Source organism: Arthrobacter sp. P4_F11 (genome assembly GCF_056401395.1).
The window spans coordinates 1-55,667 of sequence record NZ_JBFUJK010000001.1 but is presented as its reverse complement, the minus strand read 5'-3'; the positions used below and the strand labels follow the sequence as shown (position 1 = coordinate 55,667).

Annotated in this window: 53 protein-coding genes and 1 riboswitch (1 of these 54 running past the window's edge); of the genes, 31 read left to right on the top strand and 22 right to left on the bottom strand. The window is 67.0% G+C overall.

Annotated features, from left to right (window positions below; genetic code table 11):
• Positions 1–154: the start of a FadR/GntR family transcriptional regulator gene (locus tag AC1DRO_RS00265; protein ID WP_476949361.1), read on the bottom strand. It extends 554 nt beyond the left edge of the window; 154 of the gene's 708 nt are visible here — the first part of the coding sequence; it begins with the start codon at positions 152–154; the stop codon falls past the left edge of the window.
• Positions 155–277: 123 nt separating this feature from the next.
• Here AC1DRO_RS00265 and AC1DRO_RS00260 point away from each other — a divergent pair, with 123 nt between their 5' ends.
• From AC1DRO_RS00260 to AC1DRO_RS00250, 3 genes are all read left to right on the top strand, one after another.
• Complete coding sequence (locus tag AC1DRO_RS00260) at positions 278–1,687, top strand: SLC13 family permease (RefSeq protein ID WP_476949360.1); 1,410 nt, start codon at positions 278–280, stop codon at positions 1,685–1,687.
• A gap of 82 nt (positions 1,688–1,769) precedes the next feature.
• Positions 1,770–3,035, top strand: coding sequence for a CaiB/BaiF CoA transferase family protein (locus AC1DRO_RS00255; RefSeq protein ID WP_476949359.1), 1,266 nt, complete (start codon positions 1,770–1,772; stop codon positions 3,033–3,035).
• Complete coding sequence (locus AC1DRO_RS00250; protein ID WP_476949358.1) at positions 3,029–4,630, top strand: carboxyl transferase domain-containing protein; 1,602 nt, start codon at positions 3,029–3,031, stop codon at positions 4,628–4,630. The genes AC1DRO_RS00255 and AC1DRO_RS00250 overlap by 7 nt, the downstream gene beginning before the upstream one ends.
• On the opposite strand, the gene AC1DRO_RS00245 is transcribed toward AC1DRO_RS00250, so the two are convergent.
• Positions 4,603–5,349 (bottom strand): lipoate--protein ligase family protein, encoded by a 747-nt coding sequence (locus AC1DRO_RS00245; protein ID WP_476949357.1) that lies wholly within the window; start codon positions 5,347–5,349, stop codon positions 4,603–4,605. The genes AC1DRO_RS00250 and AC1DRO_RS00245 overlap by 28 nt on opposite strands.
• Before the next feature lie 16 nt (positions 5,350–5,365).
• Here AC1DRO_RS00245 and AC1DRO_RS00240 point away from each other — a divergent pair, with 16 nt between their 5' ends.
• Positions 5,366–5,755 (top strand): DUF2177 family protein, encoded by a 390-nt coding sequence (locus AC1DRO_RS00240; protein ID WP_476949356.1) that lies wholly within the window; start codon positions 5,366–5,368, stop codon positions 5,753–5,755.
• On the opposite strand, the gene AC1DRO_RS00235 is transcribed toward AC1DRO_RS00240, so the two are convergent.
• Complete coding sequence (locus AC1DRO_RS00235; protein ID WP_230010034.1) at positions 5,752–6,555, bottom strand: thioesterase family protein; 804 nt, start codon at positions 6,553–6,555, stop codon at positions 5,752–5,754. The genes AC1DRO_RS00240 and AC1DRO_RS00235 overlap by 4 nt on opposite strands.
• 186 nt (positions 6,556–6,741) lie before the next feature.
• On the opposite strand from AC1DRO_RS00235, the gene AC1DRO_RS00230 reads away from it, so the two are divergent.
• On the top strand, positions 6,742–7,461 hold the full coding sequence (locus AC1DRO_RS00230; RefSeq protein ID WP_028276181.1) for an endonuclease/exonuclease/phosphatase family protein: 720 nt from the start codon (positions 6,742–6,744) through the stop codon (positions 7,459–7,461).
• A 61-nt stretch (positions 7,462–7,522) separates the two neighbouring features.
• Here AC1DRO_RS00230 and AC1DRO_RS00225 read toward each other — a convergent pair whose 3' ends face one another.
• Positions 7,523–8,638 carry an alkaline phosphatase family protein gene (locus AC1DRO_RS00225; RefSeq protein WP_476949355.1) on the bottom strand — a complete coding sequence of 372 codons (1,116 nt, stop codon included), beginning with the start codon at positions 8,636–8,638 and terminating at the stop codon, positions 7,523–7,525.
• A gap of 151 nt (positions 8,639–8,789) precedes the next feature.
• On the opposite strand from AC1DRO_RS00225, the gene AC1DRO_RS00220 reads away from it, so the two are divergent.
• On the top strand, positions 8,790–9,830 hold the full coding sequence (locus AC1DRO_RS00220) for an isopenicillin N synthase family dioxygenase (RefSeq protein WP_476949354.1): 1,041 nt from the start codon (positions 8,790–8,792) through the stop codon (positions 9,828–9,830).
• Positions 9,831–9,899: 69 nt separating this feature from the next.
• Here AC1DRO_RS00220 and AC1DRO_RS00215 read toward each other — a convergent pair whose 3' ends face one another.
• From AC1DRO_RS00215 to AC1DRO_RS00200, 4 genes are all read right to left on the bottom strand, one after another.
• Positions 9,900–10,367 carry an SRPBCC family protein gene (locus AC1DRO_RS00215; RefSeq protein WP_476949353.1) on the bottom strand — a complete coding sequence of 156 codons (468 nt, stop codon included), beginning with the start codon at positions 10,365–10,367 and terminating at the stop codon, positions 9,900–9,902.
• Positions 10,368–10,417: 50 nt separating this feature from the next.
• On the bottom strand, positions 10,418–10,615 hold the full coding sequence (locus tag AC1DRO_RS00210) for a YegP family protein (protein ID WP_476949352.1): 198 nt from the start codon (positions 10,613–10,615) through the stop codon (positions 10,418–10,420).
• Between the two features lie 126 nt (positions 10,616–10,741).
• Positions 10,742–12,406, bottom strand: a complete 1,665-nt coding sequence (locus tag AC1DRO_RS00205) for a DUF5671 domain-containing protein (protein ID WP_476949351.1) — start codon at positions 12,404–12,406, stop codon at positions 10,742–10,744.
• Positions 12,403–12,924, bottom strand: a complete 522-nt coding sequence (locus AC1DRO_RS00200; RefSeq protein WP_476949350.1) for an LpqB family beta-propeller domain-containing protein — start codon at positions 12,922–12,924, stop codon at positions 12,403–12,405. The genes AC1DRO_RS00205 and AC1DRO_RS00200 overlap by 4 nt, the downstream gene beginning before the upstream one ends.
• A gap of 103 nt (positions 12,925–13,027) precedes the next feature.
• Here AC1DRO_RS00200 and AC1DRO_RS00195 point away from each other — a divergent pair, with 103 nt between their 5' ends.
• A complete protein-coding gene (locus AC1DRO_RS00195) occupies positions 13,028–14,479 on the top strand; it encodes a DUF5129 domain-containing protein (RefSeq protein ID WP_476949349.1) in 1,452 nt (483 codons plus the stop codon).
• A gap of 15 nt (positions 14,480–14,494) precedes the next feature.
• Here AC1DRO_RS00195 and AC1DRO_RS00190 read toward each other — a convergent pair whose 3' ends face one another.
• On the bottom strand, positions 14,495–14,689 hold the full coding sequence (locus AC1DRO_RS00190) for a DUF1918 domain-containing protein (protein ID WP_043435423.1): 195 nt from the start codon (positions 14,687–14,689) through the stop codon (positions 14,495–14,497).
• Positions 14,690–14,982: 293 nt separating this feature from the next.
• Here AC1DRO_RS00190 and AC1DRO_RS00185 point away from each other — a divergent pair, with 293 nt between their 5' ends.
• The 3 genes from AC1DRO_RS00185 to AC1DRO_RS00175 are packed head-to-tail and all read left to right on the top strand — an operon-like array spanning position 14,983 to position 21,783.
• On the top strand, positions 14,983–18,177 hold the full coding sequence (locus AC1DRO_RS00185; protein ID WP_476949348.1) for an efflux RND transporter permease subunit: 3,195 nt from the start codon (positions 14,983–14,985) through the stop codon (positions 18,175–18,177).
• A complete protein-coding gene (locus tag AC1DRO_RS00180) occupies positions 18,174–18,641 on the top strand; it encodes an efflux RND transporter periplasmic adaptor subunit (protein WP_028276172.1) in 468 nt (155 codons plus the stop codon). The genes AC1DRO_RS00185 and AC1DRO_RS00180 overlap by 4 nt, the downstream gene beginning before the upstream one ends.
• 1 nt (position 18,642) lies before the next feature.
• Positions 18,643–21,783 (top strand): efflux RND transporter permease subunit, encoded by a 3,141-nt coding sequence (locus AC1DRO_RS00175; RefSeq protein ID WP_476949347.1) that lies wholly within the window; start codon positions 18,643–18,645, stop codon positions 21,781–21,783.
• A 27-nt stretch (positions 21,784–21,810) separates the two neighbouring features.
• On the opposite strand, the gene AC1DRO_RS00170 is transcribed toward AC1DRO_RS00175, so the two are convergent.
• Positions 21,811–22,896 carry a serine hydrolase gene (locus AC1DRO_RS00170; RefSeq protein WP_476949346.1) on the bottom strand — a complete coding sequence of 362 codons (1,086 nt, stop codon included), beginning with the start codon at positions 22,894–22,896 and terminating at the stop codon, positions 21,811–21,813.
• 150 nt (positions 22,897–23,046) lie between these two features.
• On the opposite strand from AC1DRO_RS00170, the gene AC1DRO_RS00165 reads away from it, so the two are divergent.
• The 5 genes from AC1DRO_RS00165 (at position 23,047) to AC1DRO_RS00145 (ending at position 26,974) form a co-directional block, all read left to right on the top strand.
• A complete protein-coding gene (locus AC1DRO_RS00165; RefSeq protein WP_476949345.1) occupies positions 23,047–23,604 on the top strand; it encodes a dihydrofolate reductase family protein in 558 nt (185 codons plus the stop codon).
• A gap of 131 nt (positions 23,605–23,735) precedes the next feature.
• Entirely contained in the window at positions 23,736–24,545 is an 810-nt protein-coding gene (locus AC1DRO_RS00160) for a phosphatase PAP2 family protein (protein WP_476949344.1), read from the top strand.
• Positions 24,546–24,547: 2 nt separating this feature from the next.
• Positions 24,548–25,291: a DedA family protein gene (locus AC1DRO_RS00155; RefSeq protein WP_476949757.1), complete on the top strand. Its 744-nt coding sequence runs from the start codon at positions 24,548–24,550 to the stop codon at positions 25,289–25,291.
• A 5-nt stretch (positions 25,292–25,296) separates the two neighbouring features.
• On the top strand, positions 25,297–25,974 hold the full coding sequence (locus AC1DRO_RS00150) for a response regulator transcription factor (protein WP_243177304.1): 678 nt from the start codon (positions 25,297–25,299) through the stop codon (positions 25,972–25,974).
• Entirely contained in the window at positions 25,967–26,974 is a 1,008-nt protein-coding gene (locus AC1DRO_RS00145; protein WP_476949343.1) for a sensor histidine kinase, read from the top strand. The genes AC1DRO_RS00150 and AC1DRO_RS00145 overlap by 8 nt, the downstream gene beginning before the upstream one ends.
• Before the next feature lie 145 nt (positions 26,975–27,119).
• Here the strand turns inward: AC1DRO_RS00145 and AC1DRO_RS00140 are convergent, their stop codons facing one another.
• Entirely contained in the window at positions 27,120–27,806 is a 687-nt protein-coding gene (locus AC1DRO_RS00140) for a hypothetical protein (protein ID WP_476850047.1), read from the bottom strand.
• Positions 27,807–27,813: 7 nt separating this feature from the next.
• Positions 27,814–28,017: riboswitch (cyclic di-AMP (ydaO/yuaA leader) on the bottom strand.
• A 171-nt stretch (positions 28,018–28,188) separates the two neighbouring features.
• Here AC1DRO_RS00140 and AC1DRO_RS00135 point away from each other — a divergent pair.
• Positions 28,189–28,467, top strand: coding sequence for a hypothetical protein (locus AC1DRO_RS00135; RefSeq protein ID WP_476949342.1), 279 nt, complete (start codon positions 28,189–28,191; stop codon positions 28,465–28,467).
• Entirely contained in the window at positions 28,464–29,669 is a 1,206-nt protein-coding gene (locus AC1DRO_RS00130) for a cation:proton antiporter (RefSeq protein ID WP_028276162.1), read from the top strand. Before AC1DRO_RS00135 ends, AC1DRO_RS00130 begins: the two co-directional genes overlap by 4 nt.
• Positions 29,670–29,730: 61 nt before the next feature.
• Here the strand turns inward: AC1DRO_RS00130 and AC1DRO_RS00125 are convergent, their stop codons facing one another.
• Entirely contained in the window at positions 29,731–30,432 is a 702-nt protein-coding gene (locus tag AC1DRO_RS00125; RefSeq protein WP_476949341.1) for a DNA alkylation repair protein, read from the bottom strand.
• A 125-nt stretch (positions 30,433–30,557) separates the two neighbouring features.
• On the opposite strand from AC1DRO_RS00125, the gene AC1DRO_RS00120 reads away from it, so the two are divergent.
• The 3 genes from AC1DRO_RS00120 to AC1DRO_RS00110 all read left to right on the top strand — a co-directional run bounded on the left by AC1DRO_RS00120 (position 30,558) and on the right by AC1DRO_RS00110 (position 33,692).
• The gene (locus AC1DRO_RS00120) at positions 30,558–31,163 is read left to right on the top strand and encodes a hypothetical protein (RefSeq protein ID WP_476949340.1); all 606 of its coding nucleotides are present in this window, start codon (positions 30,558–30,560) and stop codon (positions 31,161–31,163) included.
• 344 nt (positions 31,164–31,507) lie between these two features.
• Positions 31,508–32,305: an esterase/lipase family protein gene (locus AC1DRO_RS00115; protein ID WP_476949756.1), complete on the top strand. Its 798-nt coding sequence runs from the start codon at positions 31,508–31,510 to the stop codon at positions 32,303–32,305.
• A gap of 268 nt (positions 32,306–32,573) precedes the next feature.
• On the top strand, positions 32,574–33,692 hold the full coding sequence (locus tag AC1DRO_RS00110) for a glycoside hydrolase family 16 protein (protein ID WP_476949339.1): 1,119 nt from the start codon (positions 32,574–32,576) through the stop codon (positions 33,690–33,692).
• 75 nt (positions 33,693–33,767) lie between these two features.
• Here AC1DRO_RS00110 and AC1DRO_RS00105 read toward each other — a convergent pair whose 3' ends face one another.
• Positions 33,768–34,436 carry an aspartate/glutamate racemase family protein gene (locus AC1DRO_RS00105; RefSeq protein WP_476949338.1) on the bottom strand — a complete coding sequence of 223 codons (669 nt, stop codon included), beginning with the start codon at positions 34,434–34,436 and terminating at the stop codon, positions 33,768–33,770.
• 322 nt (positions 34,437–34,758) lie between these two features.
• Here AC1DRO_RS00105 and AC1DRO_RS00100 point away from each other — a divergent pair, with 322 nt between their 5' ends.
• On the top strand, positions 34,759–35,079 hold the full coding sequence (locus AC1DRO_RS00100; RefSeq protein WP_476949337.1) for a hypothetical protein: 321 nt from the start codon (positions 34,759–34,761) through the stop codon (positions 35,077–35,079).
• 9 nt (positions 35,080–35,088) lie between these two features.
• Here the strand turns inward: AC1DRO_RS00100 and AC1DRO_RS00095 are convergent, their stop codons facing one another.
• From AC1DRO_RS00095 to AC1DRO_RS00085, 3 genes are all read right to left on the bottom strand, one after another.
• Positions 35,089–35,886: a glycoside hydrolase family 16 protein gene (locus tag AC1DRO_RS00095; protein WP_476949336.1), complete on the bottom strand. Its 798-nt coding sequence runs from the start codon at positions 35,884–35,886 to the stop codon at positions 35,089–35,091.
• Between the two features lie 54 nt (positions 35,887–35,940).
• Positions 35,941–36,912, bottom strand: coding sequence for a dienelactone hydrolase family protein (locus tag AC1DRO_RS00090; protein WP_476949335.1), 972 nt, complete (start codon positions 36,910–36,912; stop codon positions 35,941–35,943).
• Positions 36,913–37,336: 424 nt separating this feature from the next.
• On the bottom strand, positions 37,337–40,873 hold the full coding sequence (locus tag AC1DRO_RS00085) for a choice-of-anchor D domain-containing protein (RefSeq protein WP_476949334.1): 3,537 nt from the start codon (positions 40,871–40,873) through the stop codon (positions 37,337–37,339).
• A 348-nt stretch (positions 40,874–41,221) separates the two neighbouring features.
• Between AC1DRO_RS00085 and AC1DRO_RS00080 the strand changes: the two genes are divergently transcribed.
• The gene (locus AC1DRO_RS00080) at positions 41,222–41,917 is read left to right on the top strand and encodes a maleylpyruvate isomerase family mycothiol-dependent enzyme (protein ID WP_476949333.1); all 696 of its coding nucleotides are present in this window, start codon (positions 41,222–41,224) and stop codon (positions 41,915–41,917) included.
• Positions 41,918–42,023: 106 nt separating this feature from the next.
• Positions 42,024–43,064, top strand: coding sequence for a Gfo/Idh/MocA family protein (locus tag AC1DRO_RS00075; protein WP_476949332.1), 1,041 nt, complete (start codon positions 42,024–42,026; stop codon positions 43,062–43,064).
• Between the two features lie 48 nt (positions 43,065–43,112).
• On the opposite strand, the gene AC1DRO_RS00070 is transcribed toward AC1DRO_RS00075, so the two are convergent.
• Complete coding sequence (locus tag AC1DRO_RS00070; RefSeq protein ID WP_476949331.1) at positions 43,113–44,231, bottom strand: aminotransferase class V-fold PLP-dependent enzyme; 1,119 nt, start codon at positions 44,229–44,231, stop codon at positions 43,113–43,115.
• A gap of 12 nt (positions 44,232–44,243) precedes the next feature.
• Positions 44,244–44,759, bottom strand: a complete 516-nt coding sequence (locus AC1DRO_RS00065; protein ID WP_476949330.1) for a mycothiol transferase — start codon at positions 44,757–44,759, stop codon at positions 44,244–44,246.
• A gap of 224 nt (positions 44,760–44,983) precedes the next feature.
• On the opposite strand from AC1DRO_RS00065, the gene nicT reads away from it, so the two are divergent.
• The 6 genes from nicT to AC1DRO_RS00035 all read left to right on the top strand — a co-directional run bounded on the left by nicT (position 44,984) and on the right by AC1DRO_RS00035 (position 51,763).
• Positions 44,984–46,090 carry a Nickel transporter NicT gene (gene nicT, locus AC1DRO_RS00060; RefSeq protein ID WP_476949329.1) on the top strand — a complete coding sequence of 369 codons (1,107 nt, stop codon included), beginning with the start codon at positions 44,984–44,986 and terminating at the stop codon, positions 46,088–46,090.
• Positions 46,091–46,212: 122 nt separating this feature from the next.
• Positions 46,213–46,668: an LURP-one-related/scramblase family protein gene (locus tag AC1DRO_RS00055; protein WP_476949328.1), complete on the top strand. Its 456-nt coding sequence runs from the start codon at positions 46,213–46,215 to the stop codon at positions 46,666–46,668.
• A gap of 14 nt (positions 46,669–46,682) precedes the next feature.
• Entirely contained in the window at positions 46,683–48,920 is a 2,238-nt protein-coding gene (locus AC1DRO_RS00050; RefSeq protein ID WP_476949327.1) for a transglycosylase domain-containing protein, read from the top strand.
• Positions 48,921–49,049: 129 nt separating this feature from the next.
• Positions 49,050–49,607, top strand: a complete 558-nt coding sequence (locus AC1DRO_RS00045) for a hypothetical protein (RefSeq protein ID WP_476949326.1) — start codon at positions 49,050–49,052, stop codon at positions 49,605–49,607.
• 2 nt (positions 49,608–49,609) lie between these two features.
• A complete protein-coding gene (locus AC1DRO_RS00040; protein WP_476949325.1) occupies positions 49,610–50,158 on the top strand; it encodes a hypothetical protein in 549 nt (182 codons plus the stop codon).
• Between the two features lie 243 nt (positions 50,159–50,401).
• Positions 50,402–51,763, top strand: coding sequence for a wax ester/triacylglycerol synthase domain-containing protein (locus AC1DRO_RS00035; protein WP_476949324.1), 1,362 nt, complete (start codon positions 50,402–50,404; stop codon positions 51,761–51,763).
• A 21-nt stretch (positions 51,764–51,784) separates the two neighbouring features.
• Here AC1DRO_RS00035 and AC1DRO_RS00030 read toward each other — a convergent pair whose 3' ends face one another.
• The 4 genes from AC1DRO_RS00030 to AC1DRO_RS00015 all read right to left on the bottom strand — a co-directional run bounded on the left by AC1DRO_RS00030 (position 51,785) and on the right by AC1DRO_RS00015 (position 54,172).
• Entirely contained in the window at positions 51,785–52,105 is a 321-nt protein-coding gene (locus AC1DRO_RS00030; protein ID WP_476949323.1) for a carboxymuconolactone decarboxylase family protein, read from the bottom strand.
• A 53-nt stretch (positions 52,106–52,158) separates the two neighbouring features.
• On the bottom strand, positions 52,159–52,887 hold the full coding sequence (locus AC1DRO_RS00025) for a flavodoxin (RefSeq protein WP_476949322.1): 729 nt from the start codon (positions 52,885–52,887) through the stop codon (positions 52,159–52,161).
• A 113-nt stretch (positions 52,888–53,000) separates the two neighbouring features.
• The gene (locus tag AC1DRO_RS00020; protein WP_476949321.1) at positions 53,001–53,858 is read right to left on the bottom strand and encodes an aldo/keto reductase; all 858 of its coding nucleotides are present in this window, start codon (positions 53,856–53,858) and stop codon (positions 53,001–53,003) included.
• A gap of 164 nt (positions 53,859–54,022) precedes the next feature.
• A complete protein-coding gene (locus AC1DRO_RS00015) occupies positions 54,023–54,172 on the bottom strand; it encodes a hypothetical protein (RefSeq protein ID WP_476949320.1) in 150 nt (49 codons plus the stop codon).
• A 131-nt stretch (positions 54,173–54,303) separates the two neighbouring features.
• Here AC1DRO_RS00015 and AC1DRO_RS00010 point away from each other — a divergent pair, with 131 nt between their 5' ends.
• Together AC1DRO_RS00010 and AC1DRO_RS00005 are read left to right on the top strand one after the other, a co-directional pair.
• Positions 54,304–55,218, top strand: a complete 915-nt coding sequence (locus tag AC1DRO_RS00010; RefSeq protein WP_459385015.1) for a helix-turn-helix transcriptional regulator — start codon at positions 54,304–54,306, stop codon at positions 55,216–55,218.
• Between the two features lie 69 nt (positions 55,219–55,287).
• The coding region (locus AC1DRO_RS00005) for a TM2 domain-containing protein (protein ID WP_476949319.1) at positions 55,288–55,667 on the top strand (380 nt) is incomplete at its 3' end.

Below are 55,667 nucleotides of genomic sequence, written 5' to 3'. Positions count from 1 at the left end.
CCAACCGCTCGGCAAGTTCCCGTTCGGCCGGCAATGTGTCCCCGGGGCCCAGCTCGGCGGACTCGATGAAGTCCATGATCTGCTCCACCAGCTGCTCGTAAAGCCGGGGCCGCGAAACGCGGGAAATCTGATGCGTTGCCGCCTGCTTTGCCATGCGCGTCCTTCCACCCTGTCCTGATTCCTAAGACTACCGGAGAACTATTGACAAAGACACCTAGTGTCTAGGAGGCTAGGCCACTAAGCCAGTAATGACCCACTTCGATCCGGAGGAACAACGATGTCCGCTCCCGTCCTGTCCATCATCATCCTGGCGGTGATGTTCCTTCTGGCCACGGTGCTGCCGCTCAACATGGGTGCCTTGGCCTTCGTCGGCGCCTTCCTGCTGGGCTCCGTGGTGCTGGGGATGTCCACCAACGAGATCCTGGCCAACTTCCCCGGTGGCCTGTTCCTGACCATCGTCGGGGTTACCTACCTGTTCGCCATCGCGCAAAACAACGGCACCATCGACCTGCTGGTCCGGGGCGCCGTTCGGCTGGTCGGCAGCCAGGTCGCCCTGATCCCGTGGGTCATGTTCGCCATCACCGCGGTGATTACCGCCGTCGGCGCCCTCTCCCCGGCCGCCGTGGCCATCATCGCGCCGATCGCCCTCAGCTTCGCCGCCAAACACAAAATCAATCCGCTCATGATGGGCATGATGGTGATCCACGGCGCGCAGGCCGGCGGCTTCTCCCCCATCGCCGTTTATGGCGTCACCGTCAACAGCATCATTGCCAGGACGGAGCTGGACGCCAACCCGATGGCGATCTTCCTGGCGAGTTTCCTCTTCAACCTGGCCATCGCGCTGGTGCTGTTTGTCGTCCTCGGCGGCGGCAAACTGCTGTCCACCCCGGGCGGGCGGCTGGTGGAACAGGCCGCAGAAAAGCGCCTGTCTGTCAGCGTGGGTGCCCGCGCCGCCGGCGTCACGCTGCAGGGATCCGGATCCGACATCTCCGCCGCCGGCGTCGCCGCCAAGGGCACCTCAGGCTCCGGTACATCCTCGGCTGCCGGGCCCGTCCCGGCCGGCGCACCTGCGGCAGGCGGCGCCCGTGCATCCATGCCCCAGCTCATCACCATCCTTGGCCTGATCGCCCTGACCGTCATCTCGCTCGGATTCAAGGTGGACGTCGGCTTTGTTTCAATCACCATCGCGATCGTCCTCGCCCTCGTGTCTCCCGCCGCGCAGAAGGGCGCCGTCAACAAGATCAGCTGGTCCACGGTCCTGCTCATCTGCGGCATGCTCACGTTCGTGGGCGTCCTCGAAGAAGCCGGCACCATCGCATTCGTGTCCGGCGGAGTGGCGGATCTCGGCATGCCCCTGCTCGCCGCCCTGCTGATCTGCTACATCGGTGCCATCGTCTCGGCCTTCGCCTCCTCCACTGCCATCCTTGCGGCCCTCATTCCACTGGCGGTGCCGTTCCTGGCCACCGGCGAGGTCGGCGCCGTCGGCGTGATCGCCGCACTGGCCGTGGCCTCCACGATCGTGGATGTGTCCCCGTTCTCCACCAACGGCGCCCTGGTCCTGGCCAACGCGCCCGAGGACGTGGACAAGGACAGGTTCTACAAGCAGATCCTGGCTTACAGCGGCATCGTCGTCGCCGTCGGACCGGCCGTCGCCTGGCTGGTCATGGTAGTCCCGGGCTGGATGTGAACGCTGGATGTAGCCGACAAATCAACCAACCGCGTAAGCCCACCGCGCGCCCGCCACGACCGACCAGAGAAGGAACACGACCATGAGCACCGAACCCATGCCCGACGCCGAAGGCCCCCTCACCGGCTATCTCGTAGTGGACCTGAGCCGCGCGCTCGCCGGCCCGCATGCCGGGATGATGCTGGCTGACCTCGGCGCGCGGGTGATCAAGGTCGAGAACCCCGGCACCGGCGACGACACCCGCGGCTGGGGACCGCCATTCGTGGGCCCCGAGGATGATCCGCAGGCCACGTATTTCCTGTCCTGCAACCGCAACAAGGAATCCATAGCCCTGGACTTGAAGAGCGACGACGGGCGGGCAGTGCTGCGTGAGCTGCTGGAACGCGCCGACGTGGTCATCGAGAACTTCCGTCCCGGCGTCCTGGACCGGCTCGGATTCTCCGCCGCGCAGATGCACGCCCTGAATCCAGCGCTGGTGGTCCTCTCCATCACAGGATTCGGGCACGACGGGCCCGAATCGCAGCGCAGCGGCTACGACCAGATCCTCCAGGGCGAGGCCGGGCTGATGTCCCTGACCGGATCCGGGCCGGACGATCCGCAGCGTGTCGGGGTCCCCATCGCCGACCTCCTCTCCGGCATCTACGGGGCTTTCGGCACCCTCGCGGCGCTGCTCCAGCGTGAGCGGACCGGCCAGGGCCAGATCGTCCGCACCTCTTTGCTCGCGGCCCTGATCGGGGTCCACGCCTTCCAGGGCACCCGGGCCACGGTGGCGGGCGAAGTGCCGAAGGCCCAGGGCAACCACCACCCGTCCATTGCCCCCTACGGACTGTTCCACTGCCGGCAGGGCAGGGTGCAGATCAGCGTGGGAAGCGAAAAGCTCTGGAAAACGTTCGCCACGACGTTCGGGATCGACGCCGCGCGGCCGGAGTTCGCCACCAATGCGGACCGCGTGCGCAACCGCGAGAAAGTCATCGAAGAAGTGGAGAGGGTGTTCTGCGATTTCGAGACGGAGCCGCTGCTGACCAAACTCAATGACGCCGGCATCCCGGCCGGCAAGGTCAGAAGCCTGGACGAAGTCTACGAATGGGAACAGGTCCACTCGCAGGGTCTGGTGATCGACGTCGAGCACAAAATCCTCGGCACCGTGAGCCTGCCCGGCCCGCCGCTGCGGTTCTTCAGCGCCGCCGGCACCAACGAAACCACGTTGACGTCCCACGCCGCACCGCCGCTGCTGGACCAGGACGGGCAGCAGATCCGGCGGTGGCTGGGGCTGACAGCCGGCACCCCAGCCGGCGCCCGAACAGGCGCGGCCACAGTCACCGGCCAGGAAGGTCCCCGGGCATGCTGACCCGGCAGAAGGTCCGGCATCTGGACGCCACCGAGCTCATCGCCGCGGTCCTCGATCCCGGGTCCTACCGCAGCTGGGACGCGCCCGTGCTGGACCCCGATCCCGGCCCCGAGTACCGGCAGGAACTGGCCGCCGCCCGGGCCAGGACCGGCGTGGACGAATCCGTCCTGACCGGCGAAGGCCTGATCCGGGGCCGCCGCGTGGCCGTCATCGTCAGCGAGTTCCGGTTCCTCGCCGGCTCCATCGGCCAGGCCGCCGCGGAACGGATCGTCACCGCCGTCGAACGGGCCACCCGCGAGGGCCTGCCCCTCCTCGCCGGTCCGGCGTCGGGCGGGACCCGCATGCAGGAAGGGACCGTCGCGTTCCTCTCCATGGTCAAGATCAGCGCCGCCGTCCGCACCCACCGCAAGGCCGGGCTGCCCTACCTGGTCTACCTGCGTCATCCCACCACGGGAGGCGTCATGGCCTCGTGGGGGTCCCTCGGCCATATCACCGCCGCCGAGCCCGGCGCCCTGCTCGGCTTCCTCGGGCCCCGGGTCTACGAGGCCCTCCACGCCACCCCGTTCCCGGAGAACGTCCAGACGGCCGAGAACCTTTTCGACAAAGGGCTGATTGACGCGGTGGTCCCGCCCTCGCAGCTGTCCGACGTCGTCGACCGCGCCTTGGGCATCCTGGTCACCGGCCCCCGCCCGCCGGTCGCCGCGCCCGCCACACTGTCCGTGAAGCCGTCCGGCGCCGGTGCCTGGGAGTCGATCGGCATTTCCCGCGACCCCCGCCGGCCGGATGTCCGGCAGCTGCTGGCGCACGGGGCCCGGGACGTGCTGCCGCTCAACGGCACCGGCCAGGGCGAAAAGGACCCCGGCCTTCAGCTGGCCCTGGCCCGTTTCGGCAGGGAATCCTGCGTCGTGATCGGCCACACCCGGCCGCGGGCCGACGGGCCGACGGCGGCTTTGGGACAGACGGCGATGGGGCCGGCGTCCCTCCGGGAGGCCCGGCGCGGCATGCGCCTAGCGGAGGAACTCGGGCTGCCGCTGGTCACCATCATCGACACCGCCGGCGCCGCCCTGTCCCAGGAAGCCGAGGAAGGCGGCCTGGCCGGCGAGATCGCCCGCTCCCTGCACGACCTCATCGGGACCAACGCGCCCACGGTGTCCGTGCTGCTCGGGCAGGGGGCCGGCGGCGGGGCACTGGCCCTCCTGCCCGCGGACCGCACCATCGCCGCGCAGCACGCCTGGCTGTCGCCGCTGCCACCCGAAGGCGCGAGCGCGATCGTCCATCGGAGCACCGGCTTCGCCGCGGCCATGTCCGAGGCCCAGGGCGTCAACGTCGCGTCGCTGCACGCCAACGGACTTGTGGATCACATCGTGGACGAATGCCCCAACGCCGCCGACGAGGCCCTGGCCTTCTGCAGCCGCCTCGGCCGCGCCATTGAGTACGAACTCGCCACGCTCTCCACCGCAGGAGTCAACGAACTGCTCCCCCTGCGCCTGGCGAAGTACCGCAACCTGGGCAGCGTTCTTGCACCGGTGGAGGGACGCCGCCCGGCGGTGTCACCGCTGGATGAGGCTCAGAGCAGGCTCGAGAACTCCGCGTAGCTGAGCGGGGCGTAGCGTCCGTAGGCGGCGATCACGGCGGCCTCGACCGCATCAACGTCGAGGCCCGGCACCAGGTCATCGGCCGCGCCGGCCGTCGCCGGGTCCCATTCGAGGCCGAGGGCGGCGTAACTGGCCTCCAGGACCGCGCGGATCGGGGCGGAGTCCGCCACCACGATCACGGAACTGAAGAGCCAGCCGCCGGCGACCACCCGCTGGGCGGTGCCGACCAGCTTGATCCGGCGTTCAGGGACCTCCGGGTCGCTGCCGTGCACGCTGAACTCCCCGGGGCAGTACTCCCCCGGGATCTCGCCGACGCCGGCATCCACGCCGGCGTCGCGCAGCGCCCCGGCGAGCAGTTCGCCGAACCGCGAAAACCTCCCCTTGGCCCCGGCAATCGCGTCCGCATCGGGTTCCAGGTGGTCGATGACGAGGGTTCGCTCGTGGTACGCCGCCGCGCGGCCTCCGGCCTTGCGGACCAGCGGCTCGAAGCCCAGCTGCCGGCAGGCGTTGGCGGCGGCCTCGAAGCCGGGCAGGTGCGTGTCGCGCTGGCCGAAGGCGACCGTCGGAACCGGCCGGTACAGCCGCAAGGTGGGACCGAGTGAACCGGTCTTGACCTTCTGGAGGAGCCCGAGCGCGAAGTCGAGGTCGGCCGCGGCGCCAAGTGATTCCTGCTGCCGCACCACCGTCAGTGTCCGGGACCCGGCTGGCGCCTGCGGCATGTTGTTATGCTCCCTTATGGTCATTCTGCAATTCCTCGTCGTAGCAGCCGCATTCGCCATCATTGACGCCATCTGGCTCAAGACGATGAACCCGTTCTACCGCCGCCAGATCGGTAACCTGATGGCCGACAAGCCCAATCTAGGTTACGCGGTGGTTTTCTACGTGATCTACATTGCCGGGATCGTGTTCTTTGCCCTGACGCCAGCGCTCGACGGCGGCAGCTGGCTCAGCGCTGTGGGCTACGGTGCCGCGCTGGGCGTGTTTGGCTACGCCACCTACGATCTGACAAATGCCGCCACGCTCAAGACATGGCCGTGGCAGCTGATCGTTGTGGACATCCTCTGGGGTGCCGTGTTGACGGCGCTGGCCACATTGGCCGGCTGGCTCGTCTTCCACTCGAACTAGGACCTGCGCAGCGTCAGGATCTGTTCCGCGCGTCCGAACGGGCCTGTGAGGTCATGCAGCACCGTGGAGGTGAGCCCGATCCCGTCCGTACCGAACGTGACTTCATTGTCCAGCCCCAGCCACTCCCCCTCCGGCTGCCGGTACATGTGGATCTGCAGGTCCAGGTTGGGGAAGGCGTAGCTGCCCTTGCCCGGCGGGACCCGGGCGGCAATGCCGTTCGCCGTGTCCACGAGGCCGACCAGCCGGGCGAGGTCGCCGCTGTCCGCCCGGTCTGTCAGCGGGTAGTCGGTGCGGAGCCAGACGGTTCCCGAGCCCGCCCGGTGGCCCTCGGCGATCCGCATGTGCAGTGAGGCGATGTAGCCGCCGGGCCAGACGGCCGCGGCGTCGTACGGCTCGCAGTCCTCCGGCGCCGGAATCCTGGGATCCTCGAAGGCCGCGATGGCGGACGTGTCAGAGGTGATCATCCGCCAGGCCGTGGCGCGAATGGCCGTGCGCCCGCCGGAAACGAGCTCGGCCTGCACCAGTTCGATGGTCCGGCCCGGGCGCAGGGTGGAGGTCACGATCTCGAATTCACCGCCGGGGATCAGCCCGAGGATTTCGTAGCTGAGCCGCGCCATGCGCATATCTTCGCGGGGCTCATGCCGGGCCAGGCGGTCGGCCATAATGCCGGACGCGGGGGCCATGTGCTGCTCGTGTTCGTTCCAAGCGCCTTGGGCGTGGATGGTGGAGCGGAACCGACCGTCCCCCAGGACCTCGTAGTAGAAATCGCCCTCGGCAAGTTCCGGTAGTGCAGCAGTCAACGTCCGCCCTTTCGCATGGCTGGTGATTCCAGAACACACTATCCTGCTGCGCTTTCAGTGTTCCCGGCCGCTGTGTTTCCGGCTCCGATCCGGCGCGGACCCAAGACGCGCGTTGCGCTTGTTCCCAACCGATCCGCTCGGACTGGGTAGACTCGGGTGAGGTTTTAACGACTATTCACCGAAGAGGTGCTCCCCCTGCTTAGAGTCATCAGCTACAACCTCCGCAAGCACGCGGCCAGCGGCGAGCTGGTCGATCTGGCACGTGATTTCGAGATTGATGCTTTGTGCCTCCAGGAGTGCGATACGGACGATCTGCCGGAGACCATCGGGGATCTGCACCTGGCCGATTCCACCAAGGGCAACCGGCTGGGCCTGGCGATCTATTACCGCATGAGCCGTTTCACGGCCTACGAGACCAAGACCTTCGCCCTAAAGAAGTCCATGCACGACCGTGTCCTCTCCCCCGCGCACGAGCGGCTCATCGGCACTCGTGTGACCGACAACGAGACCGACCACGAACTCGTCATCGCGTCCTTCCACGCGGCCCCGCTGACGGCATCGAACTCTCTGCGGCGGAACCAGATCCATGCCGCCCACGCCGAGCTGCTCAGCATGGGTGGCGGGCTGATGTCACTGATGGTGGGCGACTTCAACTATCCGTTCTTCACCAAGTCCCTGACCGAGAAGATGAAGGACGCCGGTTACGACCTCACGATGAGTGACCGCCGGACCTATACCCGGTACAAGGTCTTCAAGGGCCATTTTGATTTTGCCACCTCCCAGGGGTTGGAGATCGAAAGCGTGGAGACGCTGCCCCGCGGCGCCTCGGACCACCTGCCCATCCTGATCTCGGCCGAATACGGCCAGGAGGCACCCCCCAACGGTTCGGGACCCGCGGAGCATTAGCGGCCGCTCCTGCCGGGTCGGTGCTGACCGCCGGCGCTGCCGCTAGGAGATCGGTGACGCGCTAGGACCCCGCATTGAAGACGTCCCCGCCGAAACTGTCCAGGCCCGGCGCCCCGGCGTATCCGAGGCGCGGGAGCGAGAAGGCGTCTTCGATGCTGGCCAGGAGGCTGAAGTGGTTGTACGGCCGGTCCGACGTCGTGCCGCCCTTGGTGAGCGGCGAGAGGACCAGTGCACCAATCCTGCCGCCGGCCGTCCCTCCGGGCAGCAGCCCTGAGGGCCCAACTGTCTTGCCCTCGGACTCGTCGAAGGTGATCACCAGCATCCCGTCCTGCCGGAAAGCCGGGGAGTCCAGGATGGCCGGGACCTGCTGGCTCAGCCAAGTGTCGGCGGTGGCCAGTCCGCCTGCGCTGCCGTCGACGCAGGGGTTGTCGTGGCCGTCATTGCAAAGGTTGGGTGAGATGTAGGACAGGTTGGGGGTGGTGGCTACGGACTGGAGGTCACCGCGGAGTTCGCTGAAGTCCACCACGTTGCTCTGGCAGTCCGGTGACGAGGTGATGGCCTGGAAATACACGAACGGGTTGTGCCGCGTTGCGTACTGGTCACCCACCTTGGCGCCCTGGCTCGTGTCCTGCCCGCCGAGTTCGGGATGACGGCACGGGGTGCCCATGTCTTCCATGTAGCCCTTCCAGGTCTTGCCTGCGGCACTGAGCTGCCCGGCGACCGTGGGGACCGAGGCCGGATAGACGCAGCCGGCGCCCTCCGCCAGGCCGAGCGCGCCCGTCCCCGTCAGCTCAAACGCGGCGTAGGTGGGGCAGTCCTCCCTCGTCATGGCATTGGACGGCTGACCGGAGATCTGGGCCAGGTAGTTCGGGTTCGAATTGTGGGCGATCCCGTAGTATTTGGAAAGCAGGACGCCCTGGCTGCGGAGCGTCTGCGACAGATAGGGGGCCTCCGAGCCTGCGCCCCACACCTTGTTGTAGCCCTTGTTCTCGAGATTGATGACGAACACGTGCCCGGGCTTCGGCGCCGCCCCCGTGGTGGCGGTGCCCCCGGCAGTGGGACCCGGATTGCCGCCCGGCGGCCCCGGCTCGCACGCCGCCGCCGAGGCCACCAGGACTGCTGCAACAAGCAGCCGCGCGGCGATTCGTCGATGATTTTTCGTGGCAGTCCGGTTCATGGATTCCGGCTTTCTGATTGACCTGTCAGCGTGGCCTTGGCGGCTTCAGTGTCTGCACTCTTTCACACTGCGGTCAAGAAAACCCGCGAGGACCCTGCACAGTTGCTGGGAATGAGTTCAGTAGTGAAAGCCGTGGTGGTAGTTTGCACTCATGGGCGCACCATCGGATTCCATTCCGCTCCTCGACCTGAGTACTGCCAGGGGGCGGGACGGCACGTTTGACCCGGCGTTTATCGATGCACTGCGCGACGCCACGCACCGGGTGGGCTTCTTCCAGCTGACCGGTTACGGAGCCTCTGACGCCGAGGTGAATGAGCTCTTCGACGTCACGCGGCGCTTCTTCGAGCTTCCGCTTGAATCACGGCTGGAACTGGACAACCGGCTCTCGCCCCATTTCCGGGGTTACACGCGGCTGGGCCACGAAATCACCCAGGGGCGGCCCGACGCGCGGGAGCAGCTGGATTTTGGACCGGAGCGCCCCGCCGTCGGGGACTACCCGCCGGATCAGCCGTACTGGCTGGTCCAAGGGCCGAACCTGCTGCCGGACCGGGCGCTGCCCGAGCTGCGCACCGTGTGCATGGCCTGGGCGGAACGGATGTCCGGCGTCGGGGCCGAATTGCTCAGCGCCATCGCCGTGTCGCTGGAACTGCCCGAAGGATACTTCGATGAACCCTTCCGGGACTCACCGGCGTGGATGGCCAAGTTGGTCCACTACGTCGGCGGCGTCGTCGCTGATGCCGGTCCGCAGGGTGTCGGCGCGCACGCGGACTACGGCTTCGTCACCTTGTTGCTCCAGGACCAGGTCGGCGGCCTGCAGGTACTGCCGCCGGGCACGGACAGCTGGATTCCGGTCGAACCCATTCCGGGGGCCCTGGTCATTAATCTGGGCGAAATGCTCGAAGTCGCGACCCAGGGTTACCTGGCTGCCACCATCCATCGCGTCGAGGCGCCCCCGGCCGGCGTCGACCGCTACACGGTCCCTTTCTTCTTCTCGCCCCGGCTTGACGCCGTCATTGAGCCAGTGCCCCTGCCTCCCGCACTCGCGGCCCGGTCCCGGGGGGTCACCGATGATCCGGACAATCCGATGCTCGCGTCCTACGGCGCAAACGTGCTCAAGGGCTGGCTGCGGGCCCACCCCGAGGTCGCCCGGATTCATCACCCGGAATTGGTCCGGACCACCGGGCAGACCTGAACGGCAGCAACGCACCGGCCAACGTGCCGGGAATGACGAGCCGCCGGGCCGGCCCGGCGGCGTCGCCGCTCAGGCCTGTCGCTGTTTCACGGCGCCGGCCAGCGAGGCCAGGCCCTTTTCGAAGTCGGCGCCGACCATTTTGTCCATGTTCATGAACAGGGCGAACACTTTGCCGATGCCCTTGTTCTCTCCGGTCATCGTCCAGGTGACCTGAGTGCCGTCACCGGAGGGCGTGAACGTGAAGGTGGTGGGGTTGACCGCTTTGAAGGGCTTGGTGAATTCCAGACGGATCTTGATGTTGCGCGGCTCGGCCGTGTCCACGATTTCCATGGTGCCGGAGCCGGCCTTGCGGTTTCCGCTCCAGGTGTACTTGGCACCGACGCCGGAGTCGCTGCCGGAGTAGCTCCGTTCCATGGCCGGATCAACGGCCTCCCAAGGGGACCATTTGGTCCATTCGTGGAAGCTGTTGACCAGCGGAAAGATGTCCTGCGCCGGGGCTGGAATGACTGCGCTGCGGGTAACTTCATAAGTAGACATGCGGCAATCCTAGGCGGTGACCGGCCCAACCGGACGCGTGCCCTGCGGGTTCACCCCTTCTCAGCGGTTGCCTCCGTCAGATCGACCACCGGCAAGGACGCGTTCTTCTTGACGGACTCGACCCCGCCCATGGCACTCGCCTTGGTCTTGTAGCTCTCCGAGGAGGCGATCACCTCGCCGTTGGAGGCCTTAAGCCGGAACCGGAATCCGCCGGACTTGTCTTTGTAGACCTCATACTTGCCAGCCATGGTGCATCCCTGATTTCTCCGTTGTTGTGGCCGGCCGGGGAGCCGGCACGGATCGATTAGCGCCGCCGCAACCGGCTGACCAGAGTGCTTCGGTTGCCTGGCCCGACCAGGCTCAGGACAGGCCGGTCAGCCCTGCAGCGGGATGACGTCAATTCCCCCGTGCTGATCGGCAACGACCAGAACCCGGGGCGCCGCCACACCCTCCAGTGCGGCCGCCAACCGCTTCTCCTGGGCCCCGGCATCGCCCGCGACGTCCCCACCGGCAACACCAGCACCGGCAAAACCGGCGGCGCCGGCTCCGCCGTCGGCCCGTTTCCAGACCGTGACGCCGGCCCCGGTGACCTCGCCGATGACGCGCCGCAGCGGTGCGGGGTCCGATCCCGCCACGAGGAACACGTGGCCGATGGTTCGCGGACGGACCGGACCGGCCGCGGCGAACACGGCGCGGTCCTGCCGCCACACGGCAAAGTGGTACCCGAACACGAGTCCCGTGGCGACCAGGAGCCCCAGGGGTGCGCGGATCCGGTCCACGAGGCTTCCCCCGCTGACCTCGCCCAGGACGAACTCGAACATCCGGAACCCGATCACCAGCAGCGTGACCACCGCCACCACCGCGCTCAGGCCGAACACGGCCACCAGGTAGATCCGGCGCGCGTTCAGGCCGGCGCCGGTCGCCGCCGCCTGCTCCACGCGCCGCCACGCAAGCCACCAGACCGGCCCGCCAACCAGGAGCGAGCTGATTCCCGCAAGCAGCAGCGTCCGCGCCCCGGCGCCGGCCAGCGGCGTCGCCGTCATGGCGAGGACCGAGTTGACGATCACGCCTATCCCGGACGCTGCCGCGACCAGGGCGACGCCGGAGGTCACCAGCCTGCCGCCCTGAAGCGTGGCCGCTGAGCGGCCGCGCGCGACGTTGCGGTGGTAGACCCAGACGAGGCAGCCGATGGCGGCCGCGGACACAGCCGGCGCGAGGGGCTCCAGCAGGAGCTCCAGCTGTTCGGAACGGTCAAACAGCAGGCGAAGCACCACGAAGAGCGCCACGCCGGCTCCGCCCAAGGTCAGAACGCCCGCGCCAAGCACCCCGACCGTGATGAGCGCGACGTCGGCCAGCCCGGTCCGCAGCCTCCGGCCGCCGTCGTGATTCCAATGCCACCACCAGATAATGGTTCCGCCGACGGCCCAGACCAGGGATTGCAGCGCCGACACCCACCACGGTTTGCCCACCGACACTTCCGTCGCGGCTCCCCGCAGGGCGGCAGCCAGCAAGGTGGATAAGGCTGCGACGGCGCCGCCCACGCCCAGCACGAGCCCCAGCACCGAGCCGAGCACCGTAGGGACCCCGGAGAGGACTGTCGGATTCTTCCGGGGGTCACGCCACATCCACCGGTGCCAGGCCCAGACCGCAGCCCACACCAGACCGGTGGCCAGGGACAGCCGCCACTGAAGGCCCTGCCCGCCGATCAGCGAGGACAGAGTGTTCAGCACGTTGGTGGCCGCGATGAGCAGGGCGAGCAGGTAGGCACCTGCCAGGTAGAGACCCCAGCCGATGGCGGACCGCTCCTCCGGGTCCTCTAGCCGCCGCCAAACCGCCCACCACAAAAGGGCCGCGAGCGGCCCGCCAATCAGGGCGAACGCCAGCGAGCGCGCGAGCCCGGCGACGTCGTCCGGGGCCAGCTCTGTCCCCGCCACCAGCAGGCGGCCCAGCAGTCCGCTGAGCCCGACGGCGGTTGTCACCACCAGTGCGAACAGCAGCGCGTAGGTGATGAGCCGGCGCACTGTCCCTTGGGCGCTCATTGCTTCGCCTCGCCGGTGCACACTGCCAGGGGCCAGGGCACGGTGTCGATCAGCCAGCCGTTGCCCGCCCGAACGAGGTCGAACGCGTCCTCCACCTGGTATTCGGCGCTGCCGAAGGGACCGCCCGGCTCGGACACAGTGATGAGCACCCTTACGTCCGCGGATTCCGGCCGCTCGGTGGTGGACACCAGTGTGACTCGCAGGTTCCGGGCCGAAGGGCGGGCCCCGGTTGTGCACTTGGTCCGGGCGGCCGGCGTCAGGTAGGCGGAGGCGGCCGTCTCATCCCCGGCAATGACGGCTCCGGCATAGCGTTGCGCGACGCCGGCGGGCGTTGACTCGGCCAGGGGCGCGGGCTCCCCGCGGGTGAAGACCACTGCCAGCGCGATGATCACGATCACCGCGATCGCGGCCATGATGGCCAGCAGGGTCCGGCCAGGCCTGGTGCGGCGCAGCTCCACCGCCTCCCCCGGCTTTTCCGGGCCGGGCTCCTCCGGCGGTCCTTCAGGCGGCGGCCTCATGGCGCAAGTATGGACGCCGTCCAGCGCACGGTCACGATGTCTTTCGTCCCCTTTCCGCGGCGTCCGCGTCGACGCAGCCGAAGCCAGCCACTACGCTCGGAAAATGGGAATCATGCGCAACGCCCTCGCCGCTGCTGTTGTACTGATGGCCGGCCTTCTCGGCGGTGCCCCGGCCGCGCTCGCCACGACGCCGACCGCCGTCGTCGTCGAAGACCGCGCCGGGGTGTTGGACCAGCGGACGCTGCTGCCGGCGGTACAGGCCACCAACTTTTATGAGCCCACCAAAGTTGCGGTGTACACCTATAACGGCACTGCCGCCGACAATCTGAACGAAGAAGTCCTGCGGTTCGCCCGCACCGAACATCCCGAATGGATCAGTGCTGACGGGCAGAAGTGGGCAGACGGACTGTTCATCTTCGCCCTGGATCCGGTGGGCCGGCATGTGGGGACGTACATGGGTGAGGACCGGAAGGTCTCGCCCGAACAGCGCGAGGACATCCAGAACGCCGCCAAAGAGCTGCTTCGCGATGCGCAGTGGACCGAGGGCACCATTGCCGGGATCCGCCGCGGCGCCGAACTCATCAATCAGCCGTGGTACCGTTCCACAGCCTTCCTCGTCACAGCCTGGGCGGCGGTGGCCGCCGCGGTCTGCGCAGCGGCGGCCTGGCTGATCGTGCGGTGGCGGACCCGGGTCTCCAGCCGGAAGGAACTGGCCCGGGGCGACGCCAGCTACGCCAATGTCAGCATGGACCTGCAGGTGACCGAGCTCAACGCCAGCACAATTCCCGAGTCCTCCCGGTACGGGAGCACGGTGCTGGAAAAACACCGCACGTTCGTGAACCGCTACGGTACGGCCACCGAACTTTCCAACCAGGTACACGCCCTTGGCAGCCGGGACCTGAGCCGCCGGCCCAACCTCAAACTGGTCCGGCGTTACGCCGATGCCGCGGCCGAACTCGATGCCCTGGACGACGTGATCGCCGATACCAATGCCCTGCTCAACCGGGGCTCGTCCTGGCCTGCCGCCTGGGACCGCCAGCTCGCGCCGTTCCGCAACGATCTGGACGGCGTGGAAGACCTGCTCAGCCAGCGCCGCGCCGAGGGAACCTCAGCGACGGCGGTGGCACTGCGGTCCTTCCGCGATGAAAGCCGGCGTGACATGGAGCGTTGGTCGACGGAACTGGCGGACGGCTCCATCACACCCGAAACGGCGCTGGACCGGTTGCGTGACGCCCGGACCCACCTCTCGGAGCTGTTGAAAAATCACGCCGACACCCTGATCCAGGCCTTTGCCCGCAATGAGAAGGAAGCCGGGCTCATGCGCGAGGAAATGGACAGCGCGCAGGCGGGAACGAAGGCAAGATACGGCCGCACGTACGAGCCGAGCATCCTCGGAACGGTGTACCCGTCCTACTACTTCTTCTCGGTCCCGAGCTTCAACACCGGCTTCAGCAGCGGCGTCAGCAGCGTCAGCAGCGCGCGCGGCGGCGGCACCACCGGGTACGGGTCCAGCGGCGGAAGCTTTTCCGGGTCCGGAAGTTCGTCGAGTTTCTAGGGCGCGCTAACGGACTTAGGGTCCGCTCGCGGCCTTTTCGACGGCGAAATCTCCACCGGGGAACATGATCGTCTCGTGGCCGTCGTCGAACCGGACCAGGTACGGCGGCGCACCGTCGGCACCCTTCACTTCAAGGATCAGACCGTGCCGGTCCGTGGACTCGACCGTCGTCCCCCGGATGATGATGCGGTCCCCTGCGGTTGCCTTCATGGCGATCACCTGTATCCCTATTGACGCCTGTGTGCCCGAAGATCATTATGGCTCTTATCGGCTGGGGGGCGCTATGGCCTGAGGTTGAGGAGCCGCGCCGTGAACCGTAAATGTGCAGTTGGCCAAGCAGGAAAAGCAGTCAGCATCCTTTTCCCGGTGATCGGTTTCGCGGCAGGACCGCTCCACGACCCGCTCCGTCCCTCCGCCCATCCCGACGGCCCGGGCTGCCGACGACGCCGACGCTTCAACGACCTTGACGTGCACACTCCTGCAGGGCGTGCGGGGTGCCGGCCATGATGCGGGCAATTGTGCGCTGGACGCTGCAGTTCAGGCTCCTGGTCCTGGCAGCAGCCGCGGGAATCCTGGCCTTCGGGCTCACCAGCCTGCCGAGCATGTCCGTGGACGCCTTCCCGGAATTTGCCCCGCCCCAGGTGGAGATCCAGACCGAAGCCCTGGGACTGTCGGCCGCCGAGGTTGAGCAGCTCATCACCTCACCCATGGAAGCCGACCTGCTGAACGGCGTCGCCTGGGTGGAGGCCATCAGGTCCAAATCCGTCCCTGGCCTGTCCTCGATCCAGATGGTTTTCAAGCCGGGGACCGACCTCCTCCGCGCACGCCAGCTGGTCTCGGAACGGCTGACCCAGGCACGCGCACTGCCCAACGTTTCGGCGGCGCCCGTGCTGATGCAACCGCTGTCCTCGACCAGCCGGGTCATGATGATCCGGCTGACCTCCAAGGACATGTCGGCCATCGACATGTCCGTCCTGGCCCGCTGGACCATGAAACCCGGGCTCCTGGCCGTGCCAGGCGTCGCCAACGTGGCGATCTGGGGCCAGCGCGACCAGCAGCTCCAAGTCCTGGTGGACCCGGCGCAGCTCGAAGCCAAGGGCGTCACGCTGGATGAAATCATCAAGACGACCGGCAACTCCGTGTGGGTCTCGCCGCTGAGCTACCTGGAGGCGTCCACACCCGGCACCGGCGGCTTCTTCGAGACGGGACACCAGCGGATCGGTGTCCAGCATGTCCTGCCGATCACCACGCCGGAGGATCTGGGCCAGGTCCCCGTCCAGGGTGCGTCAGGCAATCTCCTGCTCAAAGACGTGGCCACGGTGTCAACAGACCACCAGCCGCTGATCGGCGATGCCCTGCTGAGCAAGGAAGCCGAGTTGTTGCTGGTGATCGAGAAGTTCCCGGAGACCAACACGATGGACGTGACCCGGGGCGTTGACGAGGCCCTGCACGCACTCCAGCCCGGCCTGCCCGGGGTCGCGATAGATACCAGCGTCTACCGGCAGGCGTCCTTTATCGACGAGGAAATAGGGACGCTCGGCGCCGCCCTGCTCGTGACGCTGCTGCTCATTGTCGCCCTTTTTGGGGCCTTCTTCCGCTCCTGGCGTACCGCCTTGATCAGCCTGATCACCATCCCGGTGTCGCTGACCTCGGCGGCGCTGGTGCTCGACTGGCGCGGCACCGGGATGAACACCATGGTCATGGCCGGCCTGGTGCTGGCACTGGCGGTCATCGTCGGAGATGTCGCGGAAGACCTCAGCGGCATCGCCCGGGCACGAAGGGCCGAGGCCAGGTCCCGCCGCGAAACGGCCGACGGCGGGACGGAGTCCACGCCGGCACAGGATGGGCAGCCACGTGATTCGGTGATCCCGGGCGCCCTGCGGGCAGCCCGTACGCCAATGCTCTACTCACTGCTGATCATGGCTTTGGCCCTCACGCCCGCACTGTTCATCCCGGGTGAGAACGGCGCCCTGTTCGGACCCTTGGTGCAGAGCTACCTGATCGCCCTGCTTGTCTCGATGATCGTCGCCCTCACCGTCACGGCCGCCCTCGCGTTCGTCCTCCCCGCGGGTTCCAAGGCCCCGGAGAGGCGGTCCCTCAGGCGGCTTGAAGGCGCCTACGGCGGCTATGTGAAGCGTCTGGCAGGGAAAACCCGGTGGGTGTTCGCCGCCGCCGCCGTTGTGGCGCTCGCCGGGCTGGCACTCGCACCGCAGCTGGCCGGGACCCATCCCGTGGTGCCCGTCCTGGCGGACAAGACCCTGGTGGTGCACTGGAGCGCGATCGCCGGAACCTCGGACCAGGAAATGAGCCGGATCACCGAGGCGGCAGCCGACGAACTGCGCACGTTGCCGGGCGTGGCCAACGTTGGCGGACACATCGGGCGCGCAATCACCTCCGATCAGGTCGGCGACGTCAGCTCCGGCGAGCTGTGGGTGACCGTGGCCCCCGACGCGGCCTACGCCGACACGGCCGCCGCCGTCGACCGCGTGATCGCCGGTTATGCGGGCCTGACCAGCAAAGTCTCCACCTATCCGCAGGAACGCATCGACCAGATCCGGGAAGAAGCCGACAGCGGCTTTGCCGTCCGGGTCTTCGGACTCGACCCCGCGATCCTGCGGCAGAAGGCGGCGGAGGTCAAAACAATCCTGGAGCACACGGCCGGGGTGGCTAATCCCCACGTCGACCTGCCCGCCGAACAGCCCATCGCCGAAGTCAAGGTGAACCTCGCCGCGGCCCAAAAGGCCGGCGTCGTCCCCGGCGACGTCCGGCGCGCGGCAGCCGCCCTCCTGCAGGGCATTGAAGTCGGCAACCTGTACGAAGAGCAGAAAGTCTTCTCCGTCATCGTCAAGGGCGCCGCGGCCACCCGCAGCAGCCTGGACAGCGTCCGCAACCTGATCATCGACACCCCCAACGGCGGGCACGCCCGCCTCGGCGACGTCGCGCAGGTGACCATGGTCGGGAACGAATCCGTGATCCTGCACGATGACACCTCGCGCCGCATTGACGTGAAAGCTGACATCCAGGGTCGCCCGCTGGGCGACATCCAGCGTGACATCAACGCGGCCCTGCAGCATATGCAGTTCCCGATGTCCTACCACGCCGAGATCCTCACCCAGTACGCCCAGCAGCAAAGCAATTACCAGTGGCTCTGGCTGCTCGCGGCAGTCGCCGCAGCCGGCATCCTGGTGCTGCTGCAAACGGCGACGGGGAGTTGGCGGCTCGCCGCCCCGCTCTTCCTGGGCCTGATCCTGGCACTGTCCGGCGGCGTGCTGGCCGCCCAGGCCACCGGGGGCGTCAACGCCCTGGTCGCCCTGGTCGCCTTCGCCGCAGTCCTTGGTATCGCCGTCCGCGGCGCCCTCCTGCTGGCAAGCCACGTACGGGACCTGCGGGCAACCGATGCTGAAGCGCCCTGGCCCGCGCTGGTGGTCCGCGGAAGCAGGGAGAGGCTGGGACCCGTCCTGATGTCCACCGTGATCACGGCCCTGGTGCTGTTGCCCCTGGTCCTGCTGGGCGGCGTCGTCGGAGCGGAAATCATCCTGCCGCTGGCCGTGATCATCTGGGGAGGCCTGCTGACAACTTCCTTCTTCACCCTGTTTGTCGTGCCCGCCGTGCTGCTTCGGTTCGAGCCGCAGCAGGCACCCGGCGCGCCGGCCGGCCAGGGCACCGCTGCACCAACTGAAAGCCGGGATGGGTCATGAACTCCACACCTTCGCCGCGGGGCAACAAGGTCGCGGTTTTCATCACCGCGCTGATCGTGACGGCGTTCACGGCGCTCTCCGCTACAGGTTGCGCCCAGGCACCGGAGGCCGCACCGTCCGAAGGCGAACCGGCGGCGATCGCCGAAGTCCCGGGCACGGATCTTCACCGGCTCACCCTCACCGACCACGCCGTGGAAAGGGTTGGGATTGCGACGGCGGTGATTGCAGTGGATCCCAAGACCGGGAAGCTCACTGCCCCCTACGGGGCCATCCTGTACGACAGCTCGGGCAAGGCGTGGGTCTACACCAACCCTGAGCCCCGGGTCTACGTCCGCCAAGCGATCACGGTCCAGCGGATCAACGGCGACGTTGCCGTCCTGACGGACGGGCCGCCGGCAGGGACCGTCGTCGTTACGACAGGTGCCGAGGAACTTCTCGGGACCGAATTCGATACGGCCGAGTGACATGCGCTGGCTCATCGGGATCAGCCTCCGTTTCAAGACGGTTGTTGTCGCCCTCGCGTGCGCCGTGATGCTGCTCGGTTCCCTGCAGTTGGGCGCCGCATCCGTGGATGTCTTCCCGGAATTCGCCCCGCCGCGCGTCGAAATCCAGACCGCATGCCTCGGGTTGACCGCCCAGGAAGTCGAAGAGCTCGTCAGTGTGCCGATAGAGGCCGCCGTGAGCGGCATGCCGGGCCTGGACGAGATACGGTCCAAGTCCGTGCCCCAGCTGTCCTCGATCGTGCTGCTCTTCCATCAGGGCACTGACCTGCTCAACGCCCGTCAGCTCGTCTCGGAACGGATGGCGTCGGTGACCGCGGCGCTGCCGACGTGGGCGGCCCCGCCGGTGATGCTGCAGCCGCTGTCCGCGACCAGCCGCGTGATGAAGATCGGGATGACGTCGTCGGAACATTCGCTCATCGAAATGTCGATGCTGTCCTACTGGACCATCCGGGCCCGTCTGCTGCGGGTCCCCGGGGTGGCCAACGTGGCCATCTGGGGCGAGCGGCTCCAGATGCTGCAGGTCCAGGTGGAGCCTGACAAGCTCAAGGCCCAGAACGTCTCCCTCAACCAGGTCATGGAAGTCACCGCCGGCGCCCTCGACGCCGGGCTGCTGAAGTATTCGCCGGGACGCTTCATCGGCACCGGCGGCTTCATTGACAGTCCGACCCAGAGGATGGGCATCCGCCACGTCCAGCCGATCCAGACGCCCGCGGATCTGGCCCAGGTGACGATCCGGGAAAAGGACGGCGTGGCGCTGCACCTTGGCGACGTTGCCCAGGTCGTCGAGGACCATCAGCCGCTGATTGGTGACGCCGTGATCAACAACGGTCACGGGCTCATGCTGATCGTCGAGAAGCTGCCTTGGGGCAACACACTGGACGTGACCAAAGGCGTGGAGGAGGCCCTCCACGAGCTGCAGCCGGGCCTGAGCGGTATCAACTTCGACACCACGATCTTCCGGCCCGCCAGCTTCGTCGAGGAGGCGATCTCCAACCTCAGCATCGCGCTGTTGCTGGGCTGCCTGCTGGTGGTCATGATCCTCGTCGCGTTCCTCTTCCAGTGGCGCACGGCCTTGATAAGCATCATCGCCATTCCGTTGTCCCTGCTTACAGCCGCACTGGTGCTCTACTTCACGTCCAGCTCCATCAACACGATGGTCCTTGCGGGGCTGGTCATTGCGGTGGGCGTCGTGGTCGATGACGCGATCATCGACGTCGAGAACATCATGCGCCGCCTGCGGCAGCGACGCGCCCGGGGCAGTGACGAATCTGCGGCATCGGTGGTCTTGAAAGCCTCCCTGGAGATGCGCAGCCCGATCGTTTACGCGACCCTGATCATTGTGGTCGCCGCCGTACCGATTTTCTTCCTGGACGGTCTGACCGGCGTCTTCTTCCGGCCGCTGGCCGTCTCCTACACCCTGGCTGTCCTGGCCTCGATGTTCGTGGCGCTGACAGTGACGCCGGCTCTTGCCCTGATTCTGCTGGGCAACGCAAAACTGGAAGAACGCGATGCGCCGCTGGTCCGGGTGCTCAAACGCGGCTACCACGCCGCCCTGTCCAAGGCCATGAACCGGCCCCGGTTCGGCTACGCGGGCTTTGGCGTGCTGGCGGTGGTGGGTTTGGTCCTCGCTCCCCTGATGGGTTCTTCCCTGTTCCCCACGTTCAAGGAACGGGACTTCCTGATGCACTGGATCTCCGAACCGGGTACGTCTGCCGCCGAAGAATTCAGGATTTCCCAGCGCGGCTGTGAGGAATTCCTCAAGGTCCCCGGCGTCCTGAACTGCGGCACGCACATCGGGCAGGCATTTGCCGCGGACGAGATCGTCGGTGTCAATGCCGGCGAACACTGGATCAGCATCGACCGCCACGCCGACTACGACGCGACCGTGGCCGCCGTGGAGGACGTGGTCAACGGCTACCCGGGGCTGCACCGTGACGTCCAGACTTATCTGAAGGAGCGGATTGAAGAGGTCATCACCGGCGCCAGCGAACCCATCCTGGTCCGGGTCTACGGAGACGACCTCAATGTGCTCCGGGAACAGGCGCAACGGGTCAAGACCATCATGGACTCGATCGAGGGCACCGAGGACCCGCATGTGTCCCTCGAGGTGGAAGTCCCCCAGATTGCCGTGACGGTTAACCTGGCCGCGGCGCAGAAGTACGGCCTCAAACCGGGCGACGTCCGGCGCGCGGCCGCGACACTCGTGGCCGGCGAGGAGGTCGGCGACGTCTTCCGGGACGGCCGGGCCTACGACGTCCAGGTCTGGAGCACCCCGGCCACCCGCTCCTCCGTCACCAGCATCGAGGATCTGCCCATCGATACGCCCAGCGGAGCGCGGGTGCGCCTCGCCGACGTCGCGGACGTGAGCCTGCAGGCTACGCCGAACCAGATCGACCGCACCAACGGATCCCGCCGCGTCGAGGTGGGATCCTTCCTGGCCAACGGAGCGGACATGGGAACAGTGGTCGGTGAGTTGAAATCACAGCTGGAGAGCCTGGAGCTCCCCACCGGCTACAGCGTGCAGCTGCTCGGCGAATACACCGAACGCGAGGCGGCAACCAACCGCTTGATGATCTACTCCGCGGCGGCACTTGTCCTGATCCTCCTGCTGCTGCAGGCATCCTTCCGCAGCTGGCGGCTGGCCGTCCTGTCGCTGCTGACGCTGCCGGTCGCCCTGGTGGGCGGGGTCATTGCCGCCTACATGACCGGCGGCGTCCTGTCCCTCGGGTCCCTCGTTGGCTTCCTCACGGTGATGGGGATCGCCGCACGCAACGGCATCCTGCTGATCAACCACTGCCAGCATCTGGAAACCTATGAAGGCCAAACTTTCGGCCGGGACCTGGTGATGCGCGGGGCGGCGGAGCGGCTCTCGCCCATCCTCATGACCACCATGGCCACCGGGCTTGCACTGGTACCCCTGGTTGTCATGGGCAACATCCCGGGCCATGAAATTGAACACCCCATGGCCGTGGTTATCCTGGGCGGCCTGGTCACCTCCACCCTGCTCAATCTGTTCATCGTGCCCTCGCTCTATCTCCGGTTCGCCAAGTCCAGGAAGACCAGGGAGAAGGAACGCGCTGCCGCCGGGCCGGTGTCCGTCTAACAGCGGCCGGCCTCAGAACCTCAAACATCAGAACAGGGCGGCGGTCACGGTCCGGGTGAGCTGCTGAATGATCTGGGTGCGGGGGCCCATATCGGAGTAATTCCTGCCGCGGGTGTACACGACGAACACGAAGGCCCGGCCGTCCTTGTCCAGGACGGCCGCGTCATGCAGGTTTCCGAACAGCAGCCCATACTTGTGGTGAACCCCTACCCCGGGCGGAACCGCCGGCGGGATCAGTGTCTCAAAGTTGGTGTTCTGCATATAGGACAAGAGCTGGGCGGTGTTGCGGGCATCGAGCAGCTGTCCCGTGTAGAGCAACTGGAGGGTCCTGGCCATTTCTGCGGGCGTCAGCAGGTTGACCGTGCGGTCGTAGGATATCCCGATCGAGGCGGCGTAATCCGTGATGCCCCGCGCGCCGACCGCCCGCAGGATCAGCGCCCACGAGTCGTTGTTGCTCTGCTGGACCATCCGGCGGATCTGGGTGCCGGCCGTCGAGTTGCCCATGGGGGCGGTCAGCGAGGCGCGGCCGGTCTCAACGAGGTGGTAATACGCCGACGCGGCCAGAATTTTTGCCGTGCTGGCGGCAACAAACTTGTCCTGGATCCCGTAGCCGTGGACCACGCCGTCGGAGACATCGATCAAGGACACCCCCAGGGCATAGGCACTGTTGGCCGTGATGATCCCGTTGATCTGGCTGTCCAGTTCCGGGTCAATGGCCGGGACCGCGACGGCAGGCACGGCGGGGACCTCAGCGGGCTTCCCCGCGGCCGCCGAGACGGCGCCGGCCGCGGGCGAAGCAGTTGCGGGCAGGTCAGATGCCGGCGGAACGGTCCGGCCGGCATCCGTGACCGGCGCCGTCGGCGTCGCTGCAGCGGCCGGCGGGTCAACGGGTAGCGCCGCCTGGACGCCTGCATAGACGCCGGCAGCCACAAGGGCCAGTGCGACGGCGGCCGCCGTCAGATACTGTCGCCGGGCCCTCCCCTCACGCCGGGCGAGGGACCGCGGACCGGGCCGGGAACCGTCGTTGACCCGGTGCCCGCCGGAGCGGTAGTGGCGCGGCGCCGGCTTCGGGACCGGCCCCGTGCTGTTGTTCGAATCGTTCGCAGGCATCATTCTTCCCCGAAGGTGACTGACCGCGGTGGGGCCATAGACTTCCAGCATTCTTCCCCCTGGCGGCTTCCCGCGCAAGGGCACGGCTCCGGGAAAAAGTGGGTCTGCCATCCGAAGCAGCGGCGTACGCTGGTGAAAACGTAAGGAGCGGCGATGCGCAAAATCATCCTGGCCATGCAGGTGTCCCTCGACGGATTCTTCGAGGGCCCGGACCGGGACATCAGCTGGCACATGGTCGACGACGAGCTGCACCGCCATTTCAACCAGCAGCTCAGCACCATGGGTGCCTTCCTCGACGGCCGCGTCACGTACGAGCTGATGGAAGGGTTCTGGCCCACCGCGGACCAGGACCCGGCCGCCGGCGCAGTGACGGCCGAGTTCGCCCGGATTTGGCGGGACATGCCCAAGATCGTGTATTCCCGGACGCTGACATCTGCGGCCTGGAACACCACCGTGGTCCGGGAGGTGGTGCCGGAAGAAGTGCTGGCCCTGAAAGAGCAGCCGGGCGGGGACCTGGCCCTGGGCGGGGCAGAACTGGCCGACACCTTCCGGCGGCTCGGGCTGATCGACGAATACTGGCTGTATGTCCATCCGGTCCTGATCGGACGGGGCCGCCCCCTGTTCAAGGCTGCGGACAGCATAGCCCAGCTCCGGCTGCTGGAGACGCGCGCCTTCGGCAACGGGGTGGCGCTGTTGCGCTACGCCGCGTAGCCGGCACGGATCATCCAGACGTAGCCCCTCGGCCGGCGCCGCGACACTTTCTTAAGCGTTTCTTAACGGGCTGGCGGAAGAGTGGGAGTCGTCGCCTGTCCGGGCGCCCTTGTCCCGAGCCGGAGGATCCCATGACTGGACCTGCCCCTGTTAAGAGCGATGCGCCGCTGGGCGGTGCTGGAGCACTCAGCCGAAGTGGAGCACCAAGCCGTCCCGACGCCGTGCGCCCCGCCGCGGGTCCCCGGCTGTGGGCCCTCCCCCAGGTCCGCCACTGGTTAGTGCTGGGCGTCCTGCTGTCGGCCGCCGTCGTGGCATTGGGCCTGGCGGCGCAGCTGACACCCGGCTTCAGCGCCGCCGAGCTCGGGGTCGATCAGGACCTGAGCCAGCACCACGCCGCCGCCCTGACCGCCGTCGCGATGGCGCTGAATGTCGTGTTTGGCCCGGTGGCGGGCCTCGCGCTGATCGGCGCCGCGGCGCTGTACATCTGGCTGTTCCGCGGCGGCCTGGCCAAGGCGATTGCCTTCGGCCTCGTGGCATCATCCGGCTGGGTGGCAAGTGAATTCTTCAAGCTCCTCGTGGCCCGCCAGCGGCCCAGCCCTGCCCTGCTGTTCGATCCCCTGGCTCCGGAAACGGGTTCCAACAGCTTCCCGAGCGGCCACGTGTCCTTTGCTGTGGCACTGGGATTGGCAGTGTACTTCCTGGCCAGTGGAACCCGCTGGGCCAAGGTCACGGCCGTCGCGGCGGCGGTGATGGCCCTCGTCGTAGCCTGGTCACGGCTGTACATCGGCGTCCACTACCCCACGGATGTCGCGGCGTCGTTCCTGGCCTCGAGCGCAGCCGTGGTCCTGCTCGCGGGACTGTGGAACCTTCTCGCGCCACGGATAGCGGCGCGGATCCGGGCCCGTTCGGGCAGCCGGCCGCTGGGCGCCGAGGAGAAATGAGAATGCCCGTCCTGGACGTTTTTGCCTCCCTTCCGGCCGTCCACGCCGCCGGAACATTGTCCCTGCTGGACCCGGCAAGCCTGCTCGCCGGGTTGGGCCCGGCCGCACTGGGTGTGATCGCCGTGATGGTCTTCATCGAATCGGGCGTGCTCTTTCCCTTCCTGCCCGGCGACTCCCTGTTGTTCACCGCAGGACTTCTGCACCAGCAGCTGCAACTGACGTTGCCTGTGCTGATCGGCGTCGTCACCGCGGCCGCGGTCGCCGGGGACCAGGTCGGCTACATGCTCGGACGGAAACTTGGCCGGCGATGGTTCAAGGACGACGCCCGGATCCTGAAGACAGCGCACCTGACCACCACGGAGGACTTCTTCCGCCGCCACGGCGGGGCCGCCGTCGTGCTGGCCCGCTTCGTCCCCATGGTCCGGACGTTTGCTCCGCTGACCGCCGGGACCGCGCGCTATGACTACAAATCCTTCACCCTGTGGAATATCACTGGCGCCGTCGCATGGGCGGCCTCCGTGACGATGCTTGGCACCTGGCTGGGGCATTTTGACATCATCGCCAGGAACATCGACGCCATCGTCGTGGCCATGGTGCTCGTCTCCGTCGTGCCGGGGGTGGTGCAGCTCATCAAACGCCGTCGGAACTCCCGCGGCGCAGGCGCAGTCGCAGACAAAGCCGCCGGCGACACGGCGGAAGAACCCGGGGCCGGACTGCGGACTGAGGAAATGGCCGCGGAAGAATAGCTGACATGACCTCCGCTGACCTTCCGTCCCTGCTGCTCGTCGAGGACGACGCCGTCCTGGGACCGCTCATCGCCGAGCTCCTGGACCCGGACTACCGGGTCCAGTTGGTCACCAACGGCCGCGACGGCCTCCACCAGGGGCTGACCGGGAGCTGGGACGTCATGGTGGTGGACCGCGGGCTGCCCGCCATGGACGGCATCGCCCTCATCACGGCTTTGCGGTCGAAAGGCATTGCCACGCCCATCCTGATCCTGACCGCGTTGGGCGATGCCGACGAAAAAGTCAGGGGCCTGGACGCCGGCGCCAACGATTACGTGACCAAGCCGTTCGACGCCGGCGAACTGGCAGCACGCCTGCGCGCACTGACGCGGACTTTCACTCCCCCGGCCCCGGCACCGGTGGCGATCGGGGACTGGGAACTGGATCCAACGCAGCGCTCCGTCCGTTCCGTCTACGGGCAAACGGTGTCACTGACCGCAAAGGAAGGCCAGCTGCTGGCAGCCCTTGCCGCGGAACCGGACCGCGTCTTCACCCGGGATGAGCTCCTCGCGGCGTGCTTCCACGCCTCGGAACAGCCCGGCGTGATCGATACCTATGTTCATCACCTGCGCCGGAAGATCTCCAAAGCCGTGATCCGCACGGTGCACGGCCTCGGATACCAGATCGGCGAAGCCCATGAGTGACGGCTGGCCGGCCGGCGGAAATCCGGACCACTCCATCCTGCGCAAGGCTTCCCTCAAGGTCGCGGTGCGGATCAGTGCTGCGTGCGCGGTCATGGTTCTCGGGCTGCTCGCCGCCACGGCGCTGTACCTCACGAACCAACTGGCCCATCCTGAAGTGCCGGGCTCGGCGACGGCCGGGACGGCCTACACCTACCTGGATTCCAAGGATGTCCTCGAAGCCATGATCATCGCCGGGGTAGCGGGGATCCTGCTGGCCGGCATCGTCGGGTGGCTCAGCGCGCGCAGCGCGATTCGTCCCCTCAGTGATGCCCTGGCAAGGGAGCGGCGTTTCGTCCAGGACGCCAGCCACGAATTGCGCACGCCATTGACCATCCTGGACACCAGGATCCAGCTGGCCCAGCGCAACACTGTGCCCGGCTCCAGGCAAAGCCACGACCTGGCCCGGATCCGGGAGGACGCCGCGACGCTGACAGGGATTGTCAACGAACTGCTCCTCGCGGCAACCGCGGAGGCCCCGGACCGCTCCGCGCCCCCTGCCGACCTCGCCGACGCTGCCGCCAGCGTCGCCGGCAGCCTCCAGCAGGTGGCAGAGCAGCGGCAGGTGCGCCTGGAATTCCATGCCGCTGCCCGGCCGCTGGCCCGGATCGAGAAGAGTGCGCTGCGGCGTGCCGTGCTGGCCCTGGCGGACAACGCGCTGGCCCACACGCCTCCGGGCGGCCGCGTGTCCATCACGACCTCAATCGAACAGAAGCGCGCCGTGATCACGGTGGCGGACTCCGGGACCGGAATCACCGGCGTCGATCAGGCCCGGATCTTTGACCGGTTCGTGCGGACGGCCGGCACCGGCACCTCACAGGGACAGCGGAGCTTTGGCATCGGCCTGGCCCTGGTCCGGGAGATTGCCGTCGCGGCCGGGGGCACCGTCGAGGTGGCCGCGACGGGCGGCGAAGGAACCGTCATGAAATTGACGCTTCCGCTCATGGGCAGCGGGAATCCCTGAGGACCCTGCGCCGGGGAAAGCTATGCCATCGGGATCCCGGACCCCCGAATGCGGAGACAGGAAAGACCGGCGGTCGAGTTGCCCCCAAGGGAACTCGACCGCCGGTCTTTCCGGACTGCCTGGCCCCGGGTCGGGGCCGTGCGGCTTAGGCGCGGACGAACGTCACGCCGCCGGTCGCGGTGAGCCAGGACAGCGGGTGGACCATGGTCTGGTTCTTGCCGTTCATGCCGCCACTGACCACCTGGCCGTTGCCGGCGTAGATGCCGACGTGGCCGGACTGGACCACCATGTCACCGGGCTGCGGCGTCGCTACAACGGTTCCAAGGCCAAGGAACGCGCGGGGACCGATGTCGCCAACGGGCTTACCCGCGGCGCCAAGGGCCTTTTCCACCATGGCAGTGCAGTCCTGGGTGATGCCCACCTGGCTGTAGGCGGCCGAGAGCATGATGGCGTTGCGTCCGCCCGCGGGCGCCGCGGCCGGCGCTGCTGCCGGAGCTGCTGCCGGAGCGGCCTGCACCTGGATGACGGGCTTGGCCGGAGCCTTGGGCGCCGCCGCCGGGGCTGCAGCGGGAGCCGGAGCCGGCGCGACGGGCTGTTCGATGACCGGCGCGGCAACAGAATCCACTGCGGGGCGCTCGAAGCTGATCTTGACGCTTGAATCGGCACTGACGGGGGCACTGACCTGTCCGGTGACGTCGACGTTCGACGCCGGAGCAGAGTCACGCTGCACCGGGGCGGTGGCGGCGTTGGCGGCCATTCCGCTGGTCAGGACCAGGCCGGATGCGGCGGCGAGGACGGCGGCATGGCGCGCAAAAGTATTGACTGAAGTCATGAAAAATGTAGCCTCTCCCAATGCCTGCGAGGTGAGCTGTCGGATTCGGATGGGAGGCACCCGGCCGCACTCCCGGGCCCGTCGTTTGCGGGCACTGTGCGGCTTCACCCCAAGACCTGCATATCAGCAGGTCAAAAGTGGTTTCCCCGTCTCTGCCGGACGTTGATGCGAGTTACCCCCGGGCCGCGGCAGAGTTAGGCAATCGGCTGGGGAGCGCCCGTATCGGAGACAACAGGCACTCATCAACCGTAGCGCGAACCGCACCCGAAAGTCACATTCAGGTAACGGAGCCATGATGCCGGGCCGCAATTTGCCCATAGGGCGGCGCCGTTTCCGAACATAGGATGATGCCATCAGCACCACCGGAAGCGGAGGCCCGAAAATGAACAGCCAGTGTGTCGCCATCTGCCAGTTGAGCACTCAGCCCCAAGAGGATTTCGACGTCAACACCGAGCTGCTGATCCTCGACGGCGGGGACGTCCACGTGACCACATGGGACGCGGAACCGCGTGACGGGGGTTTCGACGAGCACATCCTCAATGACCGGGTGGACGCGCTCGGGTACATGGTTGTCAACGACTGGGCCTTCCTGGACGGCAAGGCCTACGCGGTGGTGGAACGGCGGTCAGGCCCGGCGCCGGCCGGCCGCCGAGAACCGTGACCTTCCTGTCCCTGGCGCTGATCGCCGTCATCGCCCTGGCCGGCCCCCTGCTGGCCCTGCCGGCGCGCTGGCACCTGCCTGTCATGCTGGGTGAGCTGCTGGCCGGCATCGCGATCGGGCGCTCAGGCCTGGCCCTGGTGGACCCCGCGGACCCGACGTTCACCCTGCTGGCCAATATCGGGTTTGCGCTGATGATGTTCGTGGCAGGCACCCACGTTCCCGTGCGGGATCCGCACATCCGTGGCGCCCTCGGCAAAGGCTCCCGCCGGGCGATGGTGGCCGCAGCGGCAGCGGTGGTGGTCGGAACCGGCATCGGTCTGCTGTTCGGGACTGGACATGCTCCCCTCTACGTCGTGCTGCTGGCGTCCTCGTCGGCCGCCCTGGTGCTTCCAATCGTCGATTCCCTGCGCCTCGGCGGCCCAGATGTCGTCGCTATGACAGCGCAGGTGGCAATTGCCGACACGGCCTGCATTGTGGCGTTGCCGCTCCTGGTGGATCCGCCCCACGCAGTCCAGGCGGCGCTGGGTGTCCTCGTGGTGACCGGGTGCGCGGTAGTGCTCTTTGTCGGCTTGCGCTGGCTGGAGCGCCAGGGAATCCGTCGGCGCGTGCACCGGCTCTCGGAAAGCCGCAAGTTTGCCCTGGAGCTACGGATCCAGTTGGCCGTGCTCTTCACCCTGGCCGGTGTCGCGACGTGGAGCAATGTGTCTGTGATGATGGCAGGCTTTTCTTTCGGCCTGGTGATGGCTGCGGTCGGCGAACCGCGGCGGCTGGCCCGGCAACTGTTCGCGCTCAGCGACGGCTTCCTGGGTCCGCTCTTCTTCGTGTGGCTGGGTGCATCGCTGACGCTCAAGGACCTGGCCGGGCACCCGGACATGATGGCCCTCGGCCTGTTGCTGGGGGCCGGGGCCCTGCTGGCGCACGCCGACCTGGCTTTCCTGGGACTCCCGCTGTCGCTGGGGGTGTTGTCGGCGGCCCAGCTTGGCGTACCGGTGGCTGCGGCGAGCATCGGCACGCAGCTTCAGGTCCTGCTCCCAGGCGAGGCCGCGGCCCTGCTGGTGGGAGCGCTTGTCACCATAGCCGCGAGCGCCGTCGCCGGGTCACGGGCGGCGAGGACTTTCGCGGTCCCGGCAAATGCCGGCGGCAAGTCCGGAAATTCCGGCAGCGCCGTCGGGCAGGGCGATCCGGGGGGTCCGACGGCCTGACAGTCCGAATGTCTACATGCCTGGACCAAAGCCGGGCCGGCGGCGAAGGTTCGGAGGGTTATTATCCAACGGATGTGAATTGCAGCTCCGGCCTCCGCTTTGCCATCTCTGCCAGGACCCGGGAGACGGCATCCCGGACCGCTGTGCCGTCGGCGTCGAACGTCCCGCCCGGCTCGCCGAGCACCGCGTTGGCGTGCCGGACGAACCTGTCCCAGTCCCCCGCGCCCGCGCGCAGCGCCAGCAACGGCGAGAGAAGCGCGGCCCGGCGCAGCCAGGCATCGGGCTCGCGCACCCACCGGTCCAGCACGCTGTCGGCCCGCACCCTGGCCAGAACATCGAGTCCGTCCACCAGAGGTCCGACGACGTCGACGGCGAGCGGATCCACAAGGTCCCGCACCCGCGCCTGCCGGATGAAGCCCTCCAGCCGGGTGAGGTCGGAGTTGGTCAGCAGCGTCACGTTGGCCTGGAGCAGGACCACGGCGGCCAGCCGGCGCTCGAAAACCGGCGCAGGCCCCCGGCCGGAGCCTCCGGGCCCGGAGCCCCACAGTTCGGAACTCAGCAAAGTGACCTCATCGCGGGACAGCCCGGGATAGCGGCGGCCGGCATCCCGGACCGTGCCGCGTACGGCGCCCACGGACGTGCCGTAGAACCGGAGGCCGCTGCCCGCCGGCTCCGTTTCCAGCCGCGCCTGAAGCTGCTCAGCGCGGCGCCAGGAAGCTTCGCGCTGCAGCGAGAGGTCGATGAATTCGCCGGCATCACTCACCCTTCCATTCTTTCCCCTCGCGGCTCGCGGCGGAAACGCGGTGCCAAGCCGTCCTGGGCGGTGGGCCCGGACCATCTGCCTAGACTGAACTGGCAAGCCTCCGATCGAAAGCGGTTTACGCAACCATGCACACCAAGCTGACACTCGCCATCGCACTTTCCGTCATGACGCTGGGGGTGGCAGGGTGCGCTGCCCCTGCGCCATCTACCGCACCGTCGCCTGAGTCACCTGCGGCATCCGCGGCGCCGGCTCCTGATTTCGCTTTAGACATCACGGGGGCGCCCGGCCGGATCGCCCAGGCCGGCCTCACGGTGCTGACGGCGGAGGGCAACGTGGACCACTATCACGCACATCTGGACGTGCTGAAGGACGGCAAGCCCATCGCGGTGGCGGCCAATATCGGCATCACCGCCGGAGCTGACCACAGGGCCAACGGCATCTCAGCACTGCACACCCACGACACCACGGGCGTGGTCCACATCGAGTCCCCCACCGCCGGTCAGGCCTTCACCCTCGGGCAGCTCCTGACGGAGTGGGGCGTCCTCGGTGGCAACGGCGCCCCCGGCACCGGTGGGGGTTCGCTGGATGGCTGGACCGTTTACGTGAACGGCCGGAAGTTCGACGCCGGGATCCGGGACCTCCCGTTCAAGGCGCACGACGAGATCGTCCTGTCCTACGGCACCGCGCCGGCGACGATCCAGGCCTCCTACGATTTTCCGCCCGGAGAGTGAGGTGGCCGGAGAGTGAGGGGACCGGAGGCGACGGCGGGCGGCATCCCCGTACCTGCACAACTGTGCAGCAGTCTCCCCACGCAACCCCCACTGGCACCACTGCCGTCGAAAAATGCATGCACAAACGTGCATGTCGCAGCGATCCGCGGAGCACCTTCCCTAGCGTGAATTGAGAGACGTGAGTCGGATCACAGCGGGGGCTGATCCCCTACCTCACTTCCATTCCCACAGACCGTCACAGATGACGCGTCCAACCGAAGAGGTAATCCGTGCCATACCCGAAAACGCCCGCAGCACTCGCAACCCTGGCAGCTGCGACCTTCGCGCTGCTTGGCGCATCCCTGATGGGTGTGCCGGCGGCCCAGGCCGACACCATTGACGTTTCGCCGCCCGGCGCGAATGACTGGTCCTGCAAGCCCTCGGCAGCCCACCCCTACCCGGTGGTCCTGGTGCCGGGAACCTTCGAAAACATGGCGAAGAACTGGGCGACGATGTCGCCGGCGCTAAAGAGCCAGGGCTACTGCGTTTTCGCGCTGAACTACGGTGCGACCAACGGCGTCGACGCCACGGGCCCGGTGGCAGACTCAGCCCGTCAACTCGCCCCGTTTGTCGAGAAGGTACTGGCCTCGACGGGTGCCAGGAAAGTTGATCTCGTGGGCCACAGCCAGGGCGGCATGATGCCGCGCTACTACCTCGGATTCATTGGAGGCGCGGACAAGGTGAACCACCTTGTGGGCATCGCCCCGTCCAACCACGGAACCCGCGGGCTCATCACGCCGACACCGGACGCCGTTCCGCCGGCCACCTCAGTGGGAGGGTCGAATTGCCAGGCCTGCGCCGACCAGCAGGCAGGTTCTCCGTTCCTCACCGAGCTCAACTCCATTGGCGACACGGTTCCTGGTCCGGCCTACACGGTGATCTCCACGACGCACGACGAGGTGGTGACGCCCTACCCCAGCCAGTTCCTCGCCGGGCCGGCCCAGCAGGTCACCAATATCACCATCCAGGACAAGTGCCCGACAGACGTGATTGACCATGACCAGGCGCCCAACGACCCCGTCACCCAGCGTCTCGTGTCCGACGCTCTAGGTCAGCCGGCCGGCCGCCCGGCCAACCCGGCATATCAGCCCAGCTGCGCGTAGCGCGGCACCCCGGGCGGAGGCGGCGTGCGGAACGTCACGCATCCGGGAGGTTTGCGGGCTGAGGTAACGGTCCGGTAACGTTGGCCGCTGGCCGCGAGGCCCGGCCCTAATGCAGGGCCCCGGACCGCCCCTTTGCAGGGCCCCGTTGCGCCGTTCGGCGTCTGCTCGCCCATGCCTTGCGGCAGGGGCCGGATGAAACTTCCCGCATTATCCGCAGCCCTGGCAGCGTCGGTTGTGCGTGCCAGCCACGAAAGCCCGGAGGGGTCCGTTGTTCAAGAAAACACCGCTGTTCAATAAATCAACGTTCAAAGATGCACGGCCGAAGGCACGCTCCACGGCACCACAGCTGAACAAAGTAGCGATTGCGCTGAGCCTGGGCGCACTGTCCCTGACCGGCTGCAGCGCCGGTCCCACGACGGGCGCCGCAGCCGTTTCACCGGCCACCGGGGCCGCGCATTCTGCTGCGGACTCCACGTCCCCGGCGGCAACCCAGGCCGCGCATCCTGCCGCGAAGGCCCCGGCCCCGGTGGCCGCAGCGCCGAAGCCGACGGTCCCCTCGGCCCCCAAGCCGGCCACCGGTACCGCCGGTGCACCTGCGGCTCCCGGAGCCGATGCGGCACCTGCACGGGCCGCCGCGCCTGTTGCTCCGGCAGCCGGCGCCCAAGCGGCAGCCGCTCCGGCGCCGACGGCGGTAACGGCGCCCGTCGCTGCCCAGGCCGCCGTCGCCGCGACCGGCGACGGTTCCCAGGCCGCCATTGCACGGGGCTGGGGTGCGGTTGTCGCGGGTGACGAGTTCTCCAAGGCCGGCGCCCCCGACTCCACCAAGTGGAGCGTCTTCAAGGGAGCCGGACATGCCGGCAAGGGTGTCAGAAGCCCGCAGGCCTGGTCGGTTGCCAATGGCGTGGCCACGGTCAGCGGCGACTCGGCCGGCACCACGGGCGGCATGTCGGCCAAATTTGCCCAGCAGAAATACGGCAAGTGGGAGACGCGCATGCGGACCAACGCCCGGGACCCGGAGTACCACCCCGTGCTGATCCTGTGGCCCAACAACAACACCTCCCCCAACTGCGCCGAGATCGACTACGCCGAGGGCAGCACCAACACCGCACAGATCAAGTTCTTCCTGCACTATGCCTGTGGCGGCCCGAACTTCCAGACCACGGTGGCCAAGACGATCGACACCACCCAGTGGCACAACTACGCAGTGGAGTGGACCCCGGCCGGCATCACCGGTTACATCGATGGCGCGAAGACCTTCTCCGACACGAACCCCGCGCACCTGCCCTCCGTGGGCATGCACCAGACACTGCAGCTGGACTGGTTCCCCGACGGGTCGGCCACCAAGCCTTCACAGATGCAGGTCGACTGGGTCCGCGTATACAAGTAGGACCGGCAAATCGCCAGGCAGCCCCGCGCCGTACTGCGGCGCGGGGCTGCCTTGGTGTTGGCCGAGGACTCGCCGCTACTGGCGGCAGGACTCAAACCCCTTGAAGTTCCGGGCGGATACCGCTGAGACCAGCATTGAACCGGCCGCCGTCACGGCGTCGATCACCGGAACCCCGAGCCGGCGGCGGAGCACGTCCGCCATGCCGATGCTACTCAGGCCCGTGCTGGCCTGGACGATCATGTCGGCGCCGGCGTCAACCAGCATGTGGGCCGCGGCGAGGGCGTCGAAAATCCCGGCAGGCATGAGGAAGGCGTCGGGTGTTTCGGTCCTTCCCTGCCCGTCAATGAGCAGCATGCGTTCGCCCAGTGCATCCGAGATCGGGCCCGGTACGTGTGCGCCGAGTCCCAAAACTCCAATCCGGCCGCCGAAGGTCAGAGCCGCGGCCGCGGCCGCGGAGCCCGCTCCGATGACCGGAATATCCACGGCTGCCCGGGTGGCGGCGAGCCCGGGGTCGGATGCGCAGCTGATAATCAGGGCGTCAGCATCCCCCGCCATGTCCCTCGCCAGGCGGACAACCTTGGGTGCCGCAGATGCGAGCGACGCTTGGTCGTAGACGCCGGACGGCTGGTCCGGAATACAGCGGGAAGTGACGGTAAACCCGAATGCTTCCTGGAGGAGTTTCCCGTGGGCGTGGAGCAGGCGTCGGTCCGACGTCGTCATCACCCGGATCAGTCCAACACGCATGGCGTACTACCTTTCGAACGGATTCGTTGGTGCGAGGCTACCCGGCGAGTATTTCCGCGTCTTTTCGGGCAGATGACCAACACAAGCGCTGCAGCGGATACGCCCCGTGGCGCCGGCGGCCGTTAGCATTCCGCGGGCGGCGGCACGGTGTCTTGTGCATGAAACTTGGCGAAAACTTCGCTTCCGTGTGGGGTTGGCGGCCCGGCGTCGTTGTAGGTTTGTCACGGTGGCCCGTCTTAGGACCCGGGTACAGTGCCCGGGATTGGGGGAAGGCGGCAGGCCGGTTCCGGACTCAGCCGGAACGATGACCAAAGGAACAGCCATGTCGGTGGAGCCGTCGTCCACTCCAGGACGCCTCGAAGAACAGGATCCCGAGAACCTGGTATCCGGTGCGGAACATGCCGCATCTGCCGCCGGAATCCGACATCAGGCCGCCAGAATCATTGACGCCGTCCTCGACGACAGTGCCCCGGAACAAGCCCGCGCACGGGAACTGCTGCGCCAGCAGCTGGCTGCCCATCCCGGACATCCGGAACGGGCCCTGCTGGAGCACCTTGCGGCGTTGAAGGCTTTGGACGGGCACCGCGAAGGGGCGTCGGAGGCTGGCGGCCCGTTGCTGCCGGAATTTGCCTCGGGCGAGTAGGCGCAACGCTTACTTGTAAACGCGGATCCAGTCGACCTGCATCTGGCTGGGTTTGGTGGGCGTCCCGTTGGGAAACCAGTCCAGTTGCACCGTTTGGTGCATGCCCACGGTGGGCTGATGCGCCGGGTTCGTGTCCACGAACCACAAGGACCCATCGAGGTAGCCGGTAATTCCGGTGGGGGTCCACTCGACTGCATAGTTGTGCCATTGTGTGGTGTCGACCGTCTTGGCCGCGGTGGTCTGGAAGTTCGGGCCACCGCAGGCGTAGTGCAGGAAGAACTTGATTTGGGCGGTATTGGCGCTCCCCTCGGCGTAGTCAATCTCGGCGCACGTGGACGAGATGTTGTTGTTCGGCCACAGGATCAGGACAGGGTGATATTGCAGATCCCGCTGGCCAATTTTCATCCTGGCCTCCCAGCGGCCGTACCGCTGTTGGGAAAACCTGGCGGACATGCCGCCGGTGGTGCCCGCGGCGTCGCCGCTGAGGGTCACGACGCCGCCGCCTACTGCAATCGCGTTCGGACTCCGGATCCCCTTGCCCGCGTGCCCCGGTCCTTTGAAGACCCTCCATTTCGCGGGGTCAGGCGACCCCGCGTAGTTGAATTCGTCCCCCGCCACCACTGGGCCCCATCCGCGGACGACGGCGGCCTGCGTCCCGTCGGAGACGGCGGCTTGCGTCCCGGCCGTCACGGCGGCCGCACGGTCTATCGCCGGCGCCCGTTCCCGGGACACTGGTGCGGCACCACACCCGGCAAGGGCCAAGGCGCCTGCAGCGCTCAACGCCGCGGTCCTGCGGTTTGCGAACATCGCGTCTCCATCCGGTCGGGACATGTCCGGGGCAGGCTTCAGACAAACTTGCCTTCACACATACTTGCCAAACCAGGCGAGCGTGTCGTTCCATGCGGCCGTGGCCTGCTCCTGGTTGTAGCGCGGCCCGGTGTCATTGTGGAAGGCGTGGTCCACGCCGGGATAGATCTTGAGTTCGTTCCGGACATCAGTTTTGGCCAAGGCATCCCGGAGCGCCGGCATGGCGCCGGTGATCCGCTGGTCCAGTTCGGCGTAGACGCCGAAGACGGCCGCTTTGATGGCCGGGACCTTGTCCAGGTCAGGCGCGGGTCCGTAGAACGCCGAGGTCGCCAACAGGCCCGGGATCGCCGTCGCCGACTGCCACGTTATGCCGCCACCGAAGCAGAAGCCGTTCATGGCGATCCGCCCGTGATCAACGAAGTCCTGGGCGTTCAAGTAGTTAAAGCCGGCCGTGAAGTCGGAAACGTGACGCTGCGCCCCGGCCTGGGTCAGTGCTCCCGGGACAGCATCCGCGTCAATGCCCGCGGTACCGCCTTCCCTGCTCAGCAGGTCCAGGGCCAGAGCCGCGTATCCGGCTTTGGCGAAGCGGCGCGCCACATCCTGGATATGCGGTGTCAGCCCGCGGTTCTCGTGGCAGACCAGCACGGCCGGCCCGGCGGCCCCGTGGTCGGGCCGTGCGAGATAGCCACTGATGTCGGTGCCGCCCGAGGCGAATTGCACGGTCGCCGTCGTGAGTCCGGCCGCGCCCTCCGGGACCGACAACGGGCTCTTGGCCCCCGGCACCGCGCCCGCGGACGCTGTGCCGGACCCTGGCGCGGACGTCGTCGGCGTCGGCATCGGGTCGGTACTGCGGGGAACCTCCTCGGGCGTGCAGCCCACCAGGAGCATCGCTGCCGAGGCCGCCGCCATGCTGCCGGTGATGAACGCCACCCGGCGCGTGAACGTGTGCTGGCTCATGGCGCCGGAGCGGTAGTCGTCGAAGAATTCCTCAATCAGGTACTTCTCAAACTTGCCAAGCTGGGTCATGGCGGGCCTCCTCAGTGTGCCGATCATCCTCCTCCGAAGTCAGATGTCCGGCAAGGGTCTTGCAATGAAGGCCCCCACGCGGCCGGTGGCACCGCGGCAACATACCAATCGACGACGTCGTCCTGGCGCTGCACTGACGGGCTGTGCCGTCGGAGTTCAACGCTCTTCCGCTCACACTGTGCGTTCGATGCGATACTGCATTGCCGGTGTGCCCGTGGTCCATGAGCAGGCGGGGTCGAATGCGAAGTGGGAGCCGTTCCATCGTCCACCGGCACGTTGGCCGACAGCATGGCGCCGGCAATCGGGCCGCCGCCCTATCATCAATCTTCGCCGCCGCCGTCGCGCGCCTCCGGACCATCAGGTCCCAGCCAAGCGAGTCCAGGCGCCAATAGGGTTTGGGGCTACGGAACGACGCCGGGCGCCGCTATCCTGTAACCTGCCTGGTGGTCGAGTTCCAGGTCAGGCGGCCGCGCTGAAAGTCCGATGCCCGGCCGACGGAAACCGAGTACTCGTCTCTGGTCGGGTAACCCAGCCGGCCTCTCTCCCAGCCTAGCGACCCCCATCTGGCCCGGATCGCGCCGGTGACCCAGTGCGCCCCCGTCTTCGGCGACCAGTAGATTGAGTGCCCAACCGTACCCGAGAAGTGGTTGTACCGACCCACACCGTCCGGCGAGCCCATCTCGTCGGTGGTCGGATAGCCCAGCGGTCCTTGCTCCCAGCCCAGGGCCGCCCACTTGGCCCGAATAGCACCGGCGATCCAGTGCGCCCCCGTCTTCGGCGACCAGTAGATCGAGTGCCCAACCGCACCCGAGAAGTGGTTGTACCGACCCACTCCATACGGCGCCGCCTTCTCGTCGGTGGTCGGATAGCCCAGCGGCCCTGCCTCCCAGCCCAGGGCCGCCCACTTGGCCCGGATAGCACCGGCGATCCAATGCGCCCCCGTCTTTGGCGACCAGTAGATCGAGTGCCCTACCGCACCCGAGAAGTGGTTGTACCGACCCACTCCGTCCGGCGTCGTCTTCTCGTCGGTGGTCGGATAGCCCAGCGGTCCTGCCTCCCAGCCCAGCGACGCCCACTTGGTCCGGATGGCGCCCTGCACGGAGTGCGCCCCGCTCGTAGGCGTCCAGTAAATCGAGGACCCGCCCGAGCCGGAGAAATGGTTGTACCGCCCCACGCCGTCCGGCGTCGTCTTCTCGTCTGTAGTCGGGAAGCCGAGGCCACCGGCGGCACCGCCCACCGCCTTGTATCGCTTGAATATTTCACCGATGACAGAATGGGCCCCGGTCGCCGGTGACCAGCAGATCACGCCCCTGACATAATCCTGGCACTTACCTCCCGCCACGGCGTACTCCAGAGTGAGCGACCGGCCCAGGTCCGACCGGGGGTCGCCCGCGCCAATCGTCCAGGCATAAGAGGCAATCGGGTCGTCGGTGCCTTTGCCAGTCAGCATCACCTTCAGCGCGCCCTGGCCGTCGTCCGTGGTTATCAGATAGTAGGTTTCCGCTGTCCCGGCCTGTCCGACGGCTGTCGGCGTGAAGGTCACGGACTGGTAGGCGGAGTCACCAGCAGGGATCTTCAACCCCTCGGCGATGGGTGTGGTGGTTGCGAAGACTCCCTGCGGAGCTTTCGCCTTCGTGATGGTCATCGGGACGTTGCCGGTGTTCGTGATCTGGAATGCCCGGACGGCTGAGGTCCCGACGGGAACGTCACCAAAGTCCAAGCTGCCCGGCATTTGCAGGTGCGCCGCGCCTGAGACGGCGGTCGCGGCCACTGTGACGGTCACCTGGCCACGGTCGCTGACGACGGCGAGCGAATCGTTTACCGGACCGGCCGAGGTAGGACTGAACGTCATGGACACCGCAACCGATGCGAGGGGCTGGATCGTCTGTCCCACGACCGGCAACGTGGCGGGGTCGACACTGAGCTGCGCGTTGGCTGGCAAGGTCACTCCGGTGATCTTGGCGACGGTCGTACCGGTGTTGATGATATTAACCGTCCCCCGGCTAACCGTTTTTGTTGGGACGTCAGTGAACTGCACCACGGCCGGGATCGCGCCCAGGCCGTCCTTCGTACCGACACCGCGGACGCCAAGAAGGTCGGTCTCGCCGTCGGCCGTTTTGACCGTCAGCGTGCCGTCTGCCTGGCCCGGAGCCGTCGGCGAGAAAGTCACGGGTACCGTCATACTTCCGCCTTGTGCCAGCGTGCGGGGCAACGTCAGCATGGCTCCGAGATCGAATGGGGCATCGGCCGTAATGGAGCTGATGGTGACCGCCCGCGATGCCGTGATCGTCACGCTGCGGGTCACGGTGGAACCCACCTGGACGTTACCGAGGTCGGTGTTCGTTGCCCCTACCGCTGATGTTGTCGGGGCGCCGAAGCCGATGACGTGTCCGTCCCGGGTGCCGACGTACACGCGACCCCTGTCTGTGGCCACCGAGGAGAACTTGGCCCCTATACCCAGTGGGGCGTTGAACACCTCCTTGAGGTTCCCGGTGTTGTCCGGGATTGCGCGGTAGGCGCGCAGCTCCGCACCAGCCCCCGTACCTCCGCTGACGTAGACCACCCAAACCAAGGCCGAGGACCCGTCCGTCCCGGAGGACGTCACCACCGGCGAGCCGGAGCTGAACCCGAGCGTGCCTGCGGAGGTCCCGGCGGCCGCGAGACTGACCCCTCCCGTAGCGCCCTTCACGAGCTTGAACGCCCGAAGGTACCCGTTGCTCTCGACGACGTAGACGTAGCCACCGGCGCTGGTCCCGAGGAACGCGGGCTTTCCCCACACTCCGCTGTACGGACCGGCCATGTCCAGGACGGCGTCGGTTCCGCCCGGTCCCTGCGCCATGCCGCCCAGGTTGTCCCGGTCCAACAGGTACATGCGGCCGTCTTTGCCGATTTGGGCCATTAGGTGCGGGTGCGCGGCGGTGCCATAGCCGTCCGGGATCGCGAGGGGGGCGCCGGAGCCCAGATCTGCGTCGTTTCGGTTCAGTTTCGCGTTGTCGGCCGGGCTGAAGAAATCGGTGGCTGTCAGGTCGCCGTTGGTGCCGACGCGGAGCCGGACCACAGATTCTGCCAGGGTGGTGGGGGGATTCGCGCCCGGGCCGGGATTGGGGGAAATGCCATTCCCCGTGGTGAGCAGGATCTGACCGGAACCGTCGGACACCAGTCCCCCACCGGACTGCCAGATCCCGCCCTCGGCAATGGCGTTGCCTGATTCGGTCGCCCACATCGTCGTCTGCCGGCCGGCCGTCGACACGCCGACAACATAGCCGACGAAGGGGGTGTAGTCGCAGTGGCTGGCAAATCCCGCATAGACTACCCCGTCCATGAGCAGCAGCCCGGGGCGCTGCATCGCGGTCATGGCGTTAAACGGGCGGGTGGGGTCGTTCGTCGGCGCGCCATCGATAACGACGGGGAAGCCCGGCTTCTCAGCCCCCGTGGCCACATCGAGCGAATGCATGTACCAGTGCGGGAGCTGCGCAGTCGCGCCGTCGTCGGTCTTCGCGAGCAGGAAGACGCTCTTCGTCGCCGGGTCGTAGACCGGAGTGGACGTGATTCCGATGTTGGGAGTGAGGTCACCGCACCCCACCGTCGACGCCGGCCACGCCGGCCCGAGTTTGCGCGTCCACGTTGCCGCGCCCGTGGCGCTGTCCAGCCCGTAGACGGCGTTGTTTTCCGTCGCGGCAATCACGGTGGTGCCGACTACGAGCGGCTGGGCGTAGACCTGCCCGTCCACGGTTGCGGAGAACAGTTTGCCGAAATTCGATGATGCCACCGCCGACGGCGAAAGCCCGGGCTCGTCGCGGTCCCACCCGGTCCGCAGGGAATCATGGGCGATGGTCCCCACGTCTGCGACGGCTGCCCCGCCGACAGACAGCCCGGCGAGGGCGAGCGTCGCCGACAGCACGGACGCGCAGGCGCCCAGAAGCCTCGGGCGCCTGTGCGTCCGGGTCGAAGTTGCGGACATCGCGGCCGTCCGCTGCCGGAGGTGCGGCGGCCCACCCGAACGTCCACCGCGCAGACGCCCGTGAAAATAGCCGGACGAAACGCGAGGTTCTGTCTGATCGCGCATGGCTTGAGACCCGTTCTGACCCTACATTGTCTTTATTAACCCAGTGCTTTCGAGCCTAGAAGCGAGGGGTCGGGAGCACGCGAGTGGAGGCTACTCGACTTTTCGGGGGCGATTCCCGTGATCCTCCGGGCGCTACTTGCCTTGCACTTGGCCGGACACGATTGCCTACTTGCCAGAGGCGGAGCCGCCGCAGCGCTCCCGCCCGGGCCGCGGACTGCCCCGGCGTCGCGTTAGGCTCCTCCCATGTCGCCCGATCGATTCCTGGCCGAACTGGCCCACTCCCTGGACCACCTCGGCACGCTCGCCCGGCAGCCGCGGGACACGCTTGCCAGCGCCATTCCGGCGTGCCCCGCCTGGACGCTCGAGCAGCTCTTCGGGCATCTCGGCTCAATCGAGAGGTGGGCAGCCGGGGTGGTCCGGACGGGCACCTTTGTCCAGGAACCTGCACCGCCGGCCGAGGGCGCCGCGGCCTGGTTTCTGGCGGGCACCGCACCCTTTCTCGAGACGATGACGGGCCTTGATCCCGAACGCGAATGCTGGAACTTTGGCCCGCCGCCGCGCTCCGCCCGGTTCTGGCTTCGGCGACAGGCCCACGAACATGCCATCCACCTGGTCGACGCCTGCCAGGCGCTTGGCCTGGAGATCCCCGCGCTGGCGGACAACTTCATGCTCGACGGTGTCGACGAGGTCCTGGCGATGTTCACGCCGCGGCAGCTGCGACTGGACCGGATGCCGCCCCCTGACAAAGCTGTGACCTTCCGGGTGCCAGGCGCCGCCAGCTGGACACTGGGACCTGGTGCCGCCGTGGCATTGATTTCCGCTCCGTTGCCAGTGATGTATCTGGGTCTTTGGGGTCGATCCAACCTGGCAGAGAACGCCGTCATTGAAGGTGACGGCGCCGCGGCCCTGCGTGTGCTTCGGGGTCCGCTCACACCATGAGTTCCGGCATCGGGATTAGGATACGAACACGTCCCGCGAAGCCGTGGACGCTCCACGAGCCGCCCGATTGCTTTCGTGACCGCATGTTCGAAAGGAACCCAAACGCATGTCAGAGCACGCCACACCCGGCACCGCAGATCTCTCCACGCCCCGGGCCAGATGGGGAATTCTCGGCACCGGGTTCATCGCTGGACTGCAAACGCCGGACCTGATCGACAACGGCTCGGTGGTCCAGGCCGTTGGCTCCAGGACCATGGCATCCGCGACCGAGTTCGCGGCCCGGTTTCAGATCCCCACGTCCCATGGAAGCTACGCGGACCTCGTGGCCGCCCCGGACGTCGACGTTGTCTACGTTTCTACGCCGCACCCGTTCCACCACGAGAATGCGCTATTGGCCCTGGACGCCGGTAAACACGTGCTGATCGAAAAGCCCTTCGCCATGAACGCCTGGCAGGCCCGGGAGATCGTGGAGCTCGCCGAGACGAAGGGGCTGATCGCCCTTGAGGCCATGTGGACCCGCTACCTTCCGCACATGGTCCGCATCCGTGAGCTGATTCGGTCCGGCGCACTGGGCGAGGTCCGCACGGTGATCGCGGACCACAACCAGAATCTGCCCAAGGATCCGGCGCACCGCCTCAACGACCCGGCGCTGGGCGGCGGAGCGCTCCTGGACCTGGGCATCTACCCCGTCTCCTTCGCCTTCGACGTCTTCGGGGCGCCGACCGGGATCCGGGCAGCGGCCAGCATGACTGAAACCGGAGTTGACCGGCAGACCGCGATGATCTTCGAATACGGTGGCGGGCAGCAGGCCGTGCTGCACTGCGCGCTGGACACGGCGGGACCAAACCAGGCCTCGATCATCGGAACCGAAGGCCGGATCGAGATCCCGTCAGTCTGGTACACGCCGTCGGCCTTCACCAGGTACGACGCCGACGGAAACGTCGTCGAGCGATTCGATGAACCTGTCACCGGCCGCGGCATGCAATACCAGGCGCAGGAAATGGAGCGGCTCATTGCGGCCGGCTCCATTGCCAACGACATCCTGCCGCCCCGGCAGAGCGTTCAGGTCATGGAGGCCATGGACGAAGTTCGGCGCCAGATCGGCCTCGCCTACGCCAGCGACGACAAGGACCACGGGCACGCCTAGTACCGGTGCTGCGGCAGCCCCAGTTTCCAAGAGAGGCACCGCCGCCGCTCACCCTCGCCCGATCAGCCCGGCCACGCGATCGAGTTCTTCATCCAGATTGTAGAAATGTACCGCCAGCCGGATCCTGCCCTCCCTGACCGATGCCACCACGTTGGCCTGATGGAACCGCGCCAGGACCGCCTCGGTGTCTGCCACCGGCACGGAGAAGATCGTGGAGCGGTGCTGCTCGGCTAACGGCCGGAACGCGGAGCCCTGCGCCGCCAGGGCCTCCTGAAGACGCAGGGCGAGCCGGGCGTTGCGATCGAGCAAGGCCCCGATGCCGAACCTGCGGAAGATGCCGAGCGCCGCCTGCTCGGCCAGGGCTGGAAACCAGGCCAAGGAGGCGTCGAGCTTCGATGCCGTGGGTGAGAGGTCCATAGCCGGTCCGTAGAAGCTCTCGGCCGGGTTGCGCGCGGCCTTCCAGCCGGGACCGACGGGCTGGATCCGGTCAAGGAGCCCGCTCCGGACATAGAGGTAACCCATGCCCCTGGAGCCGAGCAGGAACTTGTGGCTCGCGGCGGCCAGGAAATCCACCCCGTCGCGCACCACATCCAGGGGCACCGCGCCCGCGGCCTGGCAGGCGTCGACGAAGAACCAGGCGCCGGAGCGGGCCGCGACCCGGCTGAGTGCGGCCAGGTCCGCCCGGTAGCCGTTGGCCGAATGGACGGCACTTACGGCGATGAGACGGGTGCCGCCGTCGGCCGCCTGGCCAAATTCCTCGGCCGTCACGCCGTCACCGCCCGGTGCCAGGGCCCGGACCTCGTATCCGCGGTTCCGGAGCAGGAGCCAGGGGTAATAGTTCGAGGAGAATTCATTCCCGGCAACCACGACGTTCTCGCCGCGCCTCGCCGGCGGCAGGTTGGCGGCCACCATCCCGGCGGCGGAGCTCACGGCCGGGACGATCGCGATCTCCCCCGCCGTCGCCCCGACGATCTCCGCGAACATGGTGCGTGCCTCCTCCCCTGCCCGCTCGGCATCCATCCAGTCGAACCTGCCGGCGGACCAGCGCTCGACGGCCAGCTCGTAGGCTTCGCGGGCGGGTGCACAGCCGACGTTCATCGAGGCGGTGTTGAGATAGATCGTGTCCTGTAGTCCGGGGAAGAGTCCGCGAATATCGGCCGCCCGCATGGAAGGGACCGCCTAGCCGTGCCCGCGCGCGGAATCCAGGCCCTTTGCGTAGGCCGCCTGCCCCACGTGCTGGAGGCAGTCGGCAATCGTGCTGACCAGCCGCACCCCGAGGGTGACGGGCGGGTCCCAGCGGGTATCGACGATCCGGTCGAAGTCGTCGTCGCCGAGGTTCTCCAGGAAATTCACGGTCTGCCGGTGGACGGCTTCGTAGTATTCGAGCAACAGTTCCGGCGGTGCCTGCACCGCGTCCACCTGGCCGCTCGTATGGCCGTAGCCGGTGTCCCGTTTGGAGAGCGGCAGGCCGAAGCGGGCGGCAAACCCCTCCGAGGTCCACACCTGGTCCAGGCCCGCGGCGGAGGCGACTTGCGCGTCCTCGACCCTGCTGAGGTGCCAGATGAGCCAGGCCATTGAATTCCCGTTGCCTCCGGGCCGTCGGAGCAGCGTGGCATCATCGACCCCGGCCAGGGCCGCGGCCACCGTCTCACGGATCCGGCCGAAGGCATCCAGCAGCAGTTCATTGGATTTCATCGAGTCCCCTCCCTGTGCATGATCGGAGTGTTGTGCATGATCGGAGTACTGTGCACGATCGGTGATCCCCATGCTTGCATGGAGGCCGCACCGGCGGATAGGGCCGGGCGTCGCCGTGTCAACGGCGCACTTGGAGACGATGCCGGGGAGCAACACGGCCACGCGCAGTTCCGCAGTCCGCCAGGTCTTGGCAGCGGCGACCCCCGCGCCTACCCTTACGGATTATGAGCAACTTGTTGCCTGTTGCGCAGCCGGTTCGGGCGACGTCCAGTCGCTGGGAACGCCGGGACAAGTTCCATCTGGCAGGCATCACCGGCTTCGTCCTCCTGCTCAACGTGGTCGGCTGGAGTGTGCTGACCCTGGCCGTGGCTCCGCAGAACTTCGCGCTGGGCCGCTCCGGCGTGTACGGGGTGGGGCTGGGCGTTACCGCCTTTCTGCTGGGGGTGCGGCACGCGTTCGACGCCGACCACATCGCCGTCATCGACAACACCACCCGCAAGCTGGTCGGCGAGGGAAAGGCCGCGTTGGGGGTGGGCTTCTGGTTCTCGCTGGGCCACTCCACCGTGGTGTTCGGCGCGGCGCTGCTTCTGGCCCTCGGCGCGAGGGCCATGGCCGGCACCGTGCAGGACGGGGACTCGGCGCTGGTGCAGACGCTGGGACTGGTGGGAAGCGTCGTGGCTGGAACGTTCCTGATCCTGATCGGTCTGATGAACCTCGTCTCGGTGGTCGGCATCGCCCGGGTGTTCCGTGGGATGCGGAACGGGGAACTGGACGAGGCTGAGCTTGAGCACCAGCTCAACAACCGGGGCTTCCTGGCAAGGCTCCTCGGCGGAACCATCCGGCGGATCACCAAGCCATGGCACATCTATCCCGTCGGCCTGCTGATGGGCCTGGGATTCGACACCGCCTCCCAGGTGGCCCTGCTCGTACTCGCCGCCGGTTCCGCGGCCTTCTCCCTGCCCTGGTACGCCATCCTGGTCCTGCCGGTGCTGTTCGCCGCCGGAATGGGCATTTTCGACTCCGCCGACGGCGTGTTCATGTCCCGGGCTTATGGGTGGGCGTTCCTGAAGCCGGTCCGCAAGGTCTTCTACAACCTCACAGTCACGGTGCTCTCGGTGATTGTGGCCCTGGTGGTCGGTGTCACCGTGCTGCTTGGACTCTTGGCGGACAAGTTGGGACTCGAATCGGGGCCGGTGGCCGCCATCGGTTCGCTGGACCTCGAAAACGTCGGGTACATCATCGTCGGCCTCTTCGTCGTCATCTGGCTGATCGCGCTCGCCGTCTGGAAATTTGGCCGGATCGAGCAGCGCTGGAGCCAGGCCGGCCCATGACTCCGGTTGGTTTCCCGGACCATCCGGTTCGGGTGAGGCGCAGGCCCGAGCAGCGGTCCTATGGTCGGGGCATGGGACTATTACGGCGCCGGCCCGACGAACCCATGGGTGAGCGGTTTCAAATGCGTGAGAAACTGCTGTCGGTCGGGGACGACTTCTGGATCGAAGACAGCGAGGGCAGACGCGCCTACAAGGTCAATGGCAAGGCGTTGCGGATGCGGGACACTTTCGTGTTGGAGGACGCCTCCGGCAACGAGGTGGCGCGCATCCAGGAACGCAAGCTCTCGATCCGGGACAAGGTCGCCGTCGAGCGGGGCAGCGACACCGCCGCGACGGTCCACAAGGCCCTGGTAGGGCTCCGGGACCGCTTCTCGATCGACGTAAAAGGCGGACCCGACATGAAGGCGCACGGCAACATCGTCGACCACGAGTACGAGATCGAGCGCGACGGCCATACGGTCGCCACGATCTCCAAGAAGTGGTTCCGCGTGCGCGAGTCCTACGGCGTCGAAATCGCGGGCGGCGAGGACGTCCCGCTCCTCCTGGCGATCACCGTCGCCATCGACTCCTTGACCTAGCCTGTCCAGGCACCATGTCGCCCAGGAAAAGCACCGGATCCCTAGTAGCCGCGACCCTGTGGAGGCTGTTCGGCTTCCTGACGGCGAGCGCGGTTTGCGGCGTCCTGGCCGCCAGCCTTCTGGTCCCCACGGTGGCCGCGACCGGCGTCGCCGTCAGCGACTCGATCAAATTGTTCAACAGCCTCCCCTCGGAACTGACAGTTGATCCGCCGTCGGAATCGACCAGGGTGCTCACCGCCGACGGGAAACCGATCGCCACCTTCTATGCTGAAAACCGCGTGAAGGTCCGGCTCGACCAGATGTCCCCGTACATCAAGGACGCGATCGTCGCGATCGAGGACCGCCGCTTTTACGAACATGCCGGCATTGACCCCCAGGGGATTCTCCGGGCGCTGGTGTCCAACCTGACCAACGGCGGCAGGCAGGGCGCCTCCACCCTGACCCAGCAGTACGTCACCAACGTGCTCAACGAATCCCTAGTGTCGGCGGACAAGGGCGACCAGATTGTCCTCAACGGGCAAAAGAGCATGGCCGACAAGATCCGCGAGATGAGGCTCGCCGTCGAACTGGAGAAGAAATACACCAAGGACCAGATCCTGGAGGGGTACCTGAACATCGTGTTTTTCGCCCGGGACGCCTACGGCATCGAAGCTGCGTCCCGCTACTTCTTCAACACCACTGCCAAGGACCTCACGCTGCCCCAGGCTGCCCTGCTGGCCGGCCTGGTGAACAGCCCCAGCTTCTATAATCCTGACGTTCATCCGGAGAACGCCGTCCAGCGGCGCAACCAGGTTCTCGCCAAGATGATCAGCTATGGCGCCATCACCCAAGCGCAGCATGATGCGGCTGTAGCCGCCCCGGTGGATCTCAAGATCACCCCCGGGAGGCAGGGGTGCGCCGGCGCGGAAATGGCACCGTACTTCTGCGACTACGTTTCCCACCTCATTCTCAACAATCCGGCCTACGGTGCGGATATTGGCGAACGCGAGCGGAAGCTGTTCCGCGGCGGCCTGACCATCACCACCACCCTGGACAGCCGGCTCCAATTGGCCGCGCAGGCGCAGGTCGATGCCACGGCCGGGGCCAACCCGGACAAATGGGGCGCCGCGATGGTCTCCATCGCACCCGGCACCGGCAAGATCCTGGCGATGGCGCAAAACACCGTGTTTCTCCCGGCACCTGGCAAATTCGACACGCAACTGAACTTCAACGTCGATGCCAAGGACGCCAACGGCAACGATCTCAACGGCGCCGGCGGGTTCCAGCCCGGTTCCACCATGAAACCGTTCACGTTTGCCGAATGGCTCAACGAGGGCAAATCCCTGGCCGCCATGGTGGACGCCTCCCGGCGCTCCTATCCCCTCGGGTTTCCATGGAGGTCCAGTTGCGGCAGGGTGCTCGGCGCCTACAGCACCAGCCAGAAACAGCTCGGCGCCGCGGACGACCTCCAGAACAACGATCCCGGTTACTACCGCCGCATGCGCGTGGACTACGGGCTGTACAACTCCATCAACACCGCAACCTTCGCCGAGGCCACCCAGCTCGACTTCTGCGGCATCCAGAAAATGGTGGACGCCGCAGGGATCCACAGCGGCGTGGACAACGCCCGGGTGAACATGCACCAGCTGGGCAACCTGCTGGGCGCCATCGGCGTGGCGCCGCTCCATCTGGCCAACGCGTTTGCCACCTTCGCCAACGACGGAAACTACTGCGCACCGATTGCCATTTCGGCAGTGAACGACGCGGCGGGACAGAAACTGCCGGCCGAGACCAGCGCCTGTCACAGGGCGATCAAGCCCGAGGTCGCCCGCGGCGTGAACGCCGTGCTGCAGGACGTGCTGAAACGCGGGTCCGGCGTTTACATCAAGCCCAAGGTCCAGGAGCGGTTCCCGGTCGCGGCCAAGACGGGCACGTCCAATACCAATGGCGCCACCTGGGTGGTGGGCTACACAAGCGGCCTCGCGACGGCTTCCTTCTTCGGCGACGCCCTGGAGGGCCAGAAGAGGCCCGGGCAGAACATCACCGTCAACGGGAAGTTCTACAAGGCCATTGACGGCTACATGCTCGCCGGCCCGCAGTGGGCGAACTACATGCGACAGGTCGCCCGTTACTACCCCACCGCCCCCTTCCCGGCGCCGCCGGAGTCCATGACCCGGTCGCCCTACCCGAACCGCACGCCGTCCGGGAGCCGCACGCCCCGTACGACCCGCACGCCGTGCTTCCCCGGTGTTTATGGTGCGTTGTGCCGCTGACACTGGCCCGAAATGCTCCGGATCCAATGCCGCACTCTATGCCAACGGGGCCCGGAGCCTCTATCCTCTTCCCATGGGAGACGGGGCCAAGTTCCGGCGAGGGGAATCGCGCCACCGCGCGGGTGGCTCATGAATCCCGATAGCGCCCAGCCCCACGACAACTACGACGCGTTCGTGTCGAGGCTGGACGCCGCCACCAGCAGCCTGAGCACCCGGGCCGCGTCGCTGGACAAAGCAATGGCAGCCGTTTCCCTCCTCTTGGGACCATCTGAGTCCGCCGTCCGGAAATGGGAACGACGGCGCCATTACGTCGATGAACAGCTCGCCGTTCACTCCGGGTCCCCGCAGTCCTACACAGCGCTGTGTGAGCTCCACGTCGTGGCAGGAAAGATGGAATCAATGCTCCGCGGCCGTGTCCAGCGTGTCACCGAGAAGCTGGCGGTCATGCAAGGGCGCCGTGAGGCCATCGACAAGTCGCTGCTGGAGCTTGAGCTGAGCAGAATTAAGCTGACGTCGTCCCGGATGCTGTCACAGGACCGCGAAAAGTTGAGCAGCATCTTTTCCGAAATCGCCGGCTCCACCGCGGCCACAGGAGCCATTCCCGATATGGGGTTGCTGGGCGATCTCAAGGAAGCCCGCGAGGCAATCATCCTGGCCGAAGCGCTCATGGAAGTGAAGGGGTACTAATCATGGAAATTTCACGGCGCGATCAGCCCCGGAAGGACATCGTCGCCCTCGTTCGCTGGTCAAAGAAGCCGGGCGAAAACCCCGTCTTCAAGTTCATCATGTCGAGTATTTTGGGGCTGATCCTGTGCCTGTTCCTGATGATCTTCCTGCCCTTCCTCAGAAGTTTCGGTGCCCTGGTTTTGTTCACCCTCTTCTTCGCCGCGCTTCTGACGGTGCGCACCGTCATGGCCCAGCAGCGCTTTATGCGGGGGTTGACCAAGAGGGTCAATGACGCCCTCGCGGAGGTCACAAGCAGCCCGGGTGACCAATTGTCGGTCAGGCAATTCCGGCACATGACCAAGACCGGCGAGCAGCTTCCGCTCCTTGTCAGCGGCGTACCCGGGCTGAACCTGCATGTTGCCCGGGCGTCAACGCTGGAGAAACATGCCCCCGAGAAATGGGTTGCGGTCTTCACGGTTGTGCCTCCGGAGAACGGAACCGCCAGCTTCGACCGCCTGGTGGCGGCAGCAGTCAACGCGGGCCCCGGTACCACCAGCGCGAAAGCGTCCTAGCGGCGGGAGCTTGCCGCCGTCGTCGTTCCAATTCATTCAGGGCCGCTGGTGGCTGCCTCCTCGGTTACGCAGAACGGGCACGTGGGACGTTCTGCCCTAGCGTCTAAGCCCCCTACGCCCAACAGTGAGGACATGACGACCACGTCGGGTCGCCGGCTGTCTCTGCCCAGCAACTTGTGGGTTGCTGTTTTCTTCCCACCCAGGAGTGCGGAGAATTCAGAGATCTGGTTCCGGGGACCGAAAATGACGCCAAGACAACATGTTGACCGGGTGAGCGCCGAGGACATGATGTCCCTGGACGCGGACATCGGCTCAGCGCCAATGCAAGTCGGGGCCATCCTCATGCTCCGCACGGAAGGCAGCGGAGATTCGGCACCCCTCCTGGAAGCACTGGCGCGTCGGCTCGGCACTGTCCCCCGGCTGCGCCAGCGGCTGGTCGCTGTCCCCTTCGGCTGCGGGCGGCCCATTTGGGCGGATGATTCCGGCTTTGATCCGGCACACCATGTGGGCGTGATCGCCTGTCCGGCGCCCGGCGGTGAGGAAGCCGTGCTCAACATTGCAGCCGAAATGCTCGCTGCGCCGCTGTCCCGCGACCGTCCCCTCTGGTCAGCCAAGCTCATCGCCGGCGTGAGCCAGGACCGGTCAGCGCTTGTTTTCGTTTTCCATCATGTCCTCACGGACGGGATTGGGGGTCTCGCCGTCCTGGAGGCCCTGGCAGCCGCGGAAGCCGGGTGGGACGGTCGCCGGGAGCCAGAGATTCCATACTCGGCGCTGCACCTGGCCGTTGATGCTGCAAGGAGCCGATTTAACGCACTGGCCCGGCTCCCGGCCGCACTGCGGACCGCAGCCGCCGGAGCCTCCGAACTGCGGCAGACGGGCAAACCCCGGGCTGCCCGCACCTCACTCAACCGCCCAACGGGTCCGCAACGGACGCTTGCCGTCCTCCGCTGCGACATGGAGGCAGTCAGAACCGCCGCGCACATGCAGGGAGCGACGGTCAACGATCTCATCCTCACCGCCGTCGCGACAGCCCTGCACCGCCTGCTCCTGGCACGGGGCGAATATGTCGAAGAGTTCGTCATCTCTGTGCTGTTTTCGGCACGCCGCCACACGACAATCACCTATCTGGGGAACCGGAGCGGCATCATCCCGGTGACCGTTCCCGCGGTCGGTCCGGCCAAGGGACGGGTGGCAACTGTTGCCGCAACGATGAGGAGTGTCAAGCAGCGGCCTCCCGGGGCCTCCACTGCAATCATCGGTCCCATATCCCGGGTCGCAGCGCACCTTGGCGCCTACCGCTTCGTCATAGACCACCAACACCTTGTCCACACATTCGTCACGAACCTGCGGGGGCCCGAACGCGCCCTGGCGATCGCGGGCAGGCCGGTAACCGGGATCATTCCACTAGGAGCGATCAGCGGTAACGTAACGGTTGCCTTCGCAGTCCTCTCCTACGCCGGCACGCTCACCATCACCACAATCGCCGATCCCGAGACTTGCCCGGACCTGACAGGACTGCGTGACGAACTTTCCAGCGCCCTTGAAGCTCTGACGGTGACCGGGCCTCCTGAGCCTAGACCCGAGCAACCGCCGCCGGCGCGTTAAATGCCGGGTCCGTGGACGCCGTCAGGCGGTGAATATTTCCCTGGCGACCGTGATGGCGGACATCGCTTTGGGCCAGCCTGCGTAGAAGGCCAGGTGGATGATGGCCTCTTTGAGTTCGGTCTCGGTCAGGCCGTTGGCCTTTGCGCGTGCGAGGTGTCCGCGGAGCTGGTCGGTGCTGCCGCTGGTGACGAGGCTGGCGACCGTGATGAGGCTGCGGTCCCGCGGGGAGAGTTCGCTCCGTTCCCAGATGTCGCCGAAGAGCAGGTTGTCGGTGAGGTCCACCAGCTTGGGGGCGAAGTCACCGATGAGTTGCTGGGCCCGGGTCTGGTTTGAATCGTTCATGATGGAGTCCTTCCGGAGATGTGAGCAGTGGATTGGGATTGACTGCGGGGAGATTACCCTGCAGTGCGTGAACAGTCCTGGAGGAGCCGGGCGCTGCGCAGCCAGGCCTCGACAGCCGGCCCGGCGTCCCGGACTGTCTCGCCCCGCACCGCTATCCCTTCGCCGATGACGGCCCCGGGGCAGGAGCGGGCGTAGTCCCGTTCAGTGGTGCCGAGACCGCTCATGGCGTGGGTGGTGACGGGGTGGACTGTCTTGCCGGTGAAGTCATAGCTCTCGGCGAATGTCGTCATGATCATCGGCGCCCGGACGTTCCAGATCCCGCTGGCCAGCAGCACGGTGTCGTAGTCCTCGATCGAGGGCAGCGGCGAGACGATGGCCGGGCGTACGTTGCCGTCCTGCTCGCGGACGTTGCGCGCGACGGTCGCGTCGTAGCCGTCGGAGTAGGGGTCGGCGGCCTCGATGCGGTGCACGTCGCACGCAATGAGGGTGCCGATCATGCCGGCCAGTACTTCGGTGTTGCCGACGTCGAGGTTGGTGCGACCGCCGTAGTCGTAGTTCTCCCCCGCGCGGGAGAAGTAGGCGAGCAGGACACGCCGGCTCTTCCGGGGTTCCGGCGTGATCTGTGCGGAGGGAGAGTTGGCCGTGACTTGTGGGGGCATGGGGGTGTCCTGTTCTACCGGGCGGCAACCCGAGATTCCGGCCGTGATCATGGCGGCGCCCAGACCGCTGAGGGCCGAGCGCAGGGCTGAGCGCCGGCCAACGGTCTCTGGGCTGGTGTTCATCACGGGTCTCCCGGGTCGTGTTTGCCGCCCCGGGCCGGCGGTGGCCCGGGGCGGAGGGCAAAGGGGTCCGTCCGGGTGACGGGTCGGGCCACCCGGACGGAAGGCGGGTGTGGTTAGGCGACCCGGCGTCCGCCCAGCCAGCTGACCATGGCGGGGTCGCGGTGGTCGAAGAAGAGGCTGGCGCCGGTGTCCAGGGTGGCGATCCGGCTCATCTGCTCATCGGTGAGCTCGAAGTCGAAAACATCGAGGTTCTGGGCCATCCGGTCGGGCCGGACGGATTTGGGGATGACGACGACGTCGCGCTGGATGAGCCAGCGGAGGACGACCTGGGCCACGGACTTGCTGTGCGCCTCGGCGATGGCGCTGAGGAGCGGATCGGTGAACAGGTTGTTCTTTCCCTCGGCGAACGGGCCCCAGGACTCGATCTGGACACCGCGTTCGCGCATCAGTTCCTGGTCGGTGGCGCGCTGGTGGAAGGGGTGGGTTTCAATCTGGTTGACGGCCGGGACGATCTCGTTGTGGTCGATGAGGTCGACCAGGCGGTCGGGGTGGAAGTTGGACACGCCGATCGCGCGGGCCAGGCCTTCCTTGTTGATTTCCTGCATGGCCCGCCACTCGCTGTAGTAGTCCCCGAGCGGCTGGTGGATCAGGTACAGGTCAAGGTAGTCCAGTCCGAGCCGGTCCAGGGAGTTTCCGAAGGCGCGCCTGGTGTCGTCCAGGACGTTGCCGGCGGGTGCGTGCTGGATCCAGAGCTTGGTGGTGATGAAGAGTTCCTCGCGGGCGATCCCGCTGGCCTTGATCGCGGCGCCGACGGCTTGTTCGTTGCCGTAGGAGGCGGCCGTGTCCAGGTGGCGGTAGCCGGCCGCGAGGGCGGCTTCGACGGCGGCTTGGGTTTCGCCGTCGGGGATCTGGAAGACACCGAAGCCGAGGATCGGCATCTGGACGCCGTTGTTGAGGGTCACGTTATTCATGGGATTTCCTTTGTGCGGGTTATCGGTTGGTTTCGGATGGGCTCGTGGCGTGGCCTGTGGTTCTGTCACGTTGAGGGCCGGGATGCTTCCCCATGCCGCAGTCGCAGGGACGCGGCGATGAGGATGAAGAGGAGGCCGGCGGTGGTGCCGAGGCCCAGGCGGAGTCAGTCCATGAAGTTGTGCCCGGCGAGGAGGGCGCCATAGATGACGACGCCGAGGGAGCCGCCGACCTGCCGGGTGGTGTTGATGGCTGCCGCCAGCGATGCTCGCGGCCGGGCCACCATTTTCGAGGGGCTGAGCGTGGATAAAGACATGGTGTCCTTGCAGGATGGGGATACGGGACTCATTCAAGAAAACCAGTCAATTTGTGCGCCCGGGAGTACCTGCCGTGCGGTGTACTGCCAGTTCCTGTTAGGCCGGACGGGGGCGTCGTAGCGTAGAGGCCATGGAGAACAGTAAAGACGTCCGCGAGTTCCTCATGAGCCGGCGCTCGCGCATCACCCCCGCCCAGGCCGGGTTGCCCGCCTACGGCGGCACGAGGCGGGTGGCTGGCCTCAAACGCGAGGAAGTGGCCATGCTCACCGGCGTCAGCACCGAATACTATGCCCGGCTCGAACGGGGAAACCTGCGGGGAGTATCCGAGAGCGTCCTCGAATCCCTCGCCGCCGCGCTCCAGCTCGACGAGGCCGAACGGGCCCACCTGCTCGATCTGGCCAGGGCCGCCGCGCCATCGCGGGAACCTGGGAAGCGCCGGGTACGGGCCGAAGTCCGGCCCAGCATAGAGCGGATACTGGCCGGGATGACCGGCACGCCCGCCTATGTCCGTACCAGCCGCATGGACATCGTGGCTGCAAACAGCCTCTGCTTCGCCCTCTACGAGGGCATCCTCAGCCCCGCGACCCTGCCGTTGAACCTCGCACGGTTCATGTTCCTGGACCCGCGTTCCCGGGATTTCTTTCTCGAATGGAACACCCTCGCAGATGACCTTGCCGCCGCCCTCCGCACTGAAGCAGGCCGCAACCCGCACGACAGAGCCTTGAACAGCCTCATTGGTGACCTCGCCACCGGAAGCACGGAATTCTCGACACGCTGGGCACGGCACAACGTCCGCTTCCACCGCTCGGCCCGCAAGACACTGCACAACCCGCTCATCGGAGACATCGAACTCACCGGTGACGCACTCGAAATCCCCGGAGAGGGCCTGACCCTCATCGCCTACACCGCCGAACCCGGAAGCCAAGCCCGGGAACAGCTCGACTTCCTCACCAGCTGGAGTGCCACCGGAAAACGTCCGGCCGAACCGGCTGCGGCCAACGCAGCGGCCATGCCTCCGGAACGCGAGTCGCAGGACGGACCGTGACGGTGCATGTCGCAAGCGCACACCGGATGCCTGTGGACATCCGGACGTGGCTGTTCCAGAATCGGGAATGTGCCCAGGACCGAGCAGTACGGGCTTGTCTTCGACGGTGAACTGCCGCCGATGCGTTCCCTGCGCACGGCGTGGCTGCTGGCATTGTTCCTGGGCTTCAGCGGCGCGGACAGGTTCTACCTCCACAAGCCGGTTACCGGCACCCTGAAGCTGTTGACGCTCGGCGGCGCCGGCATCTGGTGGCTCATTGACCTATTCCGGATCACCAATGAGTACGCCGCCGACGGGGCATCCATGCCGTTGGCCGGGACCAACTCCCTGCGGCGCGGCCTGCGCCTGGCCTCGACTGTCCTGGTCGTCACCCTCGCCGGTGCGGTGGTCTGCGTCAGCGCCGCCCCCGTCACCGGGACTGTCACCGCCACAGTTGCCGCGATAAACGC

Excerpts from the sequence above, each read along its gene's own strand:
- AC1DRO_RS00115 (WP_476949756.1), top strand. The coding sequence starts at position 31,508 with ATGGGTGTGCCGGCGGCCCAGGCCGACACCATTGACGTTTCGCCGCCC.
- AC1DRO_RS00015 (WP_476949320.1), bottom strand. The coding sequence starts at position 54,172 with ATGTCTTTATCCACGCTCAGCCCCTCGAAAATGGTGGCCCGGCCGCGA.
- AC1DRO_RS00010 (WP_459385015.1), top strand. The coding sequence starts at position 54,304 with ATGGAGAACAGTAAAGACGTCCGCGAGTTCCTCATGAGCCGGCGCTCG.
- AC1DRO_RS00170 (WP_476949346.1), bottom strand. The coding sequence starts at position 22,896 with ATGATGCCTGCGAACGATTCGAACAACAGCACGGGGCCGGTCCCGAAG.
- AC1DRO_RS00165 (WP_476949345.1), top strand. The coding sequence starts at position 23,047 with ATGCGCAAAATCATCCTGGCCATGCAGGTGTCCCTCGACGGATTCTTC.
- AC1DRO_RS00055 (WP_476949328.1), top strand. The coding sequence starts at position 46,213 with ATGCGTGAGAAACTGCTGTCGGTCGGGGACGACTTCTGGATCGAAGAC.
- AC1DRO_RS00035 (WP_476949324.1), top strand. The coding sequence starts at position 50,402 with ATGACGCCAAGACAACATGTTGACCGGGTGAGCGCCGAGGACATGATG.
- AC1DRO_RS00150 (WP_243177304.1), top strand. The coding sequence starts at position 25,297 with ATGACCTCCGCTGACCTTCCGTCCCTGCTGCTCGTCGAGGACGACGCC.
- AC1DRO_RS00030 (WP_476949323.1), bottom strand. The coding sequence starts at position 52,105 with ATGAACGATTCAAACCAGACCCGGGCCCAGCAACTCATCGGTGACTTC.
- AC1DRO_RS00160 (WP_476949344.1), top strand. The coding sequence starts at position 23,736 with ATGACTGGACCTGCCCCTGTTAAGAGCGATGCGCCGCTGGGCGGTGCT.
- AC1DRO_RS00025 (WP_476949322.1), bottom strand. The coding sequence starts at position 52,887 with ATGAACACCAGCCCAGAGACCGTTGGCCGGCGCTCAGCCCTGCGCTCG.
- AC1DRO_RS00135 (WP_476949342.1), top strand. The coding sequence starts at position 28,189 with ATGAACAGCCAGTGTGTCGCCATCTGCCAGTTGAGCACTCAGCCCCAA.
- AC1DRO_RS00175 (WP_476949347.1), top strand. The coding sequence starts at position 18,643 with ATGCGCTGGCTCATCGGGATCAGCCTCCGTTTCAAGACGGTTGTTGTC.
- AC1DRO_RS00185 (WP_476949348.1), top strand. The coding sequence starts at position 14,983 with ATGATGCGGGCAATTGTGCGCTGGACGCTGCAGTTCAGGCTCCTGGTC.
- AC1DRO_RS00065 (WP_476949330.1), bottom strand. The coding sequence starts at position 44,759 with ATGAAATCCAATGAACTGCTGCTGGATGCCTTCGGCCGGATCCGTGAG.
- AC1DRO_RS00040 (WP_476949325.1), top strand. The coding sequence starts at position 49,610 with ATGGAAATTTCACGGCGCGATCAGCCCCGGAAGGACATCGTCGCCCTC.
- AC1DRO_RS00100 (WP_476949337.1), top strand. The coding sequence starts at position 34,759 with ATGTCGGTGGAGCCGTCGTCCACTCCAGGACGCCTCGAAGAACAGGAT.
- AC1DRO_RS00180 (WP_028276172.1), top strand. The coding sequence starts at position 18,174 with ATGAACTCCACACCTTCGCCGCGGGGCAACAAGGTCGCGGTTTTCATC.
- AC1DRO_RS00045 (WP_476949326.1), top strand. The coding sequence starts at position 49,050 with ATGAATCCCGATAGCGCCCAGCCCCACGACAACTACGACGCGTTCGTG.
- AC1DRO_RS00120 (WP_476949340.1), top strand. The coding sequence starts at position 30,558 with ATGCACACCAAGCTGACACTCGCCATCGCACTTTCCGTCATGACGCTG.
- AC1DRO_RS00255 (WP_476949359.1), top strand. The coding sequence starts at position 1,770 with ATGAGCACCGAACCCATGCCCGACGCCGAAGGCCCCCTCACCGGCTAT.
- AC1DRO_RS00090 (WP_476949335.1), bottom strand. The coding sequence starts at position 36,912 with ATGACCCAGCTTGGCAAGTTTGAGAAGTACCTGATTGAGGAATTCTTC.
- AC1DRO_RS00195 (WP_476949349.1), top strand. The coding sequence starts at position 13,028 with ATGGGAATCATGCGCAACGCCCTCGCCGCTGCTGTTGTACTGATGGCC.
- AC1DRO_RS00245 (WP_476949357.1), bottom strand. The coding sequence starts at position 5,349 with ATGCCGCAGGCGCCAGCCGGGTCCCGGACACTGACGGTGGTGCGGCAG.
- AC1DRO_RS00260 (WP_476949360.1), top strand. The coding sequence starts at position 278 with ATGTCCGCTCCCGTCCTGTCCATCATCATCCTGGCGGTGATGTTCCTT.
- AC1DRO_RS00225 (WP_476949355.1), bottom strand. The coding sequence starts at position 8,638 with ATGAACCGGACTGCCACGAAAAATCATCGACGAATCGCCGCGCGGCTG.
- AC1DRO_RS00220 (WP_476949354.1), top strand. The coding sequence starts at position 8,790 with ATGGGCGCACCATCGGATTCCATTCCGCTCCTCGACCTGAGTACTGCC.
- AC1DRO_RS00145 (WP_476949343.1), top strand. The coding sequence starts at position 25,967 with ATGAGTGACGGCTGGCCGGCCGGCGGAAATCCGGACCACTCCATCCTG.
- AC1DRO_RS00105 (WP_476949338.1), bottom strand. The coding sequence starts at position 34,436 with ATGCGTGTTGGACTGATCCGGGTGATGACGACGTCGGACCGACGCCTG.
- AC1DRO_RS00085 (WP_476949334.1), bottom strand. The coding sequence starts at position 40,873 with ATGTCCGCAACTTCGACCCGGACGCACAGGCGCCCGAGGCTTCTGGGC.
- AC1DRO_RS00200 (WP_476949350.1), bottom strand. The coding sequence starts at position 12,924 with ATGAGGCCGCCGCCTGAAGGACCGCCGGAGGAGCCCGGCCCGGAAAAG.
- AC1DRO_RS00210 (WP_476949352.1), bottom strand. The coding sequence starts at position 10,615 with ATGGCTGGCAAGTATGAGGTCTACAAAGACAAGTCCGGCGGATTCCGG.
- AC1DRO_RS00205 (WP_476949351.1), bottom strand. The coding sequence starts at position 12,406 with ATGAGCGCCCAAGGGACAGTGCGCCGGCTCATCACCTACGCGCTGCTG.
- AC1DRO_RS00075 (WP_476949332.1), top strand. The coding sequence starts at position 42,024 with ATGTCAGAGCACGCCACACCCGGCACCGCAGATCTCTCCACGCCCCGG.
- AC1DRO_RS00215 (WP_476949353.1), bottom strand. The coding sequence starts at position 10,367 with ATGTCTACTTATGAAGTTACCCGCAGCGCAGTCATTCCAGCCCCGGCG.
- AC1DRO_RS00020 (WP_476949321.1), bottom strand. The coding sequence starts at position 53,858 with ATGAATAACGTGACCCTCAACAACGGCGTCCAGATGCCGATCCTCGGC.
- AC1DRO_RS00155 (WP_476949757.1), top strand. The coding sequence starts at position 24,548 with ATGCCCGTCCTGGACGTTTTTGCCTCCCTTCCGGCCGTCCACGCCGCC.
- AC1DRO_RS00240 (WP_476949356.1), top strand. The coding sequence starts at position 5,366 with ATGGTCATTCTGCAATTCCTCGTCGTAGCAGCCGCATTCGCCATCATT.
- AC1DRO_RS00140 (WP_476850047.1), bottom strand. The coding sequence starts at position 27,806 with ATGACTTCAGTCAATACTTTTGCGCGCCATGCCGCCGTCCTCGCCGCC.
- AC1DRO_RS00050 (WP_476949327.1), top strand. The coding sequence starts at position 46,683 with ATGTCGCCCAGGAAAAGCACCGGATCCCTAGTAGCCGCGACCCTGTGG.
- AC1DRO_RS00070 (WP_476949331.1), bottom strand. The coding sequence starts at position 44,231 with ATGCGGGCGGCCGATATTCGCGGACTCTTCCCCGGACTACAGGACACG.
- AC1DRO_RS00250 (WP_476949358.1), top strand. The coding sequence starts at position 3,029 with ATGCTGACCCGGCAGAAGGTCCGGCATCTGGACGCCACCGAGCTCATC.
- nicT (WP_476949329.1), top strand. The coding sequence starts at position 44,984 with ATGAGCAACTTGTTGCCTGTTGCGCAGCCGGTTCGGGCGACGTCCAGT.
- AC1DRO_RS00095 (WP_476949336.1), bottom strand. The coding sequence starts at position 35,886 with ATGTTCGCAAACCGCAGGACCGCGGCGTTGAGCGCTGCAGGCGCCTTG.
- AC1DRO_RS00080 (WP_476949333.1), top strand. The coding sequence starts at position 41,222 with ATGTCGCCCGATCGATTCCTGGCCGAACTGGCCCACTCCCTGGACCAC.
- AC1DRO_RS00190 (WP_043435423.1), bottom strand. The coding sequence starts at position 14,689 with ATGAAGGCAACCGCAGGGGACCGCATCATCATCCGGGGGACGACGGTC.